Source organism: Streptomyces sp. MMG1533, assembly GCF_001279775.1.
Taxonomy (GTDB): Bacteria; Actinomycetota; Actinomycetes; order Streptomycetales; family Streptomycetaceae; genus Streptomyces.
In genome coordinates this window covers 1-55,756 of sequence record NZ_LGDG01000085.1, presented here as the reverse complement: position 1 = coordinate 55,756, position 55,756 = coordinate 1, and the positions used below count along the sequence as shown (strand labels likewise).

Here is a 55,756-nt window from a genome sequence, read left to right as displayed (position 1 = left end):
GGCGGAAGCGCGGCCGGCGTCTTCTGGGGTGCGCAGACCTTCCGTCAGCTGATGGGCCCCGACGCCTACCGGCGGGCGCCGATCGACCCGGAACGCCGGGAGTGGTTCGTGCCGGCGGTCGTGATCGAGGACGCCCCCCGGTTCCGTTGGCGCGGTTTCATGCTCGACGTGGCCCGGCACTTCATGCCGAAGGACGGCGTCCTGCGCTACCTCGATCTGATGGCGGCGCACAAACTCAACGTCTTCCACTTCCACTTGACGGACGACCAGGGCTGGCGCGTAGAGATCGAGCGGTACCCGAAGCTGACCGAGACCGGATCCTGGCGGGCGCGTACGAAATTCGGTCACCGGGCCTCACCGCTGTGGGAGGAGAAGCCGCACGGCGGCTACTACACCCGGGACGACATCCGGGAGATCGTCGCCTACGCCGCCGAGCGGCATATCTCCGTCGTCCCCGAAATCGACGTACCGGGCCACTCGCAGGCCGCCATCGCCGCGTACCCGGAACTCGGCAACACCGACGTCATCGACACGACCTCCCTCACGGTGTGGGACTCCTGGGGCATCTCTGCGAACGTACTTGCCCCCACTGACAACACACTGCGCTTCTACGAGGGGGTGTTCGAGGAACTCCTCGATCTCTTCCCGTCCGAGTTCATCCACGTCGGCGGAGACGAATGCCTCAAGGAGCAGTGGAGGCAGTCGCCCGTCGCGCAGGCCCGCATCAGGGAACTCGGCCTTGCGGACGAGGACGGGTTGCAGTCGTGGTTCATCGGACACTTCGACAAATGGCTCTCCGCGCGCGGGCGCAGACTCATCGGCTGGGACGAGATCCTGGAGGGCGGACTGGCCGAAGGGGCCGCGGTCTCGTCCTGGCGCGGCTACGAGGGCGGCATCGCGGCGGCCCGCGCGGGCCACGACGTCGTCATGTGCCCTGAGCAGCAGGTGTACCTGGACCACCGGCAGGACGCGGGCGCGGACGAGCCGGTCCCCATCGGCTACGTCCGCACCCTGGAGGACGTCTATCGGTTCGAGCCCGTTCCACCGGAGTTGACGCCCGAGGAGGCCGCGCACGTCCTCGGCGCGCAGGCCAACGTGTGGACCGAGGTGATGGAGGACCACGCGCGCGTGGACTATCAGACGTTCCCCCGGCTGGCGGCCTTCGCGGAAGTGGCCTGGAGCCGCCTGCCCGCCCCGGCGGAACGGGACTTCGCCGACTTCGAGCGGCGGATGGCCACCCACTACCTGCGACTTGACGCCCTGGGGGTCGGCTACCGGCCACCGACGGGGCCCTTGCCGTGGCAGCGGCGGCCCGGTGTGCTCGGCCGCCCGATCGAAGGGCAGCCCCCCAGCAGATAGGGGAGAAAACCGCAAAAGTCACCGAAGAGTGTAAATCAGTACGCACCGGTGATGCCGTGCGAAAACGGACCATCTCCCTGGTGAGGTGGGCGAATGCCTCCTAGCGGACCCCCGCGTTCGGGTCCTGCGAAGATGTGCCAGAGTTGCCACGTCCGCCCTGTCAGCACGTACCGTACGGCAACACAGGTGGGACCAGGTGGGGCAGCGGGAAGGGGCAGCCGGTTTTGACCACGCACGCACCGCAGGCGGCGCAGGCCGTGACGCTGCCCACATCGCTGGACGAGGCAGTGGCGGCGCTGGCCGCCATGCCCGCCGCCGTGCCCGTGGCGGGCGGCACCGACCTGATGGCCGCCGTCAACTCCGGACAGCTCAGGCCCGCCGCCCTGGTCGGCCTCGGCAGGATCAGCGAGATCCGCGGCTGGCAGTACCAGGACGGCCACGCCCTGCTCGGCGCCGGCCTCACCCATGCGCGCATGGGCCGCCCCGACTTCGCCGCCCTCATTCCGGCGCTCGCGGCCTCCGCGCGCGCCGCGGGACCGCCGCAGATCCGCAACGCGGGCACCCTGGGCGGCAACATCGCCTCGGCGTCCCCGACCGGGGACGCGCTTCCGGTGCTGGCCGCCCTGGAGGCGACACTGATCATCGCGGGCCCGGGCGGAGCCCGCCGGGAGATGCCGGTGTCGCACCTGCTGGCCGGCATGGAGATGCTGCGGGCCGGGGAACTCATCGGCTACGTGCGCTTGCCGCTGCTGCACGCCCCGCAGGTCTTCCTCAAGGCGACCGGCCGCACCGGCCCGGGCCGGGCCCTCGCGTCCGTCGCCCTGGTCCTCGACCCGGCCCGCCGCGGGGTCAGGTGCGCGGTGGGCGCCATAGCGCCGATGCCGCTCAGGCCCCTGGACGCCGAGCAGTGGGTCGCCCGGCTGATCGACTGGGACAACAACCGCGCGATCGTCCCGGAGGCACTCAGCGCCTTCGGCGAGTACGTCGCCGCGGCCTGCATTCCCGAACCGGTGCCGGCCGAGGACGGCTCCGTACAACAGCTTCCGCCCGCCGTACTGCACCTGCGGCGCACCGTCGCCGCGCTGGCCCGACGAGCACTGGGGAGGGCGCTGTCGTGACCGACGACCAGCACGAAGAGGGCACACCCCAGGGCGCGGGCCGCTGGGACCCGCTGCCCCAGGGCGACTACGACGACGGCGCCACCGCCTTCGTGAAGCTCCCCGAAGGGGGCATCGACGCCCTCCTGGCCTCCTCCGACACCCCGCTCGCCGCACCCGGTCACGGCTATGTGCCGCCGCAGATCACGGTCACGCCCACCACCGCGGGCACCGACCCGGCGGCGACGGGGACGTGGGCGATGCCTGCCGAGGGCGTTCAGTGGCCCGACCCGAACGCGGCACCTCAGGACGCCGGGAACGACCGGTTCACCTACAACCCGGGCGCCACCGGGCAGTGGAACTTCGAGGAGAGGGGCGCTCCGGCGCCGGGTCACGACGTGACCGGGCAGTGGTCGATCCCCGTCGCCGGCGGTGACCTTCCGGACGAATCGGGCGAGTTCACCACGTCGTCCCTGGTCGAGCAGTGGGGTGGCACACCGCCCGCCACGCTCCCGGGCGGCGCGCCCGCCCCGTGGGCGACCGAGGGCGCGGGGCAGCCGTGGGGGCAGCAGCCTCCGGCGGCCGAACCGCAGGTGGAGGCGGGGCACGCGCACGAGCAGCCCGCCTCGCATCCCATGCCGCCTGCCGCGTACGCCCCCGGCGAAGGCGGCCTCGCCCCGGAGGGGTTCGCACCGGACGAGCCCGCCCCCATGGAGCCCGGCCCGGCCGGACACGACCACGAGCAGCCCCGCTTGCACGCGCCCGAGGCGCCCGCCGAGCCGTCGTACGCCGAAACGCCCGCCGAACCCGTCGTAGCCGCCTCACGGCCCGTTCACGGGAGCGGTGAGGCCTCTGGAGCCACCGAGGCGTCCGAGGAGGCCCACGGGGCCGCTGAGGCCGTCGAGGGGGCCGCGGAGCCTCCCGCCGAGGCCGCCGCGGAGGCTGACGCCCCCGAGGAGACCGCGGAGACCCCTGATGACGAGGCCGCGCCCCCGCCCTCCGGCGAGGAACACCCCCTCGCCTCCTACGTCCTGCGCGTCAACGGCGTCGACCGCCCGGTCACCGACGCGTGGATCGGCGAGTCCCTGCTCTACGTGCTGCGCGAGCGGCTCGGCCTCGCGGGTGCCAAGGACGGCTGCTCGCAGGGCGAGTGCGGGGCCTGCAACGTGCAGGTCGACGGACGGCTCGTCGCCTCCTGTCTGGTGCCCGCCGTGACCGCGGCCGGCAGCGAGGTCCGTACGGTCGAGGGCCTGGCAGTCGACGGACGGCCTTCGGACGTGCAGCGGGCGCTCGCCCGGTGCGGCGCGGTGCAGTGCGGCTTCTGCGTGCCGGGCATGGCGATGACCCTGCACGACCTCCTGGAGGGCAACCCGGCTCCCAGCGAGATGGAGACCCGCCAGGCGCTGTGCGGCAACCTGTGCCGCTGCTCCGGCTACCGGGGCGTCGTGGAGGCCGTCAAGGAGGTCGTCGCGGAACGCGAGTCGCACTCCGCGGCGGACGCTGAGACGGACGCGGACGAGGCACGTATTCCGCACCAGGCGGGTCCGGGAGCCGGCGGCGTCAACCCGTCGGCGTTCGAACCTGCCGAACGGCGCGACCATTCGTACGGCAACGAACAGGGACAGGACGGAGGCCAGGCGTGAGCAACGAAGCCGCCACCGCGACCACCGCCGCGGAGGCCGCCCCCGCCCCCGAACCGATCCCGCACGGCCTCGGCGTCGCCCTGCCGGCCGCCGACGCCCGCGCGAAGACCGAGGGCACTTTCCCCTACGCGGCCGACCTGTGGGCCGAGGGCCTGCTGTGGGCGGCCGTACTGCGCTCACCGCACCCGCACGCGCGCATCGTGTCCATCGACACCACCCACGCGCGCGAGATGCCCGGCGTACGAGCCGTCGTCACCCACGAGGACGTGCCCGGCAGCCCGGTCCACGGCCGCGGCAAGGCCGACCGCCCGGTGTTCGCCTCCGAGGTCGTGCGCCACCACGGCGAGCCCATCGCGGCCGTCGCCGCCGACCATCCGGACACCGCGCGCATGGCCGCGGCCGCGGTCATCGTCGAGTACGAAGTACTGGACCCGGTCACCGACCCCGAGCAGGCCTTCGAGGCCGAGCCCCTGCACCCCGACGGCAACCTGATCCGGCACATCCCGCTGCGCCACGGCGACCCCGACGCGACCGGCGACGTCGTCGTGGAGGGCCTGTACCGCATCGGCCGCCAGGACCCCGCCCCGATCGGCGCCGAGGCCGGCCTCGCCGTGCCGCGCCCCGACGGCGGCGTCGAGCTGTACGTGGCCTCCACGGACCCGCACACCGACCGCGACACGGCCGCCGCCTGCTACGGCCTGGAGCCCGAGCGCGTGAAGGTCGTCGTCACCGGCGTCCCCGGCGCCACCGCCGACCGCGAGGACCAGGGCTTCCAACTCCCGCTCGGCCTCCTGGCGCTGCGGACCGGCTGCCCGGTGAAGCTGACCGCAACGCGCGAAGAGTCCTTCCTGGGACATGTCCACCGGCACCCCACCCTGCTGAGATACCGCCACCACGCCGACGCCGAGGGCAGGCTGGTGAAGGTCGAGGCGCAGATCCTGCTCGACGCGGGCGCCTACGCGGACACCTCGTCGGAGGCGCTGGCCGCCGCGGTCTCGTTCGCCTGCGGGCCGTACGTCGTCCCGAACGCGTTCATCGAGGGCTGGGCCGTACGCACCAACAACCCGCCCTCCGGCCACGTGCGCGGCGAGGGCGCCATGCAGGTGTGCGCCGCCTACGAGGCGCAGATGGACAAGCTCGCCAAGAAGCTCGGCGTCGACCCGGCGGAGCTGCGTCTGCAGAACGTGATGGCCACCGGGGACGTCCTTCCCACGGGCCAGACGGTGACCTGCCCGGCGCCGGTCGCCGAACTGCTGCAGGCCGTACGGGACTTCCCCCTCCCCGCGCTCCCCAAGGACACCCCCGAGGACGAGTGGCTGCTGCCCGGCGGCCCCGAGGGCGCGGGCGAACCGGGCGCGGTGCGCCGGGGCGTCGGCTACGGCCTGGGCATGGTGCACATGCTGGGCGCGGAGGGCGCGGACGAGGTCTCCACGGCCACGGTCCGGGTCCAGGACGGCGTGGCGACGGTGCTGTGCGCGGCCGTCGAGACGGGGCAGGGCTTCACGACCCTGGCCCGGCAGATCGTCCAGGAGACCCTCGGTATCGACGAGGTCCATGTCGCCCCGGTCGACACCGACCAGCCACCGGCCGGCCCGGGCAGCCGCGGCCGCCACACCTGGGTGTCGGGCGGCGCGGTGGAGCGGGCGGCCAAGATGGTCCGCACCCAGCTGCTGCAGCCCCTGGCACACAAGTTCGGCATGTCCACCGAGCTGCTCCAGATCACCGACGGCAAGATCACGTCGTACGACGGCGTCCTGTCGACCACCGTCACCGAGGCGATGGACGGCAAGGAACTGTGGGCGACGGCCCAGTGCCGCCCGCACCCGACCGAGCCCCTGGACGAGACCGGCCAGGGTGACGCCTTCGTGGGGCTGGCCTTCTGCGCGATCCGCGCGGTGGTGGACGTCGACATCGAGCTGGGCTCGGTGCGCGTGGTGGAGCTGGCCCTCGCCCAGGACGTCGGCCGGGTCCTGAACCCGACCCAGCTGGCCGCCCGCATCGAGGGCGGCGTCACCCAGGGCGTGGGCATCGCCCTCACGGAGAACCTGCGCAGCGCGCGCGGGCTGATCCGCCACCCCGACCTCACCGGGTACGCCCTGCCGACGGCACTGGACGCGCCGGAGATCCGCATCGTGAAGCTGGTCGAGGAACGTGACGTGGTCGCCCCCTTCGGGGCGAAGGCGGTCAGCGCGGTGCCGGTGGTGACGTCCCCCGCCGCGATCGCCTCCGCGGTCCGCGCCGCGACGGGACGCCCGGTGAACCGCCTGCCGATCCGCCCCCAGGCGGCGGTGGTGACGGCACAGTGAGTACGCCGGAGCCGGAGACCGACGACCGGCCGCGCTACGAACCCGCGCCGGGCGTGGGCAAGCTGGCGGTGTGGATCCTGCTGTTCCTGCTGGCGGCGATCGTCGTCGTGGTGGGCGGCGTGTACCTGGTGTGATGCGCGGCGTCGTGCTGATCACCGGGGTGATGGCGGCGGGGAAGTCGACGGTCGCGCAGGCACTGGCGGAGAGGCTGCCCAGGGCGGCGCACGTCCGGGGTGACCTGTTCCGGCGGATGATCGTGAGCGGGCGCGAGGAGTACGAGCCCGGCGCCGGCGGAGAGGGCGAGGCCCAGCTCCGGCTTCGGTACCGGCTGTCGGCGGCGACCGCGGACGCGTACGCGCAAGCCGGGTTCACGGCGGTGGTGCAGGACGTGGTGCTGGGGGAGGACCTGGCGGCGTACGTCCGCCTGGTGCGCACCCGTCCCCTGCACGTGGTCGTCCTCGCCCCGGGTCCGGAGGCCGTCGCGGCGCGGGAGGCGGGGCGGGCGAAGACGGGTTACGGGGCCTGGACGGTGGCGGAGCTGGACGGGGTGCTGCGGGCGTCGACCCCGCGCATCGGTCTGTGGCTGGACAACTCGGCGCTGACGGTGGCGGAGACGGTGGACACGATCGTCGCGGGGCGGGAACGGGTGAGGGTGGTCTGAGCGTCTCCTGGTCCAGGGGCATTGTCAGTGGTGGCGCGTAGTGTTCTGAGCAGTGGGAGACGCGCTGCCGGGCCTGCTCGGCCGTGCGTGCCTTGGGTGGGCGGGGACTCTGAACAAGCACATGCGGGGGAACACATGGGCACGACCGAAGCCGTAGTCGCGGCGATCACACTGACCGAGGCCGATCTCGATCCGTACGTCACACACGCCTCGACGCGCCGCTGGCTGACCGGCCCGGGACTCCCGGGCGACAGCGGTCTGTTCACCTTCGCGGAGCTGCGCAGGGAGGGCCTGCGGACGGTGGTGGACTCCACGGGCGACCCGGGCGGGCGCTTGCTGGCCGAGCTTCGGAACCAGCTGGTGATAGGCGGTCTGGTGGGCCCCGGCGGCCTGGAGACGGAGTCGGTCCTGCTGGACGGTGCGACCGGCGAGATCTCCACGACCCACTTCCTGCACGACCGCCCCGACCTGATGGACCGTCGCCCGCTCGCACCGTCACTGGACCGGCTGGTGAGGTTCGCCACGGCGACGGACGAACTGGCGGCGCTGCGGGGCCAGTTCGCGTCCTACGCCGGTCGTTTCGGGCCGAAGGCGGTGGCGGAGGCGTCCCGTCAGCTGCTCGCCGTCTTCAAGGAGGGCACGGGCGGCGAGGTCCCGCCGTTCTGGAAGATGGCGGCCCTGATCCGCCCGCTCTCCCTGGTCGCCGGCCCGGGCTCGCTCTCCGGGCTCGCCCTGGATCTCCCGGCCCGCCTCCTGGACCAGGAGTTCGGCCGCGGGAAGGTCGCCCGCTTCGAGGACGTCGACTTCCCGGCGACCCTCACCCATGAACCGACCCGCCGCTTCCTGCGCGAGACGGGCCTGCCCGAGGACGCCTTCCTCTTCCACCTCGACACGGACGTGCCCCTGGCGACGCTGGCCGAGCACCACGCCGACGACCCCTCCGCCGAACTCCCGGCCCGGGCCGACCACTTGATACGCCTGGGCGACCTCTTCGAGAACAACAGCCTCGTGATCGACGGCGAGACGGGCGCGGTCCTCAACTGGAGCGAACCCGAGGCGACCCTCTACCCCCTCAACACGGACATCTCCACCCTGGGCTTCACCCTCTGGCTGCTCCACCGCGAGAGGGCGATCGACGCGGACCTCTCCCACGGCCTGACCGCGGACACGTACGACCAGCTGGCCGCGACGATGATCCAGGTCCTGTCGACGGTCGACCCGACGGGGGCGACGACAGAGGCCGGCCGGCACTACTGGACGGAGGCGTTCCGGGACGAGGCGGGCGGGGTGCTCTGAGAAACGGGGTGCCGTGAGAAGTCGGGTGCCCTGAGAAGTGGGGTGCCCTGAGGACGGAGCACCACCGCATGGCCGTCACGCGGGCGCCGAGTTCCGCCGTGCGTCCCGGCGCGTGCCTGAGCCGGGGGACACGACCGGCCGGGTCGCAGCCTGACGCGGCATCCCGCGGTCGAGCACTCTTTCGACCGTCGTAATCTGTGCGCATGAAGCGTCCTGGTCGTCTCCTGCACGCCGTCGCCCCGGTGGCCACGGCGGCCGCCCTTCTCCTGGTGGCCGGCTGCGGCTTGACGGACGCGTCGGACTTGTCGGACAACGACGGAACCCGGATCTCGGGAGCGGATCGGGCCGGCACCGAACCGTCGTCGGAGTCGGAACGGGCGAAGGACGACGCCCTGATAGCCGAGCTGCCGCCCGGCCTGGGCGCCCCCGACAAGAAGGAGCTCGCGCAACAGATCCTGGCGACCGCCGAGAACTCCACGCTCGACTGGCGCGGCCAGTACGACTACATCGAGGACCTCGGCGACGGCAACGGCTACACGGCCGGCATCATCGGCTTCTGCACGGGCACCAACGACCTGCTCACGCTCGTCGAGCGCTACACGAAGAGCCATCCGGACAACGGCCTCGCCCGCTATCTGCCCGCCTTGCGCAAGGTCGACGGCAGCGACTCCCATGAGGGCCTGGACCCGGGATTCACCGATGCCTGGGTGAAGGAGGCGCAGAAGGCCGACTTCCGCAAGGCCCAGGAAACCGAGCGCGACCGCATCTACTTCGACCCCGCCGTGCGCCTGGCGAAGCTCGACGGACTCGGCACGCTCGGCCAGTTGATCTACTACGACGCGATGGTGCTGCACGGCCCCGGCACCGGACCGCGCGGCTTCTACGGCCTGCGCGAGGCAGCCATGGCCAAGGCGGACATCCCCTCCCAGGGTGGCACGGAGAAGACCTACCTCGACATCTTCCTGGACATCCACCGCAAGGCGATGCAGTACGAGGATCCCCAGCGCGACACCACGCGCATCGACACGACACAGCGGAAGTTTCTCGACGACGGCAACTTCGACCTGAGTACCCCGTTGCGTTGGGAGATGTACGGGGAGACGTTCCGGGTGTCGTAGCCCCCTCTTGACGGTCGGGGCCATGACCGCGAACTGGAGGCCGTAGCGGGATTCGAACCCACGTAACTCGCTTTGCAGGCGAGCCCCTGAACCACTCGGGCATACGGCCGTGTAACTCACTGACTTGACCGTACGGCCGGGTGGGGAAGGGGCTCAAGGGAATCGCGGGCGCTGCAATGGGACTGCCATACGCCGTTCATGAATGGGGCGGTGACCGAGCGTCTGGGAGTGACCACGCGAGTGCGGGAGCGGGGGCGGGAGGGAGTGGGGGAGGGGGGGGGGGAGCGGGAGGGGGAGTGGGGGCGCGGCGTACGCGCTGGTCATCGATGTGGCGTCCGGGGTGGAGGGGGACGTCGGAGTGATCGCGGGGCGGCAGCGGCTGCTGTGACGTGGGTCCCACCCACGGGCTACCCGGGCTTGTCCGCACGTTGACACCCTGAAGGCGCCGGTAGGGTGGCCCGGTTGTCATACCCAGCCCAGCCGTCCCGACTGTTCACCGAGCCGCCCGACCCACCGACGGAGACCGTGACTACCACCGCCGCCTCCTCCCACCACCTTTCCCCCGCCTTCCCCGGCCGCGCCCCCTGGGGTACCGCCAGCAAGCTGCGTGCCTGGCAGCAGGGCGCGATGGAGAAGTACATCCAGGAGCAGCCGCGTGACTTCCTCGCCGTCGCGACGCCCGGCGCCGGAAAGACGACGTTCGCGCTGACGCTGGCGTCCTGGCTGCTGCACCACCACGTCGTGCAGCAGGTGACCGTCGTCGCGCCGACCGAGCACCTGAAGAAGCAGTGGGCCGAGGCGGCCGCCCGGATAGGGATCAAGCTGGACCCCGAGTACAGCGCGGGTCCGCTCGGCAAGGACTACCAGGGCGTCGCGGTCACGTACGCCGGTGTCGGCGTGCGGCCCATGCTGCACCGCAACCGCGTCGAGCAGCGCAAGACCCTCGTCATCCTCGACGAGATCCACCACGCCGGCGACTCCAAGTCGTGGGGCGAGGCGTGTCTGGAGGCCTTCGAGCCGGCCACGCGGCGGCTCGCGCTCACCGGTACGCCCTTCCGGTCCGACACCAATCCCATCCCCTTCGTGACGTACGAGGAGGGGAACGACGGGATTCGGCGGTCCGCCGCGGACTACACCTACGGGTACGGAAACGCGCTGGCCGACCACGTCGTCCGGCCCGTCATCTTCCTCTCCTACAGCGGCAACATGCGGTGGCGGACCAAGGCCGGCGACGAGATCGCCGCGAGGCTCGGCGAGCCCATGACCAAGGACGCGATCAGCCAGGCCTGGCGTACGGCGCTGGATCCGCGCGGCGAGTGGATGCCCAGCGTGCTGCGCGCCGCCGACCAGCGGCTGACGGAGGTCAGGAAGGCCATCCCGGACGCCGGGGCTCTCGTCATCGCCTCCGATCAGGACTCGGCGCGCGCGTACGCCAAGCTCATCCGTGAGATCACGGGCGACAAGGCGACGGTCGTGCTGTCCGACGACACCGGGGCGTCCAACAGGATCGACGAGTTCAGCAGCAGCAACGACCGGTGGATGGTCGCGGTGCGGATGGTGTCCGAGGGCGTCGACGTCCCGCGGCTCGCGGTCGGCGTGTACGCCACGACCATCTCCACTCCGCTCTTCTTCGCGCAGGCTGTCGGGCGTTTCGTACGGTCCCGGCGGCGCGGTGAGACCGCCTCCGTCTTCCTCCCGACCGTCCCCGACCTCCTCACCTTCGCCAACGAGATGGAGGTGGAGCGGGACCACGCCCTCGACAAGCCGAAGAAGGAGGGCGAGGAGGACCCGTACGCCGAGTCCGAGAAGGAGATGGAGGAGGCGAACAAGGAGCAGGACGAGGACACCGGCGAGCAGGAACAGTTCTCCTTCGAGGCGCTGGAGTCCGAGGCCGTCTTCGACCGGGTGCTCTACGACGGTGCCGAGTTCGGTATGCAGGCCCACCCCGGGAGTGAGGAGGAGCAGGACTACCTCGGGATCCCGGGGCTGCTGGAGCCCGACCAGGTGCAGCTCCTCCTCCAGAAGCGGCAGGCCCGGCAGATCGCGCACAGCCGCAAGAAGCCGGACGAGGAAGCCGATCTGCTCGAACTGCCCGCCGAGCGGCGGCCGGTGGTCTCGCACAAGGAGATGATGGAGCTGCGCAAGCAGCTCAACACGATGGTCGGTGCGTACGTCCATCAGAGCGGCAAGCCTCATGGGGTGATCCACACCGAGCTGCGGCGGGTGTGCGGCGGGCCGCCGAGCGCCGAGGCCACGGCCGGGCAGCTGCGGCAGCGGATCGCCAAGGTGCAGGAGTGGGCCACGCGGATGCGGTGACGCCGGAGCTCGTCGGTTGTCGGCCGTCGGCCATCAGTCGTCGGTCGTTGCTTGGCGGGGGCGTGAGCCGGGGCGTGTGCGCTGCGTGCAGGTGTGGTGTACGCCGAGTGCTGCGCGCCGGACGTATGCGGACAAAAGGCGGTGGTCCGTACCGGCCACTGCCCGGATTCTGGACGTAGCCTTCCGCTGAGCGAACCGCCTTCGCTAATGTCCGGCTACGCATACGCCCCGTGGCAGCGCAGCCGCGGAGCGCAGCCGTGAAGCGACGCGGTCCGGCAACAGGCCGGGCCGCCGGCCGATCGGCGGCCTCTGAAGCGCGTCGCCGACGGGACTCGGTGACGCATTTGCCGCGAGGGGGCTGCCGACCTCACCACTTGGAGGAGTGGGCGTCGTGACCGCGGAGACCTCTCAGACGCTCGACCGGGGACTGCGTGTCCTCAAGCTGCTGGCCGATACGGACCACGGGCTGACCGTCACCGAGCTATCCAACAAACTGGGCGTGAACCGGACCGTTGTGTACCGGTTGCTCGCCACGCTGGAGCAGCACGCTCTCGTACGGCGTGATCTGGGCGGTCGTGCCCGGGTCGGGCTCGGGGTGCTGCGGCTGGGCCGCCAGGTGCATCCACTGGTACGTGAGGCGGCGTTGCCGGCCTTGCGGTCGCTGGCGGAGGACATCGGGGCGACCGCGCATCTCACGTTGGTGGACGGGGCGGAGGCGTTGGCCGTTGCCGTGGTCGAGCCGACGTGGACGGACTATCACGTGGCGTATCGGGCGGGGTTCCGGCATCCGTTGGACCGGGGGGCTGCGGGGCGGGCGATTCTCGCCGCGCGGCAGCAGGCCGAGGACGATGCGGGATACACCTTGACCCATGGGGAGTTGGAGGCGGGGGCCAGTGGAGCGGCCGCGCCATTGATCGGGGTTACGGGGGTCGAGGGCAGCGTCGGTGTGGTGATGCTGGCCGATGTGGTGCCGGAGCGGGTGGGGCCGCGGGTCGTGGATGCGGCTCGGGAGGTCGCGGAAGCTCTGCGCTGACGTGCGCTGAAGTCGGTGCCCGGCGTCGGGGCTGAGGCCGGGTGGGTGAGCTTGCCCGCGCTTGCGGGGTGCCGCCGCGCCCACCCGTGCCGCCCCAGCGGCACGACTGCCCGCGGTTATGGCGGCTGGGTGGGTGTCGGCTGCTGGGTGGGCGCTGCCCCAGCGGCATGACTGCCCGCGGCTGTGGCTGCCGGGTGGGCGCCGCCTCGGTGGCATGGCTGTCTGCGGCTGTGGCGGCTGGGTGGGTGTCGGCTGCCTGGAGGCCCGCCGCGTCCGCGACGTGGCGCACGCGCACGGGGTGCCGGGGTGGTGCGGCGGGATGCTGGAGACGGGAATCGGCCGCGCGTCGAACCTCGCGCCGGCGGCGCTGCCGGGCTTCACGCTGCCCGGGGACACGTCGGCGTCCGGGCCGGTACTTCGCGGCGGACATCACCGAACCGTTCGTGCTGGTGGACGGTCACCTGCCGGTTCCGCGTGTGCCCGGCATCGGCATCGAACCGCTCCCGGAAGCCCTGCGCCGCTTCACCCTCCGCAGACAGGATCTGTACGGGGCCTGACCGGCCCGTGGCCGGAACCGACCGTCGCGTTAGATTGACCCCGTGCTCTCTCGCCTCACACGCCCCCAGGCCGTCGCCGTCTGCGCCCTGCCCGTCGTGGCCCTGCTCGCCACGGCGGCCTTCGCGCCGCTGCCGTTCTCACTGACGCAGCCGGGGCTGACGGCGAACGTCCTCGGCGAGAACAAGGGCACCCCGGTGATCACGATTTCCGGCGCCCCGACCCGCGACACGACCGGTCAGCTCCGCATGACGACCATCGAGGCGACCAACCCGGACACCCGCGTCTCCCTCGGTGACGTGCTCGATGCCTGGTTCGCCACCGACCAGGCCGTCATGCCGCGCGACGCCGTCTACCCGAGCGGCCAGAACGTCAAGGAGATCGAGCAGCACAACACCGAGCAGATGAAGGAGTCCCAGGACGCCGCGACCGAGGCCGCCCTGAAATACCTCGACCTGTCCGACAGGGACGTCAAGGTCACCCTGAAACTCGCCGACGTCGGCGGCCCCAGCGCCGGCCTGCTCTTCACCCTCGGCATCATCGACAAGCTCGACGGCGACGGCAGCGACGGCGACCTCACCGGCGGCCGCACCATCGCCGGCACCGGCACCATCGACGCGAACGGCGAGGTCGGCGCGGTCGGCGGAGTGGCCCTGAAGACGCAGGCCGCGCGGCGCGACGGGGCGACGGTGTTCCTGGTACCGAAGGCGGAGTGCTCGGACGCGAAGTCCGAACTCCCCAAGGGGCTGCGGCTGATCCCGGTGACCACGCTGAAGGGCGCGGTGAACGCGTTGACGGCACTGGAGAGCGGGAAGGGCTCCGTGCCGAGCTGCTAGGGCACCCGGGGCGGCAAGCGTCCTCACCCCTCCTCGACGAACCCCTCCTCTTTCAGCCAGTCCAGCGCCACCTGATGCGGATCCTCACCGGCGACGTCCACCTTCGCGTTCAGCTCCTGCGCCACGGTGTTGTCCAGCTTCCTCGTGATCGGGTCGAGGACGTCCGCGATGGCGGGCCACTTCTTCAGGGCCTTCGTGTTGATCTCGGGGGCCGCGTTGTAGTTGGGGAAGAACTTTCCGTCGTCCTGCATCACCGCGAGGTTCATGGACCTGATGCGGCCGTCGGTGGTGAAGACCTCGCCGTAGGTGCAACTGCCCTTCGCGGCCTGGGTGTAGATGATGCCGGTGTCCATCTGCGTGATGTTCCCGGCGGGGACGTTCATGCCGTACGCCTTCTGCATGCCCGGCAGCCCGTCCGCCCGGTTGGCGAACTCGCCCTCCACGCACAGGGTCACCGCGCCGGGGTCCCTCTTCGAGAGCGCGGCCACGTCCGAGAGGGTCTTCGTGCCGTACTTCTTGTGGTTCGCCCGGTTCATGGCGAGGGCGTAGGTGTTGTTGAGCGCAGCCGGGGGCAGCCAGGTCAGGCCGTTCTTCAGGTCGGCGTCGCGCACCGCCTGCCACTGCTCTTTCGGGTCGGTGATGGGCTCGCTGTTGCCCAGGTGCGTGATCCAGGCGGTGCCCGTGTACTCGTACATGCCGTCCGCGTCACCGGACTTGACCGCCTCGCGGGCGCCGACGGAACCCTGGATGCCGGTGCGGTCGAGCACGTCAGCGCCGGCCGCCTCGAAGGCGATGCCCATGATCGCGCCGAGGATGAGCTGCTCGGTGAACTCCTTGGACGTCACGGTGAGATCGGCGCCCTTCAGGGGGAGTCCTCTGCCGATCGAGCCCGGCCGCACGTCGTCGACCATCGGGGAACCGCTGGTCAGGCCGCACGCGCTCGCCGACACCAGCATCCCGGCCAGCCACAGACACGTACGCCCTCTCATGTCTCCACATCCAGCCCCCGCGGCCGCAGCAGCAGTTCGGCCAGCGACGCCAGCCAGTCGACCAGCAGGGCCAGGGCGACGGTGAGGATCGAGCCCAGTACCAGCACGGGCATCCGCTGGGTGGTGATGCCGGTCGTGATCAGTACGCCCAGCCCGCCGCCCCCGCCGAAGACCGCGAGGGTGGCGGTGCCGACGTTGAGGACCAGGGCCGTGCGGACTCCCGCCAGGATCAACGGGACGGCGAGCGGCAGCTCCACCTTGGCGAGGGCCCCCAGGGGGGACAGGCCGATGCCGCGCGCCGCCTCCAGCAGCGTCGGGTCGTTCGCCCCCAGGCCGGCGATCGTGTTCGACAGCACCGGGAGCACGGCATAGATGATGATGCCGATCAGGGCCGCCTTCTGGCCCGTGCCGAGCCAGATGACCAGCAGGGCGAGAAGACCGATCGCCGGGGTCGCCTGGCCCGTGTTGGCGAACGCCATCGCCACCGGGGCCGCCTTCCGGAACGCCCGCCGCGTCAGGAGGATCCCCAGCGGGATCGCGATGATCAGCACGAAGAACGTCGAGATCGCCGTGAGCTCGATGTGCTGCCACAGCGCCTTGGACACCTGGCCGTCCGACAGCGCGTTCTCGGAGATCGAGTCGAGGTCCGCCTGCCGGAACCACAGCCAGGTCGCCATCAGCACGGCGACGAGGACGGCGGGCAGGAACGTCAGCTTCTGCCAGGTGACGCGTGGCTTCAGGGGACCTGAGGGTGGCGGCGGGGCCTCGGCTTCGACGCCTTCCCGGTCTTCCTCTTCCAGGTCTTGCGGCTCGGGGGTGGTCACGCCTTCTTCTCCCCTCCGGGGCCCTCCTGCTCGGCGTGCGTCTGGGCGGCCCGCAGCTCCTCCAGGTCGTGCCGGTGCTCCATGGCCTCCAGCCGGTCCGCCTCCAGCAGGTCGTGCACGGAGTTCATCAGCGACTCCACGTCGACCACGCCCGTGTACTCGGCGCGCCGCCCGGTGACCGCGACCCGCCCCGAGCTGTCGGTGAGCACCGCCTCCAGCGCGTCCCGCAGGGTGGCGTCCCTGGCCACCGTGTCGCTCACCAGCGTTCCGGCGCGGGCCAGCGAGCCCTTGGCACGCATCAGGTCGCCGCGCCTGAGCCACTTGTACGGTCGGCCCCGCTTGTCGAGCAGCAGGATCTCGTTCGTGCCGCTGGAGCGGAGCTTGTTGAAGATCTCCTGGAGCGGGTCGTCGATGGTCACCGTCGGGTAGTCGGTGATCTCCACGTCCCGTACGCGGGTGAGGTTGAGCCGCTTGAGGGCCGCCCCCGCGCCCACGAACCCGGACACGAAGTCGTCCGCCGGGTTGGTGAGGATCGCCTCCGGGGTGTCGAACTGGGCGATGTGCGAGCGATCGCGCAGTACGGCGATCCGGTCACCGAGCTTGATCGCCTCGTCGAAGTCGTGCGTGACGAAGACGATCGTCTTGTGCAGCTCGTGCTGGAGCCGGATCAGCTCGTCCTGGAGGTGATCGCGGGTGATCGGGTCGACCGCGCCGAACGGCTCGTCCATCAGCAGCACGGGAGGATCGGCGGCCAGCGCCCGCGCCACGCCCACGCGCTGCTGCTGGCCGCCGGAGAGCCGACGCGGGTAGCGGTCGCGGAACTCGCCCGGGTCCAGTCCGACCAGGTCGAGCATCTCCTCGACCCGGTCCCTGATCCGCGTCTTGGGCCAGCCGATCATCTTCGGTACGAGCGCGATGTTCTGGGCGACGGTCATGTGCGGGAAGAGGCCGGAGGCCTGGATCGCGTACCCGACCTTCCGGCGCAGCTTCACGGGGTCCATGTCGGTGACGTCCTCGCCGTTGATGCGGATACGGCCACCGGTCGGCTCGATCAGCCTGTTGATCATCTTGAGTGTCGTGGACTTACCGCATCCGGACGGGCCGACGAAGACGACGATCTCGCCCGCCTTGATCTCCATGGTGACGTTGTCGACGGCCGGCTGCGGATTGCCGGGATACCGCTTGGTGAGGTTCTCCAGCTCGATGGTGGCGCCGGTCGTGGCACCAGTGGCCGAAGAGTCTGCGGCCGAGGGGTCTGTGCCTGAGGAGTCTGCGGCCGAGGGGTCTGTGCCTGAGGAGTCTGTGGCCGAGGGGTCTGTGCCTGAGGGGTCTGTGGCCGAAGAGTCCGGGCCGGTCTCAGACACGGATCCCCCTGGAGATGGTCAGCCGCCCGATCAGGACGTACGCGGCGTCGAACAGCAGGGCCAGGATGACGATGCCGAGCGTGCCCGCGAGCACCTGGTTGAGCGCGTTCTTGCTGCCCAGCGAGGCGAGACCACGGAAGATCACGTTGCCGAGGCCCGGCCCGGAGGCGTACGCGGCGATCGCCGCGATGCCCATCAGCATCTGCGTCGAGACCCGGATCCCGGTCAGGATCGGCGGCCAGGCCAGCGGCAGCTCGATCCGCACCAGCCGCATCCCCCGGGACATCCCGATGCCCGTCGCCGCGTCGACCAGGGAGGGGTCGACCCCGCGCAGGCCGACGATCGAGTTCCGCACGATCGGCAGCAGCCCGTACAGCGTCAGGGCGATCACCGTGGGCGGAACGCCCAGGCCCACGATCGGGATGAGCAGACCGATCATCGCGAGCGACGGGATGGTCAGAATGGTCGAGGTGGTCGTCGTCGCGAGGCTGCCCGCCCACTCGCTCCGACAGGTCACGATGCCGATCAGGACCCCGAGCAGCGTCGCCACGACCATGCACTGGAAGACAACACTCGCGTGCTGGTAGGCGTCCGTCAGCAGCTGCTGGTGGCGGTTGCCCAGGTACTCCCAGAACGTCACGACGTCACCTCACTGCCAGGTCACTCCCGTCCGTCCCGGCCTTCGGCCGCCTGCTCCACCAGGGGGATGATCCGCAGCGGAACGGGGTTCTCCATGACGATCGCGGTGGAGGCCCGGACGATCCCATCAAAACCGACAACCAGGTCGATGACCCGCTGGAGATCGGCGTTGGAGCGGGCCACCAGCCGGCACAGCATGTCCCCGCTGCCGGTGGTGGTGTGCAGCTCCAGCACCTCCGGCACGGTCGCCAAGTGCGCCCGTACGTCGGCCCCTTGCCCCTGCCGGATCTGCAGCGTGGCGAAGGCGGTGACCGGGTAGCCGAGCGCCGCCGGGTCCACCTGCGGACCGAATCCGCGGATGACGCCATTCGACTGAAGCCGGTCGAGGCGCGCCTGCACGGTGCCCCGGGCGACCCCCAGCCGCCGGGACATCTCCAGCACCCCGATCCGCGGCTCCCGCGCCAGCAGCACGATGATCCGCCCGTCGAGCCGGTCGATCCCGTCGGTCGTCCCCACGACACCTCCCGGAGCTGGTCATCCTGTACAGAAAGCCCGAAGGAACAGGCATTGCACCGAGCACATTGCCCAGCAGATTTGCAAACTATTGCGCACCTTGCCATCGCGGGCGAGGCTTCCGACATGACCCAGACCACACACCACACTCCCGACACCGCCCGGCAGGCCGACCCCTTCCCGGTCAAGGGAATGGACGCGGTCGTCTTCGCCGTGGGCAACGCCAAGCAGGCGGCGCACTACTACTCCACCGCCTTCGGCATGAAGCTGGTCGCCTACTCCGGACCGGAGAACGGCAGCCGCGAGACCGCGAGCTACGTCCTCGAGAACGGCTCCGCCCGCTTCGTCCTCACCTCCGTCGTCAAGCCCGCCACCCCCTGGGGCCACTTCCTCGCCCAGCACGTGGCCGAGCACGGTGACGGCGTGGTCGACCTCGCCATCGAGGTCCCGGACGCGCGCGCCGCGTACGCCTACGCGATCGAGCACGGCGCCCGCCCGGTCGCCGAGCCGTACGAGCTGAAGGACGAGCACGGCACGGTCGTACTCGCCGCGATCGCCACGTACGGCGAGACCCGCCACACCCTCGTCGAGCGGACCGGCTACGACGGCCCCTACCTCCCCGGATACGTCACGGCCGCCCCCATCGTCCAGCCGCCCGCCCACCGCACCTTCCAGGCGATCGACCACTGCGTCGGCAACGTCGAGCTCGGCCGGATGAACGAGTGGGTCGGCTTCTACAACAAGGTCATGGGCTTCACGAACATGAAGGAGTTCGTGGGCGACGACATCGCGACCGAGTACAGCGCGCTGATGTCGAAGGTCGTGGCGGACGGGACCCTGAAGGTCAAGTTCCCGATCAACGAGCCCGCGATCGCCAAGAAGAAGTCCCAGATCGACGAGTACCTGGAGTTCTACGGCGGCGCCGGCGTCCAGCACATCGCGCTCAACACGAACGACATCGTCGAGACGGTACGGACCATGCGCGCGGCCGGGGTGCAGTTCCTCGACACCCCCGACTCGTACTACGACACCCTCGGCGAGTGGGTCGGCGACACCCGCGTCCCCGTCGAGACCCTGCGCGAGCTGAAGATCCTGGCGGACCGCGACGAGGACGGCTACCTGCTGCAGATCTTCACCAAGCCGGTCCAGGACCGGCCGACCGTCTTCTTCGAGATCATCGAACGCCACGGCTCGATGGGCTTCGGCAAGGGCAACTTCAAGGCGCTCTTCGAGGCGATCGAGCGGGAGCAGGCCAAGCGCGGCAACCTGTGAAAGCGGTGTGCGGAAATTCGTAGAACTTGCAACCACTGAGCAGAAGTTGGCACTCTCCAGTCCTGGGGCGCCGAGGCGGCGCCCACAGGACGCGGGAGAGACCGTGGACGAACGCATAGACCTGGACACACCGGCCCTCCGCTGGCTGTGGAAGAAGGGCCCGCTCAAGGAGCCGACGGTGCTGCAGTCGTTCGCCTTCGACGAGGTGAACCACCACCTGTACGTCCTCCAGGTCAGGCGCGGCGGGGGCGAGGCCGGCAACCTGTGCCTGAACAAGCTCGACCTGCAGGGCAAGCGGCTCGGCCACATGTACCTCCAGGGCTTCGGGCACGGCGTGAGCATGGGGGTGCAGAACGCGGCCGACGGCACCGTCTGGATCTGGACCGAGACCGCCGCCGTGGGCGGATACGGCCGGGGCGTCACCCGTTTCCGCTTCTCCCACGGGGCCGTCCGCACCACCGAGGACGTCAAGGTCCGCAAGCCGATAACGGGCTCGACCAACAACCAGCCGTCCATCTGCATGGCCTCGCGGCGCATCGCCGTGCGCCACCGCGTGGGCGGCAAGCCGCGTTACCGCGTCTGGGACCTCGACGCCTTCGTCGCCCGCGACTACTCCAAGCCCCTCGTCGACATCGCGCAGCCCGCCCACCACCCCGACGCGACGATCCCGTTCCAGGGGTACGCCCTGCACGGCGACCACATCTACCAACTCGCCGGCACCGCCTACGACGACACCGACAACCCGCCCGCCGAACACGGCAACGCGTACCTCTCCTGCGTCGACATCCACACCGGCAAGCTGGTCCAGCGACAGCGCACGGAAGCCGGCCACTCCCTCGAATACCGCGAACCGGAGGGCGTCGCGATCCGCCGGACCCCCGAACCGCGGCTCTGCATGGGACTGGCGTCGGGCGCGGCGGGGGACCGCAGGTTCTCGATCTACTACAAGCCCCTGACGCAGTAGCTCACTCGGCCTTCGCGTCCATCACCGGCAACTCCTGCGGCGACGGCTCACCCAACGCCGCCAACGCCGCCCGAGCCGACCGCACCTGCGTCGGCGAGAAGTACGGATTGATCCGCAACGCCTCCTCCAGGTGCCGTCGCGCGGGCCCGTGGCGCCTCAACGCCCGCTCGATCATGCCCCGGTGGTACATGTACGGCGCACTGCGCACGGCACCCCCCTTCGCCCTGTCCGTCGCCGTCACGGCGAACCGCAGACCCTCCTCGTGCCGACCGGCCCGGTGCAGTGCCCAGCCCAGCGCGTCGGCCACGGCGATCCCCGGCTGGCGGGCCCACTCGGCCCGCAACCGCACCACCGCCGCCCGGGGATCCCCGTGGTCCGCCTCGAACCGCCCCAGCACCAGCTCCTCGTCGGCGCCGCCCACGGCCGCGCTCCGCACCCGGGCGCGCAGCAGGTCGTACTGCACCCGCGCGGCCTGCCCCAGCCCCAGCGACTCGTACAACTCACCCAGCTCCAGGGCGTATTGGGGGCAGGGCTGCTTGGCGAGGGCCGCCCGGTACGCGTTCAGCGCCTCCGTCGTGCGGCCCAGCGCCGCCAGGGCCCGCCCCTGCCCGGCCTGCGCGGCCCGCTGGTCGGGGTCGATGCGCACCGCCTCCTGGAAGTGCCGCAGCGCGTCCTCGCGGTCGCCGCGCTCCCAGGCCAGCTGCCCGGCCAGCTCCAGGTACGCCGCCTGCTCGGCCGGCGCCTCGGCCCCGGCCGCCGCGTCCGCGAGCTGGGCCGCGGCGTCCTCACGCCGGCCCCGGTCGCGGTAGACGGCCGCCGCCCGCGCCATCACGGCCGGCCCGGACCGCAGCTCCATGAGCCGTTCGAGGGCGCCGTGGGCGGCCTTGTAGTCGCCGAGGCCGGTGTAGGCGTCGATCAGCGTCGGATACGTCGTCCACCGCCTGGGTGCCAGCTTCCGGGCGGCCTCCGCCCAGGTCCGCGCGGCCCGGAAGTCCCGGCGCGCGTTCGCGAGGGCCGCGAGCCCGCCGAGGGCCTCTGCGTTGCCCTTCGCCCCGACCTTGAGCGATGTCCGCAGTGCTTTCTCGGCCTTCGGGTAGTACTCGGGGTCCGCGGTCCGCCGCCCCTGCTCCACATACGCCGACCCGAGCACCGCCCACGACTGCGCGTCCTTGGGATGCTCCCGCAGACGGGTCTCGCGCTCGTCGATCAGCACCGCCAGGTCGGGCAGCGCGGCCGGCAGCCCCGCCGCGACCGCCGTCAGCGCCTTCGCCCCCGGGGCCGGCCCGGGAGCCCGCGTCGCCGTCCGCTCCCAGGGCAACAGCATCAGCACCCCGCCGAGCACGACAGACCCGGCGACGGAGGCGATCAGCACACGCCGGGTGAGCCACGAGCGCCGTACGGCCGCCTGTTCCCCGGCTTCCTCCGGGGCCGGCTCCTGAGCCCGCTCGGCCTGTTCCGGAGCCTCCTGCTGCTTCTCCATGGCGCTCACTGTGCGTCAATACGACGACCACACCCCGGCATACGGCGGCTGCCGTACACGGGGTTCACACCGATGGCCCCCGGTGCGAAGCTGTGATCATGAGCCGTAGCGAAGCGCCGCGCGTCGAAGGCACAGCAGGGACCGGCACCCTTCTCGACCGTCTGCTGGCCGGTCTGCCCGCCGAGGCGGTCCTCACCGATCCGGACGTCACGGCCTCCTACGCCAACGACATGGCCAGCTTCTGCCCGGCCGGCGCCCCGGCGGTGGTCGTGCTGCCGCGCACGGTCGAGCAGGTCCAGCACGTCATGCGCACCGCCACGGAGCTGTGCGTCCCGGTCGTCCCGCAGGGCGCCCGCACGGGCCTGTCGGGCGCGGCCAACGCCTCGGACGGCTGCATCGTGCTGTCCCTGATCAAGATGGACCGGATCCTGGAGATCAACCCGGTCGACCGCATCGCCGTCGTCGAACCGGGCGTCGTCAACGCCGCGCTCTCCCGCGCGGTGGGCGAACACGGCCTCTACTACCCGCCGGACCCCTCCAGCTGGGAGATGTGCACGATCGGCGGCAACATCGGCACCGCCTCCGGCGGGCTGTGCTGTGTGAAGTACGGGGTGACGGCCGAGTACGTCCTCGGACTCGACGTCGTCCTCGCCGACGGCCGCCTGATGTCCACCGGCCGTCGCACGGCGAAGGGCGTCGCCGGGTACGACCTCACCCGCCTCTTCGTCGGCTCCGAGGGCTCGCTCGGCATCGTCGTACGGGCGATCCTGGCGCTGAGGCCGCAGCCGCCCGAGCAACTGGTGCTGGCCGCCGAGTTCGCGTCCGGGGCCGCCGCCTGCGAGGCCGTGTGCCGGATCATGGCGGGCGGCCACGTGCCGTCCCTCCTCGAACTGATGGACCGTACGACGGTCAAGGCCGTCAACGACCTCGCGAACATGGGCCTCCCGGAGAGCACCGAAGCCCTGCTGCTGGCCGCCTTCGACACGGCGGACCCGGCCGCCGACCTCGCCGCCCTCGGCGCGCTGTGCGAGGCCGCGGGCGCCACCCAGGTCGTCCCGGCCGACGACGTGGCCGAGTCCGAACTCCTCCTCCAGGCGCGGCGGTTGTCCCTCACCGCCCTGGAGGCGGTCAAGGGCACGACGATGATCGACGACGTGTGCGTGCCCCGCTCGCGGCTCGGCGAGATGCTGGAAGGGACTGAGCGCATCGCCGAGAAGTACCAGCTCACCATCGGCGTCGTCGCCCACGCCGGCGACGGCAACACCCACCCGACCGTCTGCTTCGACGCCCAGGACCCCGACGAGTCCCGGCGCGCCCGCGAGTCCTTCGACGAGATCATGGCCCTCGGCCTGGAACTCGGCGGCACGATCACCGGCGAACACGGCGTGGGCGTCCTGAAGAAGGAGTGGCTGGCCCGCGAGATCGGCCCGGTGGGCGTGGAGATGCAGCGGGCGATCAAGGCGGCCTTCGACCCGCTGGGGATCCTGAACCCCGGCAAGCTGTTCTGACCCGTCCCGATCGCTCACTCCCCGTCCTTGGACTCGTCCGACGGCCACGGGTCGCGCAGCCACAGTTCGTCGTGACAGCCCGGGGTCGGGGCGAGCAGCTCGGCCAGGCCGTCGTCGATGCCGAGCTGCGCTGCCTCGGAGCCCGGGGGGACCGCCCGCAGCGTCCGCTCCAGCCAGGCCGACACCTGCGTCGTCGGGGCCTCCAGGAGGGCGTCCCCGTCGGGGGAGCTGAGCGCCATCAGCACGACGCTCCGCCCGGCCACCTTCGTCGGCCACACCCGTACGTCCCCGTGCCCGCACGGCCGGAACATCCCCTCCACGAGGAGTTCGCGGGCGAACGTCCAGTTCACCGGGTGGTCGGAGCCGATGTGGAAGGTGACGTGGACGGCGTACGGGTCGCCGCTGTGATAGCTCAGCCGGGCCGGGACCGGGATGCTGCGCTCGGGCGACAGGATGAGATTGAGCTCCAGTTCCCGCTCCACCACGGTGGGGTGCATGTCGTTCGTTCCTCTCTCGCGGACTCTCGCAGCGGGCCCTGCGGTGGGCCCGTACGAGTGGAGAGGGAGCGGGGGCGAAATCATTACGCGGGTTCGAGAAATTTTTTTCGCGGAGGCTGTGCCGGGCCGTCCGGTTCGTGAGAAGTACGTGCACGAGGTTGCCCGGAAAGGGGTGGGTACCGCGGGACTGGCGGTGCTTGTTGCGCCGGTCTGATAGATGTGGAGGCCCCCATTTGACCCCCGAGCAGATACGGGACGACGGACATGAGCGCCCCAACCCCGGCCCCCGGTGACGACAGGCCCCGCGACGGGTATTACCCGGACCCGTCCATTCCCGGATATGTCCGGTACTGGAACGGTGCCGCCTGGGTTCCGGGCACCAGCCGCCCGGCCCCTGCGGACGGCGAACCGCTCGCCCCACCGCCGGGCACCCGGCCCGCATCCGGCCCCGGACCGGCTCCGGTCGAGGAGACGGGCCCGCACTTCTTCGACGAGGACCCGGCCGAGGCCCCCGGCGGCCCCGGACCGTCCCCGGCGGCCGACGCCCAGCACGGCAGCAGGCCCGAGCCCGCGTCCGCCTGGGGCGCCGACCGATCCCGCCAGTCGGGCTTCGGCGGCGACCAGGACCGCCGGGTCTCCTGGGGCTCGCCGCAGGGCGCGCAGGCCGCTCCGCAAGGGGCGCAGCAGGGTGCCGACCCGCGGGTGCCGCACCCCGCGCAGCCCGGAGACGGCCCGGCCCGGCCGGACGGCCGCTCCGCCCGCACGGACGGCTCGGCGACGATCCCGCCCGCCGAGCCGGACCAGGGCGACGTCGCCTCGGGCAACACGTTCGTCTTCCGCCGGGCCACGGCGGGGTCCGGGCAATCGGCGGCCGACGGCCCCGGCCCGGGTACGACAGGCCGTACCAACCCGGCGGCCCCCGGCGTCCCGGGCCCCGGTGGCCCCCGCGACGACGACGGCACCATGACCTTCCGCGCGCTGTCCCCGCGCACGGCGCAGCAGGGCGGGGCGGCCGGGGCGCAGCGGGGGAGCACGGGTGCGACGGCGGCCGGAGCGGAGGCGGCCGGTCTCTGTCCTCAGCCCTCGGCCGACTACGGCCCCCAGTCCGCCCCCGCCGCGTCCCCCGACCCCTCCGGAGCCCCCGGCTTCGCTGCCGGAAAAGCCGCCGCGGCCCGGGCCGCGGCGGCCCAGGGGCAGGCCGGAGCCGAGGGAGCCGCAGGCGCTCCCGCCGCCCTCTCCGGCCCCCAGCAGGCGCCCCCGGCGGCGTCCGGCCCGCAGCAGCCGGCCGCCCCGGGCGTGCCCCAGCAGACCGGCGCACCCCAGCCCGCCGCCTCCGCCGGTACCCCGATGACGAGTGGTGCCGGTGGCGGCCAGCCCTCCTGGGCGCAGCAGGTGCACCGGCTCGCGGGCGCGTCCGACGAGGATCAGCCGGTCGTGCCCTGGAAGCCACCGGTGGAGGACATCTTCCAGGCGGCCGCCCGGCGCCAGGCGTCGGCCCGCCCCGCGAACCTCGGCAAGCGGCTGGCGGCCCGTCTGGTGGACACCCTGGTCCTCGGAGCCGTCACCGCCGGGGCCGCCGTACCGCTCGGCACCAAGGCGATCGACCACGTCAACGAGAAGATCGACGCGGCCAAGCTGTCCGGCGAGACCGTCACGGTCTGGCTGCTCGACGGCACCACGTCGGTCTACCTCGGCATCATCCTCGGCGTCCTGCTGCTCTTCGGCGTCCTCTACGAGGCGCTGCCCACCGCCAAGTGGGGCCGCACCCTCGGCAAGAAGCTGTTCGGCCTGGAGGTGCGGGACATCGAGGGCGGCGAGCCGCCGTCCTTCGGCGGGGCCCTGCGCCGCTGGTTGGTCTACAGCGTGCCCGGTCTGCTCGGCATCGGTGTCGTGGGTGTCGCGTGGGGACTGTTCGACAAGCCGTGGCACCAGTGCTGGCACGACAAGGCGGCGCATACGTTCGTGGCGGGCTGACGACGTACGGCGGAAGGCGTACGCAATTCGGTAGCCCGGACGGCCGCTCGCCGGATGCGGAACGGGAGGGTTCGCGGTCGACTCGGGCCATGAGCAGCGAACCGCCTCCCGGCTCCGGTCAGCAGCCACCGGAAGACGACCCGTTCAGGAAGCAGCCCCCGCCGGCCGAGGGCTCAGGATCGCCGTACGGCGGTCAGCCCCCGCCCTACCAGGGTGGCGGTGACCCCTACGGCGGCGGTGGCGGCGCCCCGTACGGCGGCGGTGGCGGCTATCCCGGCGACCCGCTGGCCGGCATGCCTCCGCTCGCCGAGAGCGGCAGGCGCACGCTCGCCCGGATCATCGACATGATCATCGTGGGCATCGTCGTCTGGCTGCTCTCCTGGGGCTTCGGCGTCAACGAGTACGACGTGGACGGCGACGACATCGAGTACGGCAAGTCGCTCGGTCAGTCGCTGGTCGCCGCTCTGCTCTACATCGGCTACGACACCTTCATGATCGCCAAGTCGGGGCAGACGCTCGGCAAGAAGTGGCTGGGCATGCGGGTGGCCAACCTCGACAACGGTGCCACGCCCTCCGTGCAGAGCACGCTGATCCGCTCGGCGGTGCTGTGGATCCCGTTCGCCTTCTGCTGCGCCTGCATCTGGACCGCGATCTCGGGCGGCTGGAGTTTCTTCGACAAGCCCTACAAGCAGGGCCTGCACGACAAGGCGGCGAAGACGGTGGTGGTCAGGACCACCTGACCACCGACCGACCTACAGACGTCAGGACGCAGCGCGCTCGTGCACGGGCTGCTCGGACGCCACCGAGGCGACCGAGGCCGGCACGGGCGCCTGTGTCGTTTCCGCGGCCGGGCGGTGTACCGCGACCACGCGGGGCTTCGGCATCGGTACGGTCATCGAGACCAGCAGCCCGAGCGCGAGCGCCGAGACGGCGATGACCGCGATCCCCACGCCCGAACTCGTCTGTGACAGCAGCAGCATGGCGAGCGTCGAGAAGATCACGGTGCACGAACCGTAGGCGAGCTGTGCGGCCGTCGGGCGAGGCGTGACAGACGGACGAGGCATGGCAATCGTGTCCTCGGAAGTGGGGGTCCACGGGGGTGTCGGCCTGGCTTTCCGCCGATTTCAGGGCGTTCCGCCAATCGACTCTAATCGCCTGCATGCCCGAGTGGAACGAACAGTAAGCGTGACCTGACCAACAGTGCCGGAGCATGGGGGGCGCACGGAGTCATGACGTCCATCAAGTGGACGGACTCGCGCGCCTGTTCGGCATTGCGCCACGTGTCCGCAATGTGAACTCGGCCTCCGCATAGTGCAATTGGCGTGCGCAAGTCAAGGTCTGTCTTTTCTCCCCAACCTTTAGTCAAATACCGGCACTTGACTACAGGGGAGAGACGCACGTGACCAGTAGACCCTGGCAGCTCAGAGTGGCGGCGACCGCCGTGGCGCTCGCCGCCGCCACCGCCACCTTCTCCACCTTCGCGGTGGCGCAGGCCGATCCGGCCGCCGCACCCGCCTCCGTCGACGGGCACGACCCGCAACCGGCGAAGAGCAGGGAACACGACCTCGACGGCCCCCTGTCCAAGACCCAGGAGGCGCAGCGCAAGGAAGCGCTCGACCAGGTCATATCCGGCGCCGCCACGGTCAAGGACCGGGACGGCTCGAAGGTCGTCAAGCTCGACGGCTCCAAGGGCAGGGGCAAGGACAAGTACGTCGAGCTCGGCCGCGAGAAGACCGACAAGATCTTCACGATCCTCGTCGAGTTCGGCGACCAGATCGACAGCCGCTACGGCGGCACGGTCGGCCCGCTCCACAACGAGATAGCCGAGCCGGACCGCGCGGTGAACAACAGCACGGCCTGGCAGGCGGACTACAACCAGGCGCACTTCCAGGACCTGTACTTCGGCACCGGCAAGAACGCCGAGTCCCTCAAGAAGTACTACGAGAAGCAGTCCTCGGGCCGCTACTCGGTCGAGGGCGAGGTCACCGACTGGGTCAAGGTCCCCTACAACGAGGCCCGTTACGGCTCCAACGACGCCGCCACCGGCGCCTGGTACGCGGTGCAGGACGGCGTCAACGCCTGGGTCGCCGAGCGCGAGGCCGCGGGTGCCACCGCCGCCGAGATCAAGGCGGAGCTGGCCGAGTTCGACCAGTGGGACCGCTACGACTTCGACGGCGACGGCGACTTCAACGAGGCCGACGGCTACATCGACCACTTCCAGATCGTGCACGCCGGCGAGGACGAGTCCGCGGGCGGCGGCGCCCAGGGCGAGGACGCGATCTGGGCCCACCGCTGGTACGCCTTCGGCACCGACGCCGGCTCCACCGGCCCGGACACCAACAAGCTCGGCGGCGCCCAGATCGGCGACACCGGCATCTGGGTCGGCGACTACACCATCCAGCCGGAGAACGGCGGCCTCGGCGTCTACGCCCACGAGTACGGCCACGACCTCGGCCTGCCCGACGAGTACGACACCTCCGGCGGCGGCGAGAACTCCACGGGCTTCTGGACCCTGATGTCGTCCGGCTCCTGGCTCGGCACCGGCAAGGACTCCATCGGCGACCTGCCCGGCGACATGAACGCCTGGGACAAGCTGCAGCTGGGCTGGCTCGACTACGACGTGGCCAAGGCCGGCACCAGGTCCAGCCACACGCTGGGCGTCGCGGAGTACAACACCAAGAACCCGCAGGCCCTCATCGTCGAGTTGCCCGACAAGACGGTCACCACCGACGTGGTCACCCCCGCGCAGGGCGCCACCCAGTGGTGGAGCGGCAGCGGCGACGACCTGCGCAACACCCTCGCCCGCACGGTCGACCTGACCGGCAAGTCGTCGGCGTCGCTCACCCTCGACGGCTGGTGGGACATCGAGGCCGACTACGACTACCTCTACACCGAGGTCTCGACCGACGGTTCCAACTGGACGCCGATCGACGGCACCCTGGCCGACGGCACCGCCATCCCGCGCGACGGCAGCGGCAAGCCCGCCCTCACCGGCACGGTGGCGGCGTACCAGAAGCTCACGTACCCGCTGGACGCCTACGCGGGCCAGAAGGTCGACCTGCGCTTCCGCTACGCCACCGACGGCGGCGTGGCCCAACTGGGCTTCGCGGCCGACGAGATCACGGTGACCGCCGACGGTGGCGCCCTCTTCTCCGACAACGCGGAGACCGCGGACGCGGCCTGGACGGCGAACGGCTTCTCGCGCATCGGCGCGTCCATCACGGACGACTACGCGCAGTACTACATCGCAGAGAACCGCCAGTACGTGTCGTACGACAAGACCCTCAAGGTCGGCCCGTACAACTACGGCTTCTCGACGACCCGTCCGGACTGGGTGGAGCACTACGCGTACCAGAACGGCCTGTTGATCTGGAAGTGGGACACCTCCCAGGCCGACGACAACACCAGCCAGCACCCCGGTGAGGGTCTGATCCTTCCGATCGACTCCCACCCGACGCCGCTGAAGTGGTCCGACGGCTCGCTGATGCGCAACCGCATCCAGGCCTTCGACTCGACCTTCAGCTGGTACCCGACGGACGCGATCACGCTCCACAACGCGGACGTCGCGACGAAGATCAAGTCGCGTGCCGGCGTCCCGGTCTTCGACGACGGCAAGTCGACGTACTACGACGCGTCGACCCCGCTCGCGGGGGTCAGGGTCACTGACACCAACACCCGGATCAAGATCGTCAAGGAGCCGCTGAGCGGCTCGACGATCACGCTCCAGGTCGGACCGTCCGCGAAGTAGACAGCATTTTCGCAGGTCAGAAGGTGATCGGCGGCGACCCCCTGGCGGGTTGCCGCCGATCGTGTTTAGGTGCGTCCTGTGGTTCTCTTATTGACACCGATGTTGACGCCGACTCGCACGGGGGTGTGACCGCATGGCCGCAGGAGGTTTCTGCAAGCTGCCGACCGGCAGCGTGGTGGTGGCGCTGAACCTGCCCAGCCCCACCGTCCACGGCACGGGCTGCGTACGCGTCCTCGTGCACGCCCAGAACCGGGCACGCGCCCTGACCAGGCTGCGCAACCTCGGCATGCGGGCGGTCTACCTGCGCGGCAACGCCGCCCCGCCGACGCCGGACGAGATCACGGCGGTCCTGCACCATCCGGACGGCCTGATATGGCGTACGGCCCCTGACAACGCTGTCGGCGGACCGGAACTCGCCCAGGAGCTGTGGCACCCGATCAGGGCCCTGCTGAGGCGCCCCGCGGCACCGGCGTAGGCCCGGGGGCCTGCCCGAGCCCGTCCGGGCCGGACGCAACCGTCCGGCGGGCTCCAGGACCAGGCCAAGGAGCAGCCCCAGGCCAGGCCAAGCCCAGGCCTAGGCGACGACCGGCTTCCCCGTCAGCTCCACGCCCGCCGCGCGCAGCTCCTCCAGTGCCCGCTCGGTGCTCTCCTCGGCCACCCCGGCCGTGAGGTCGAGCAGCACCTGCGTACGGAAGCCCTCCCGGGCCGCGTCCAGGGCGGTGGCACGGACGCAGTGGTCGGTCGCGATGCCCACGACGTCTACCTCGCCGACCTCACGGTCGCGCAGCCAGTCGGCCAGCGTCACACCGTTCTCGTCGGCGCCCTCGAAGCCGCTGTAGGCCGCCGCGTACGCCCCCTTGTCGAAGACGGCGTCGATCGCGCCGGAGGCGACGGCCGGGGCGAAGTTCGGGTGGAAGCCGACGCCCTCGGTGCCGGCGACGCAGTGCGCGGGCCAGGAGTGGGCGTAGTCGGGGTTGTCGGCGAAGTGACCGCCGGGAGCGATGTGGTGGTCGCGGGTGGCCACCACGTGCTGGTAGCCGGAGCCGGCCGCCTGCCCGATCAACTCGGTGACGGCGGCGGCCACATCGGCACCCCCGGCCACCGCGAGACTGCCCCCCTCGCAGAAGTCGTTCTGCACGTCAACGACGATCAAGGCGCGGCGCATGGTCGGTGTCCTTCGACTATGGGGTCGGGGAAGAGAAGGGGTGCGGGCCCGGCCGGTGAACTTCCGAGCCTACGGACTTCGGTGGCGGGGCGGGAGGGGGAACGGCGGAGCGGGTGGTCGGGAGCGATACGGCGCGTGAAGCACGGCACCCGCTTTAGCTACCCGAGCGTGCGTGCACGTACTCCGTCGGGACGACCGGTTCTCCGCGCGACAACTGCGTCGCCGACAGCGGCAGGTTGGCCCGGGCGGCCGCGTGCCGGTCGCGTACGACGTCCAGCGGCTCCCGTGCGACGACCTCGCCGCCCTTGACGAGCTCCACGAGCAGCTGCCGGTCGACGAGTTCGCCCGGCACCGGCCCGGTGCCGACGACCTCGGCCTCCGCGACGCCGTACTCGTCCAGGCGCCGGGCGGCCCACTTGCGGCCGCCGATGGACGTCTTGCCGCCGGACGACTTCTTCGCCACCGGCACCAGCGGGGCCTTCGGGTCGGCGGACTCGGCGCGGGCGACCAGCTTGTAGACCATCGAGCAGGTCGGGTGCCCGGAGCCGGTCACCAGCTGGGTGCCGACGCCGTACGCATCTACGGGCGCCGCGGCCAGCGAGGCGATGGCGTATTCGTCGAGGTCGGAGGTCACGATGATCCGGGTGTCCGTCGCGCCCAGCTCGTCCAGCTGCTGCCGCACCCGGTACGCGACGAGCAGCAGGTCGCCGGAGTCGATGCGCACGGCGCCCAGCTCGGGCCCGGCGACCTCGACGGCCGTCCGGACGGCCTCGGCGACGTCGTAGGTGTCCACGAGCAGCGTCGTGCCCCGGCCCAGCGAGTTCACCTGGGCCTGGAAGGCGTCCCGCTCCTGGTCGTGCAGGAGGGTGAAGGCGTGCGCGGACGTGCCGACCGTGGGGATGCCGTAGCGGAAGCCCGCCGCGAGGTCGGAGGTGGTGGTGAAACCGCCGACGTACGCGGCGCGCGCGGCGGCGACCGCGGCGAGTTCGTGGGTGCGGCGGGCGCCCATCTCGATCAGCGGGCGGTCACCGGCGGCGGAGGACATCCGGGACGCGGCCGCGGCGATCGCCGAGTCGTGGTTGAGGATCGACAGGATCACGGTCTCCAGGAGCACGCACTCGGCGAAGGAGCCCTCGACCCGCATGATCGGCGAGCCCGGGAAGTACACCTCGCCCTCGGGGTAGCCCCACACGTCGCCGGAGAAGCGGTAGGAGGCGAGCCAGTCCAGGGTCTCGTCGTCGACGATGCCGCCCTCACGGAGGAAGCCGAGGACGTCCGCGTCGAAACGGAAGTTCTCGATCGCGTCCAGCACGCGGCCGGTGCCCGCGACCACGCCGTAGCGGCGCCCCTCCGGCAGCCGACGGGTGAAGACCTCGAACACGCTGCGCCGCTCGGCCGTGCCCGCCTTCAGGGCGGCCTGCAACATCGTGAGCTCGTACTGGTCCGTGAAGAGCGCCGTCGAGGGCACGCCCACCCGTCGCCCGCCACCGCCCTTCTGAGGAAGCGCTTCGCGCCCTTCTTCTTCTGGCAGCCCAAGGTCCGCTGTGTTCATGGCAACAGATGCTACCCCCATTTGCGTCAGTGTGACGATTTGTGGGGTGCGTGGCAGCATGGCCATGTGACGTCACCCGCTCCCGTAGAGATCGAACGAACCGAGTCGGCGGAAGAGGTCTTCGCCGTCCCCGAGCCGGACGTCCCCTGGGTCACCATCGTCCACAACGACCCCGTCAACCTCATGAGCTACGTGACGTACGTCTTCCAGTCGTACTTCGGCTATTCCAAGGACAAGGCCACCAAGCTCATGCTCGACGTCCATCACAAGGGCCGGGCGGTCGTGTCCAGCGGCAGTCGCGAGGAGATGGAACGCGATGTGCAGGCGATGCACGGCTACGGCCTGTGGGCCACTCTCCAACAGGACCGGAAGTAGCGATATCCCCTGATGCCAGGACAATTCGAACCGCTCCCCGGCGGCGGCGCGGCCGTCGCCCTCGACGACGTCGAGATCTCCATCATCCGGTCGCTGGCCGTCCAGCTCCTTGAGCTCATCGGCCCCGGCCCCGCCGAGGACGCCCCCGACGACCCGCTCGCCGAGCTCTTCGCCGACGGCCCGAGCGAGCCGCCCGCCGACCCGGTCCTGCTGCGCCTCTTCCCGGACGCCTACAGCGACCCCGAGGGCACCCCGGGGCCCAAGGAGGCCGAGGAGCAGCGGGCGTATTCCTCCGAGTTCCGCCGCTACACCGAGAACGACCTGCGGGCCGGCAAGCGCGAGAACGCCCTCGCGGTGATCCGCGCCCTGGACGAGCTCAGCGCCGCGGACGACGGCGGGGCGGTCCTCAAGCTGTCGCCGGAGCAGTCCCGGCAGTGGCTCGGCGCCCTCAACGACCTGCGCCTGGCGATCGGCTCCCGGCTGGACGTCAAGGACGAGGAGGACACCGACCTCCTCTACCGACTGCCGGACGAGGACCCGCGCAAGCCCATGGTGATGGCGTATCTGTGGCTCGGAGGGCTCCAGGAGACCCTCGTTTCGACACTCATGCCCTGACTTGTGACGATTCCGTGTTCGCTCAGAGGACGCTCAAATCCGGATAACGATCACGTCACCGTGACGGACACCTATGCCCCTCCCGGGTGGCTTTTGTCCAAATCTCCCTGTGTGCTGCGTCACATGACGCTCAGGTGATCAGTATTGCGGCCGTGATAAATCTTCACGACCGCCCGGCGAACACCACCCGTATGTTCGCCGGGTGCGCCACCGAGCCGGCGGATCGCCGGCCAGGCACGGGCGGGCTCGCAAGGCCCGCCCAGCTCCATCAGTCCGGGGGGATCGGAACCCGATCCGAGGCCGACGAGAGGCCCGGTTCGGCATGGAGGAAGGCGCACCACACATGACCTCAGCGAAGGTCGACACGGAGAAGACCCCCGAGGGAGAGGGGTACGAACGCGGGCTCGGCAGCCGCCAGGTCCAGATGATCGCGATCGGCGGCGCCATCGGCGTCGGCCTCTTCCTGGGAGCCGGGGCGAACATCGCCAAGGCCGGCCCCAGCCTCATCTTCATGTACGCCCTCGCGGGCGTGATCATCTTCTTCATCATGCGGGCGCTCGGCGAGCTCCTGCTCTACCGCCCGGTCTCGGGCTCCTTCGCGGAGTACTCCCGCGAGTTCCTCGGCCCGTTCTTCGGCTACTTCACCGGCTGGACGTACTGGCTGATGTGGGTGGTCACGGGCATGGCCGAGCTGACGGCCGCCGCGATCTACGTCAACTACTGGTTCCCGGACATCCCCCAATGGGTGACGGCGCTGGTCTTCCTGGTGATCCTCTTCGGGGTCAACCTGATCTCCGTGAAGCTCTTCGGTGAGCTGGAGTTCTGGTTCTCGATGGTCAAGGTCACCGCCCTCATCGGCATGATCGTGATCGGCCTCGGCGTCCTCACCTTCGGCTTCAGCTCCGCCGGTGACACCGCCGCCGTCTCCAACCTCTGGGCCTTCGACGGCTTCTTCCCCAAGGGTGTCGGCTCGTCCCTGATGACCCTGCAGGGCGTCATGTTCGCCTACCTCGCCGTCGAGCTGGTCGGCGTCACGGCCGGCGAGTCCGAGGACCCGGAGAAGACCCTCCCCAAGGCGATCAACACCCTGCCCTGGCGCATCGCGCTGTTCTACGTCGGTGCCCTCACCATCATCCTGTGCGTGGTGAAGTGGACCGAGTTCGGGGAGGGCGTCAGCCCCTTCGTCGCGGCCTTCGCCAAGATCGGCATCCCGGCCGGCGCCGGCATCGTCAACTTCGTCGTGCTGACCGCCGCACTGTCCTCCTGCAACTCCGGGATGTACTCCACGGGCCGCATGCTGCGGAACCTGGCCGACAGTGGCGAGGCCCCCAAGGCGTTCAGCAAGCTGTCGTCGACCAAGACGCCCGCCTTCGGCATCTTCGTCTCCGTGCTCTTCATGGGCATCGGCGTGGTCCTCAACTACGTCGTCCCGGAGAAGGCCTTCGGCTACGTCACCTCGGTGGCCACCGCGGCCGGCATCTGGACCTGGCTGATGATCCTGGTCAGCCACGTCCTGTACCGCCGCGCGGTCGAGGCCGGCCGGCTGCCCGCCTCGTCCTTCCCGGCGCCGGGCGGCTCGAAGTGCTCGTATGTCGCGATCGTCTTCCTGCTCTTCGTCACGGGCCTGATCGCGTACGACGCCGACTCCCGCATCTGCCTGTACGTGATGGCCGTCTGGGCCGCCGCACTGGGCATCGGCTGGGCGATCCTCAAGAGCCGCAACCCGCAGATCACGTCGCGCGACGAGCAGGAGTTCCAGAAGGTCGGCTGACCGTCCCCGCGGACGCCCGGCCGCCGGGAGCACTCGTGGCGCCCTCGGCGGCAGCCGCTCAGGACGTCCGGCATACGGGCCGTCCCGTACCACCCCTCGGTACGGGACGGCCCTTCTGCTTATCCTGACGAACATGCTGACCATCACCCAGGCCCTCTTCGACCAGATCGTCGCGCACGCGCGCAAGGACCACCCCGACGAGGCGTGTGGCGTCGTCGCGGGCCCGGCGGGTTCGGACCGTCCCGAGCGCTTCATCCCGATGCTCAACGCGGCCATGTCGCCCACGTTCTACGAGTTCGACTCCGGCGACCTGCTCAAGCTCTACCGCGAGATGGACGACCGCGACGAGGAACCGGTGGTCATCTACCACTCCCACACGGCGACCGAGGCCTACCCGTCCCGCACCGACATCTCCTACGCCAACGAGCCCGGCGCGCACTACGTCCTGGTCTCGACGGCGGACACGGACGACGCGGGCCCCTTCCAGTTCCGCTCGTTCCGGATCGTCGAGGGCGAGGTCACGGAGGAGGAGATCAAGGTCGTCGAGGCATACTGATCGGGTACCCACCCGAGCAACTCGCCGTATCGGAGATGGCGTTGACGCAGCGGCCCAACTTACGGCGCCCCACCCTGGAAGACGTCGCCCGCAAATCCGGCGTCTCGAAGTCCACGGTGTCACGGGTGATCAACGACGAGCCCAAGGTGCGCGCCGAGGTCGTCGACCGCGTCCGGGAAGCGATCACCGAGCTCGGTTACGTACCGAACCAGGCCGCCCGCCAACTGGTCACCCACCGCACCAACGCGATCGCGGTCGTGGCGACCGAGCCCGACAACCGCCTCTTCCTCGACCCGTTCTTCGACTGCCTCCTGCGCGGCATCCGCAGGGAGCTCGCCGAGCACGGCGCCCAGGCGGTCCTGCTGTTCCTGGACGAACCGGACGACTACGCGCGCGTGGCCGACTACCTCGGCGGCGGCCACGTGGACGGCGCGGTCCTGTTCTCGCTGCGCCCCGGCGACCGGCTGCCCGAGATGATCGACCGGATCGGCCTGCCCGCCGTCTTCGGCGGCCGCCCGCTGCTGCGCGACGGCGACACCATGCACCGCCACGCGTACGTCGACGGCGACAACCGCGGGGGAGCCCGGCAGGCCGTCCAGCACCTGGTCTCGCTCGGCAGGGAACGCATCGCGACCGTCACCGGCCCCTACGACCAGGAGACCTCCGCCGCCGACCGGCTCGCCGGCTACCGGGACGTCCTCCTCGACGCCTCGCCCGACCTGACCGAGCGCGCCGACTACACCCGGCAGGGCGGCGCCGACGCCATGTCCGCCCTCCTCGACCGGTGCCCCGACCTGGACGCCGTGTTCGTCGCCTCCGACCTCATGGCCTCCGGCGCCCTGCAGACGCTGCGGGCACGCGGGCGCCGGGTGCCCGAGGACGTGGCCGTCGTCGGCTTCGACGACCTGGCCGACATCGCCGAGTCGACCGACCCGCCCCTGACCACGGTCCACCAGGACGTCGAGGGCATGGGCCGTCTGATGGCCCGGCTCCTCTTCGGCCGCACCGAGCGGATCGAGGCGCCGCCCTCCGTCGTCGTACCGACCCGGTTGGTCCTGCGCGGGTCCGCCTGAGCGGTCCTTCACGGGCCCGCCTGAGCAGTACGGTCTCACTCCCCGGCCGGAATCCGTCCGGAATGTGGGATCACACTCCGGGACCCCGACCGGGAATCGATACGATGAGCCCATGGTTTCCCACGACGTGAGCGAAAAGACGCCGGGCATGCTGCTCGTGGCGCGGCTGCACGTCGACCTGTGCAGGCTCGCCAGCGCCATCTGTTGACGCTGCCCCCTGCCGCCGTACGGCCCGTGAGCCGCGGCGCCTGATCCGCACCAGCCCCGCTGTACAGCGCTGCCGCGCGCCCACCGACCCGAACACCTTCCGACAGGAGCCCTGAGCCATGGCCATCGAGGTCCGCATCCCGACCATCCTCCGCACGTACACCGACGGCCAGAAGGCCGTGGAGGGCACCGGGGACACCCTCGCCGAGCTCTTCGCCGACCTCGAGACCCGGCATGCGGGCATCCAGGCCCGCATCGTGGACGGCGGCGAGCTGCGCCGCTTCGTCAACGTCTACCTGAACGACGAGGACGTCCGCTTCCTCGACGGCATCACCACCAAGCTCGCCGACGGCGACAACGTCACGATCCTGCCGGCCGTGGCCGGCGGCATGGTCTAAGGCCCGCTGACCCCCCATGCGTTACGACTCCCCGCTGGCCGCGGTGGGCAACACCCCTCTGGTGTGCCTGCCGCGGCTCTCGCCGTCCGCCGACGTCCGTATCTGGGCGAAGCTGGAGGACCGCAACCCGACCGGCTCGGTCAAGGACCGTCCCGCCCTGCACATGATCGAGCAGGCGGAGAAGGACGGCCGCCTGACTCCCGGTTGCACGATCCTCGAGCCCACGTCGGGCAACACCGGCATCTCCCTCGCCATGGCCGCCAAGCTCAAGGGCTACCGCATGGTGTGCGTGATGCCCGAGAACACCTCGCAGGAACGCCGTGAACTGCTCGGCATGTGGGGCGCCGAGATCATCCCGTCGCCCGCCGCGGGCGGCTCCAACACCGCCGTACGGGTCGCCAAGGAGCTCTCCGCCGAGCATCCCGACTGGGTGATGCTCTACCAGTACGGCAACCCGGACAACGCCGGCGCCCACTACGCCACCACCGGCCCGGAGATCCTCACCGACCTCCCGTCCGTCACCCACTTCGTCGCGGGCCTCGGCACCACCGGCACCCTGATGGGCGTCGGCCGCTACCTCCGCGAACACAAGCCGGACGTCAAGATCGTCGCCGCCGAGCCGCGCTACGACGACCTGGTGTACGGGCTCAGGAACCTCGACGAGGGTTTCGTACCCGAGCTGTACGACGCCTCCGTCCTCACCACCCGCTTCTCGGTCGGTTCGGCGGACGCCGTGACCCGCACCCGCGAGCTCCTCCAGCAGGAGGGCATCTTCGCGGGCGTCTCCACCGGCGCCGCCCTGCACGCGGCGATCGGCGTCGGCAACAAGGCCGTCAAGGCCGGCGAGAGCGCGGACATCGTGTTCGTCGTCGCCGACGGCGGCTGGAAGTACCTCTCGACCGGCGTCTACACGGCCGCCACGACGGAGGAGGCCATCGAGACGCTCCAGGGCCAGCTCTGGGCGTAAGGCCTGATCACGTGGCGAGGTGACGGACCTGGTCCCACAGGACCGGGTCCACCACCCCCACCCTCCGCCGGAACTCCCACACCGGCACCTCGCGCAGCTCGTCCGTTTCCAGGAAGCTCGCGCGCCCGTGGGCATCGCCCACCGCACCCGGCGGCAACGGGATCACCCCGGCCCGCTCGTCGTGGTACTTGCTGGTGATCTTCGCGACGGTCGCCCGGTCCCCGTGCACCACCAGCACCAGACAGGGCCGGTCCTTGCCCCCGGGCCCGTCCTCGTAGGGCACATTCGCCCACCAGATCTCCGCAGGCCGCGGACGTGTCCTGCCCCGCCCGCCCGGCCGCGTCGGACGCCCCGGCGGCCGGGTCCGCCGCCCCGCGGGACGCCGCCCGCGCCCCCACCCGTCGACGAGCGTGGCGACGATCGCGAGCAACACGAGGGCCGCGAGCGCGAGCCACCAGGACGTATCCATGGGCACGACGGTACCGGCGCGCATTCACCCCCGCCCGCCTTCTTGCGCGCCCCGCACGCCCCTGGTCCAGCCGAACCGGTGACACCACAGGTGAGTTCGCACACAACAGCCCCTGGTGGAGGAGCGACCGCGAGTTTTGCGCCTTACGCTCGACGGACCGCACGACCCCCGTCTCCTTCCCAGAAAAGTTCCCGCCAGCGGAGGTTTCTGCTTTATGAAGCTCACCGTCGTCGGCTGCTCGGGGTCGTTCCCGTCCGCGGAATCGGCCTGCTCGAGCTACCTCGTCGAGGCCGACGGCTTCCGGCTGCTTCTCGACATGGGCAATGGTGCCCTTGGCGAGCTGCAGCGCCACTGCGGTCTCTACGACCTCGACGCGATCTTCCTCAGCCATCTGCACGCCGACCACTGCATCGACATGTGCGCGTACTTCGTCGCGCGCTACTACCGCCACGACGGCGGCCGCTGCGACCCGATCCCGGTCTACGGCCCCGAGGGCACCGAGCACCGCCTCACCACGGCCTACGCGGACACCCCCACCGCCTCCTCCATGAGCGAGGTCTTCGACTTCCACACGGTCAAGCCCTCCACCTTCGACATCGGCCCGTTCACGGTCCACACCGAACGCGTGGCCCATCCCGTGGAGGCGTACGGCATCCGCGTCGAGCACGCCGGCAAGTCCCTGACGTACTCGGGCGACACCGGCATCAGCCCCGCCCTGGAGGAACTGGCCCGCGACACCGATCTGTTCCTGTGCGAGGCCGCCTTCACGCACGGCAAGGAGAACATCCCCGACCTGCACCTCAACGGCCGCGAGGCGGGCGAGACGGCGAGCAGGGCAACAGCCCGCCGCCTGGTCCTCACCCACATCCCCCCGTGGACCGACCCCCAGGTCAACCTGGCCGACGCGCGCGCGACGTACGACGGTCCGGTGGAACTGGCGGCGCCGGGGAAGTCGTACGAGATCTAGAGCTTTGTACGTGCACGAAGGCCCCGGAACCTTCCCGGTTCCGGGGCCTTCGTCGTGCCGTACGGCTTGGTGGAGCGGGGGTCTCACGCCTTGGTGAGGTCCTCGACCTCCTCCTCGGGCTCGCGGCCCGGGGTGGGGAGGTTGAACTTGACGATGGCGAAGCGGAAGACGACGTAGTAGATCGCGCCGAAGACCAGGCCGACGGGGATCAGCAGCCAGGGCTTGGTGGAGATGCCCCAGTTGATGAAGACGTCGGTCAGACCGGCCGAGAAGCTGAAGCCCATGTGCATGCCCAGCGCCCAGGTCACGGCCATCGAGAGCGCGGTGAGGACGGCATGGATCGCGTACAGCAACGGGGCGATGAACATGAACGAGAACTCGATCGGCTCGGTGACACCGGTGACGAACGAGGTCAGCGCCAGCGACATCATCATGCCCATCACGGCCTTGCGGCGCTCGGGGCGGGCCGTGTGCGCGATGGCCAGGGCGGCGGCGGGCAGACCGAACATCATGATCGGGAAGAAGCCGGTCATGAACAGACCGGCGTCCGGGTCACCGGCGAAGAAGCGCGGCAGGTCGCCGTGGAAGACGGTGCCCGCGGAGTTGGTGAAGTCGCCGATCTGGAACCAGGCCACGGAGTTCACGAACTGGTGCATGCCGATCGGGATCAGCGCGCGGTTGATCAGACCGAAGAGGGCCGCGCCGAAGGAGCCGAGACCGGTCATCCACTCGCCGAAGTTGGTGATGACGTCACCGACGGGCTGCCAGCCCAGGACGACCAGGACACCCAGGACGGTGCCGACGGCGGCCGTGATGATCGGGACGAGCCGGCGGCCGTTGAAGAAGCCGAGCCAGTCGACGAGCTGCTTGCGGTGGTAGCGCTGCCACAGCACGGCCGTCAGCAGGCCGAGGATGATGCCGCCGAGCACGCCCGGGTTCTGGAAGGACGCGGCCTGCGCGGCCTCGTTGCCCTTCTGCCAGAAGCCGCCACCGAGTCCGGTGGCCGTGTACGTGGCGCCCTCGTGGCCGTCCTTGATCGGGAACTGGTGGATCACCGCGTAATAGGTGAGGAAGCCGACCACGGCGGCCAGCGCCGTCGAGCCGTCCGCCTTCTTCGCGAAGCCGATGGCCACGCCTATACAGAACAGCAGGGGCAGCCCGAACGAGCTGTCCAGGATGGCGCCGCCGGCTCCGGCGAACACCTTCGCGACATCGGCGGGCAGGTGCAGCTTCTCCTGCACGTCCGCCTGCCCCAGGCGCAGCAGCAGGCCCGCCGCCGGAAGCACGGCGATCGGGAGCTGTAGGCTGCGGCCGACCTTCTGCAGGCCCTGGAACAGGCCGGATCCCCGCTTCTTCGCGGGAGTCGCCGTTGCGGTGGCGGAGCTCATACTTCCTCCATCGGGTGGTGGTCTACACCACTCAGTGGTGTAGACCTGTTGTAGCACGATGAAGGACGCATAAGGAACCCACGATTCCCGTGACGGGAAAGCTACTGTGGGCTACCTGTTTGTACGGCTGACTGCCGGGCTACACCTTGGTGACGTCCTCGACCTCCTCCTCCGGCTCCCTACCCGGTGTCTTCAGATCGAACTTCGTGATCGCGAAACGGAAGATCACGTAATAGACGACAGCGAAGCACAAGCCGATCGGGATGATCCCCCACGGTCTCGTCGCCAGATTCCAGTTGATGACGTAGTCGATCAGACCCGCCGAGAAGCTGAAGCCGTCGTGCACCCCGAACCCCCACGTCACCGCCATCGACACACCCGTCAGCAGCGCGTGCACCACGTACAACAGCGGCGCGACGAACAGGAACGAGTACTCGATCGGCTCGGTGATCCCGGTGACGAACGACGTCAGCGCCACCGACAGCATCAGACCGCCGACCTCCTTGCGCCGGCTCGCCCTCGCACAGTGCGTGATCGCCAGCGCCGCCGCCGGCAAGGCGAACATCATGATCGGGAAGAAGCCCGAGGTGAACTGACCCGCATCCGGGTCGCCCGCCAGGAACATGTTGATGTCACCGTGCACCACCGTGCCGTCCGGCTTGGTGTAACTGCCGAACTGGAACCAGATGGGCACGTTCAGGAACTGGTGCAACCCGATCACCAGCAGGGCGCGGTTCGCCACGCCGAAGATGCCCGCCCCCCACGCCTCCAGGCCGTCCAGCCAGTCGCTGAAGTTCTCCAGGCCGTCACCGATCGGCGGCCAGATCCACAGGCACACCGCCGCGAACGCGATCGCCACGAACGCCATGATGATCGGCACCAGCCGCCGCCCGTTGAAGAAGCCGAGCCAGTCCACCAGCTTCGTACGGTGGTACCGCTGCCAGAAGTAGGCGGACATCAGACCCATGATGATCCCGCCGAACACCCCCGGGTTCTCGAACGTGAACGCCGTCACCGTGCCCTCGACCGTCGCCAGACAGCCGATGTTGGGAACGGCCTTCGCCCCGTCAGGACAGTCCTCCGGGAACTGGCGCAACACGGTGTAGTAGACGAGAAAGCCCGTCACCGCCGCGAGCGCCGTCGAACCGTCCGCCTTCTTCGCCATGCCGATCGCCACACCGACACAGAACAGAAGCGGCAGCCCCAGCGAACCGTCGAGCAGCGCACCACCCGCGCCCGCCATCACCTTCGAGATGTTCGTCCAGCCGAGCCCGTCGTCCCCGAACACGTCCGGCTGCCCCAGCCGGTTGAGGATGCCCGCGGCCGGGAGTACCGCGATGGGGAGCTGAAGACTGCGCCCCATCTTCTGCAGCCCCTGGAACACGTTGTTCCAACGAGTGCGCGAGGGGCTCACCGCCGACTCGGCACTCCCGGAGTTCTCGGCACTCATGGTTTGGCGACCGCCTGTCAGGTGGTGTAGACCAGCTACGGACGATTTCGGTGCTGTGACGTCATCCTTCGGGACGTGCGGCGCGATCGCTCGCAAAGATGGGCCAACTGTGGGTTACTGCGAAAAAGCGGTTCGGATCAGGGAGAAACAACATGGCCAGCAAGGCTGAGAAGATCGTTGCCGGGCTCGGCGGCATCGACAACATCGAAGAGGTCGAAGGCTGCATCACCCGCCTCCGGACCGAGGTCATCGACGCCGCCAAGGTCGACGAGGCCGCCCTGAAGGCCGCCGGCGCCCACGGCGTCGTCAAGATGGGCACCGCCATCCAGGTCGTCATCGGCACCGACGCCGACCCCATCGCCGCGGAAATCGAAGACATGATGTGAACCCGCGCGCCCCGCAAGGGCTGTGCACTCACTCGACAGGGGCCCTTTCCCACCGCGGGAGGGGCCCCTTCCGCAGGTACGGCTAGGCTCAACGCCATGTCTCGAATCGACGGCCGCACCCCCGAACAACTCCGCCCGGTCACCATCGAACGCGGCTGGAGCAAGCACGCCGAGGGCTCCGTCCTCGTCTCCTTCGGCGACACGAAGGTCTTCTGCACCGCCTCCGTCACCGAAGGCGTCCCGCGCTGGCGCAAAGGCAGCGGCGAGGGCTGGGTCACCGCCGAATACTCGATGCTGCCCCGCGCCACCAACACCCGCGGCGACCGCGAATCCGTCCGCGGCAAGATCGGCGGCCGCACCCACGAGATCAGCCGCCTCATCGGCCGCTCCCTGCGCGCGGTCATCGACTACAAGGCACTCGGCGAGAACACCATCGTCCTCGACTGCGACGTGCTCCAGGCCGACGGCGGCACCCGCACCGCGGCCATCACCGGCGCATACGTCGCACTCGCCGACGCCATCTCCTGGGCCCAGGGCAAGAAGCTGATCAAGGCCGGCCGCCAGCCGCTGACGGGAACGGTGAGCGCGGTGTCGGTCGGAATCGTGGGAGGGGTGCCCTTGCTGGACCTCTGCTACGAGGAGGACGTCCGCGCCGAGACCGACATGAACGTCGTCTGCACCGGCGACGGACGCTTCGTCGAGGTCCAGGGCACGGCCGAGGCCGAACCCTTCGCCCGCGACGAACTCAACGCCCTCCTCGACCTCGCCGTCGCCGGCTGCACAGACCTGGCCGCCTTGCAGCGCAAGGCACTTGATACGGTCCTCGAAAAGTAAAGGGCGCACCAAGGAGGACGGCCGCCAGGCGCAACCCGGCCGACCGTCCTCGCGTCATTACCGGTACGGGCGTACGGCTGACCGCTGTGCGCCCGGCCAGCATGAGGGGCCGACAAGGGTCCTGCTGTCAACGGGAGGGAACAGATCCATGGCCGCGAGCCGACGCCGCCGAAGTCGCCGAATCGCCATCGTTGCCGCGGTGGCCGCCGTCGGACTGACGGCCGGCCTCACCACCGGCTGCGACGCCGTCAGCAAGGCACTGGACTGCGTCCAGACCGCCGACGCCATCGCCGACAGCGTCACCGACCTCCAGCAGGCCGTGGAGAACGCGTCGAACGACCCGACGCAGCTCGAGGAGTCCCTCGACTCCATCGACAAGAACCTCGACGAGATAGGCGACAAGACCGACAACGCCGACGTCAACAAGGCGGTCGACAACCTCAGCGAGGCCGTCACCAACGTCCGCACCTCCGTCGAGAACGGGGACAACACCCCCGACCTCAGCCCGATCACGGACGCGGCGGGCGAACTGACGAAGGTCTGCACGCCGTAGGTCTGCACGCCGTAGGTCAACCGGGAAACCGGGGAGAGGCGAGGGCCATGGGGCCGGAATACTGGACCCCATGACCCGCCTGATCCTCGCCACCCGCAACGCCGGAAAGATCACCGAACTCCGCGCGATCCTCGCCGCCGCAGACCTCCCCCACGACCTCGTCGGCGCCGACGCCTACCCCGACGTCCCCGACGTCAAGGAAACCGGCGTCACCTTCGCCGAGAACGCCCTGCTGAAGGCCCACGCCCTCGCCCAGGCAACAGGCCTGCCCGCAGTGGCCGACGACTCCGGCCTCTGCGTGGACGTCCTGAACGGCGCCCCCGGCATCTTCTCCGCCCGCTGGGCGGGGCAGCACGGGGACGACCGCGCGAACCTGGACCTGCTGCTGGCTCAGCTCTCCGACATCGCCGACGAGCATCGGGGCGCCCACTTCGCCTGCGCGGCGGCGCTGGCCCTGCCGGACGGCACGGAGAGGGTGGTCGAGGGCCGGCTCCGCGGCGTCCTCCGCCACACGCCGACCGGCACGAACGGCTTCGGCTACGACCCGATCCTCCAGCCGGAGGGCGAAACGCGGACGTGCGCCGAGCTGAGCGCGCAGGAGAAGAACGCGATCAGCCACCGGGGGCAGGCGTTCCGGGCGTTGGTGCCGGTGGTGCGGGAGCTGTTGGGCTGAGCTTACAGAAAGGCCCCGCACCTTTGAATCGAAGATGCGGGGCCTTGTTTTCCTGTGGGCCCGGTGGGACTCGAACCCACGACACACCGGACCTAAACCGGCGCCCTCTTGCCAGCTGGGGTACGGGCCCGCAGCGTTGCTTACTCTACTGGGCGCAACTCAGTGCGTCGTCGGCCTCCTCGGCACCACGTGCTGGTGATGGCGTGGCAGTTGGGGCACAACAATCGCAGGTTCTCGCGTCTGTCGTCGCCGACAGTCGTCCCGCCAGTCCCCGTTGATGTGATCGATCTCCAGGGTCATGGGCCTGCCGAGCCATTCCGGGCCAGTGCCGCACCTGGCGCACTCTTCGGCTATGCCGACCTCGATGAGCGCTCGGCGTAGGCGCTTTGTCGGCGTCCGCTGTTTGCCCTGGTGCTGTACCAGAACATCCTCAGGCCGTTTGGCGTTCGGGGCCGGCCTTCCCCGCTGGTGTGCCTGCCCCAGGAAGTGTGCCGTCGTCAGGTGATCATCGGCGATCCACTTGTGCAGCTTCTTCCGCTGCGCACCGTTGTTCGTGCAGCCTAGGCGGCGTAGCACCTCCGCCATGGAGGAGGACTCGGTGACGGCCGCCCGTAACGCGTCGCGTGTGGGCCGGGCGGACCGGCTGCAGGGGGCGAAGTGTGAGATGTCGATGGCGAAGTGGGCAAATCGCATGGTGAGGTACTTGCGGAGGTAGCCGTATGGCCGGGTGCCGAAAAAGGCAATGACCTCGACGAGGTCGGAACACCGAGCTGCTGCCTCGACCAGGCGCTCGTGCGTGTACTGCACGCCGCTGGTCACGAGGCACGCCCCTTGCCGCGTCCTCGGTAACTGTCCGTCGTCGAGTGGCAGTTGGGGCAAAGAAGCCTCAGGTTCTCGATGCGGTTGTTCCGCCAGTTGCCGTCGATGTGGTCGACCTCAAGAGGGAGCGGCTCTCCGAGCCACTCCCCTTCGATCCCACACAGGGCACAGTGCTCCTCCATGCCCAGCTGGCCCATCGCCCGCTTCAGACGGTTGCTCGGGACCCGCATGGCGTGGGTCGACGTGTCCTCGGTGAGGATCTCCTCGGCAGACCGACGGCGCTGGTTGTGCCGCTGCCGCTCCGTGGGGATCACTGGCGTGAAGTGGGAGGTGTTGATGCCGTAAGCCTTGATACGACGCGAGATGTTCGTGTGGTGACCGCCGACTACATCGAGCCCGAGTCGCCGTAGGACCTCGTTGACGCTCGACGATGCAGCGACCACCGGCTCAAGGATCTCCCTCGTCCACTTGGCCCCTCGCGCTCGAAGTGCGAGACATCCACCCCAGTTTCTTCATTCGTTGGGAGATGTACCGCCGCTTCCAGCTCTTCGGATCCACCCCCAATCTCCCGCACGCTTCCGACAACGTACGAGCCCCCCGAGCCGCCTCCTCCAGCCGCTCTTTCGGATACGCGGTGACCCCCATGGTTCCCCTCCCTCTCGGCCGCACGTTCGTGGCCTCGTACGGAGTAACGGACCGCTTATCGGACAGTCACGCTCGAAACGTAAAGGCAGTTGATATGCTTACCGGCGAGGCCTTCCGGGTGCGGACTCTTGTCCGGTCGGGAGGCTTTTTTCATGACCTCAGCAGAGTTGAACATCCGACCGGCCACTCCGGCCGACCGCCCCGCCGTCGAACGCCTCTGGCTTCTGTTCCGGCATGACCTGTCCGAGTTCGGGGGGCAACTGCCCAACCCGGACGGGACGTTCCGCAGTGAGCGGTTGGAGGCTGCCTTCTCCGGTGACGTCGGCTGGGCGCCGTATCTCTTCGGCCTCGGCGAGCGGCCCGTCGGGTTCGCGTTCGTGCGGGGGCTCGGTGGGCCCACCCGCGTGCTCAACAGCTTCTTCGTCGTGCGGGGAGTGCGGAGGGGCGGGGTGGGGCTGCGGGCCGTGCGGGAGGTGGTCGCCCGGCACCCGGGGGAGTGGGAGGTCGCGTTTCAGGACGCCAATGCCGGTGCTGTCCGCTTCTGGCGACGGGTGGCCGTCGAGCTTGCCGGGGACGGCTGGAAAGAGGAGCGCAGGCCGGTTCCGGATCGGCCCGACCTGGCTCCCGATGTCTGGGTGTCGTTCAGATACCCAAGTCCTTGATGATCTTCGCCACGTGGCCGGTCGCGCGGACGTTGTAGAGGGCGCGCTCGACCTTGCCCTCCTCGTCCACGACGATCGTGGAGCGGATGACGCCCATGTAGGTCTTGCCGTAGTTCTTCTTCTCGCCGTAGGCGGCGTAGGCCTCGGTGACCGTCTTGTCGGGGTCGGCGAGGAGGGTGATCTTCAGGGATTCCTTGTCGCGGAACTTCGCCAGCTTCTCCGGCTTGTCGGGGGAGATGCCGATGACGTCGTAGCCCGCGCCGGCCAGCAGTTCGAGGTTGTCCGTGAAGTCGCACGCCTGCTTGGTACAGCCGGGGGTCAGGGCCGCCGGGTAGAAGTAGACGATGACCTTGCGGCCCTTGTGGTCGGACAGGGACACGTCGGTGCCGTCGGCGTCGGGGAGGGTGAAGGCGGGGGCCACGTCCCCGGGCTGGAGTCGCTCGCTCATCGGTCTAGCGTAACGGGGGGTCTGGACAGTGCGTTCCGGTGCTGAGCTGACAGACTGTCCGGAACAAGCATCAGCTGACTTCGGAGGCCGTACGGTGGCGGACACGTCGGACACGAGAACCCCGGCGCAGATCGAGGCGGACATCAAGCGTCGCCGCGAATTGCTGGCCGACACGCTGGACGAGATCGGGGTGCGGGTGCATCCGAAGACGATCGTGGGCGATGCGAAGGCCAGGGTCGTCTCCAATGTCGATCACACGCTCGGGCGGGCCTATGTCGGGGTCAACCGGGTCGTGACGGACGTCAAGGCCCAGTTCGTCGACGAGGACGGCGCGCCTCGGCTGGAGCGGGTCGTGCCCGTCGCGCTCGTTGTCGTCGGGGTCGTGGGGCTGCTCGCCCTGGGGACCCGGCGGCGCAGGGGCTGAGCGAGGGCCGACCCGGCGGCATCCGAGGGCGGCAAAGGCAGGTAGGTTCGTGGCGTGAGCGCCAAGAGAAACGAGCACAGCACCCAGCACGACAAGCTGCCCATCCGGATGCTGCACGACCGTGTACTCGTGCGGCAGGACACCAGCGAGGGCGAGCGGCGTTCCGGTGGCGGGATCCTGATTCCGGCCACCGCGGCCGTCGGTCGTCGGCTGGCGTGGGCGGAGGTCGTCGCGGTGGGGCAGAACGTGCGGACCGTGGAGCCGGGTGACCGGGTGCTGTTCGACCCGGAGGACCGGGCCGAGGTGGAAGTGCGGGGCATCGCCTACGTGCTCATGCGTGAGCGTGATCTGCACGCGGTGGCCGCGGACCGGTTCGAGGGGTCCGAGGACTCGACCGGCCTGTATCTGTAGAACGGCATCCCTGGATCTGCAGAACGGCATCGAAGAGGGGCTGGTGACCATCGTCACCAGCCCCTTTTCGGTCCGGGCGGCAGCCCGAACGGTTACTGCCTTCTCGTCGTTGTGAGCTGCGGGCCGACCCCGGTCGTCGTGCCGCCCGTCGTGCCTCCGGTGTCGCCGCCGGTCGTGTCGCCCGTGGTGCCGCCCGTGGCCGTGTCGCCGCCGGTGGTGTCCCCGGTGGTGCCGTCCGTCGTGCCGCCGTCCGTGGTCGTGTCGCCGCCGGTGGTCGTGTCCCCGGTGGTGGTGCCGGTCGTCGTGTCGCCCGTGGTGCCGTCCGTCGTGCCGCCGTCGGTGGTCGTGTCGCCGCCGGTCTGGCCCTCCGTCTGGCCCTCGGTGTCCTGGCCGCCGGTGGTGTCGCCCGTGGTGCCGCCGGTGTTCTCGTCGCCCGTGCCGGGGTCGGCCGGGACGTCGGTGACGGGGGGCTGGATCACGTCGGCGCCCGGCTGGAGTTCGAGGTCGAAGTCGGTGACGGGCTCGCCCTCGAGGGCGTCCTTGGTGAACTGTGCCCAGATCTCGGTGGGCGCCCCGCCGCCGTTGATCCGCTCCAGGCCCATCGCGCCGTACAGCGACTTGTGCGCGGCCGTCACCGGGTCCTGGCCCATGACGGAGACGACGGTGGCGAGGTCGGGGGTGTAGCCGGCGAACCAGGCCGCGGTGTCCTCCTCGGCGGTGCCGGTCTTGCCCGCGGCGGGGCGGCCGGCGGCCTGGGCGGCGGTGGCGGTGCCGTTCTCGACGACGCTCTGCAGGACGGAGGTGGTGGTGTCGGCGGCCTCGCGGCTGACGGCCTGGCTGGTCTTCTTCTGCGGCAGCTCGATGTCGTTCGTGCCGTCCTTGGTGATCTTCTCGATCATCGTGTACGTGCCGTGCCGGCCGTGGTTGGCGAGCGTGGCGTAGGCCTGTGCCATGTCGAGGACGCTCGCGTTGGCCGGGCCGAGCGCGATGGACGGGGACGCGGTCAGATCGGGGGTGTTCGAGGGGATACCGAGGTCGATCGCCGTCTGCTTGACCTTGTCGGAGCCGACGTCCACGGCCATCTGTGCGTAGACCGAGTTGACGGACTTGTCGGTGGCCTCGCGGACGGTGATGTCGCCGTACGAGGCCTGGTCCTCGTTCTCGGGGGCGTAGGTGCCGCCGTCCCAGCCCACGATGGGCCGCTTGTTGGTGCCGTCGTAGATGGTGTTGGGGGTGATGACGCGGCCGTCCTGCGTCTGGGAGTCGTTCTGGACGGCGGAGGTGAACACGAACGGCTTGAAGGTGGAGCCGACCTGGAAGTCACCTCGGGTGGCGTTGTTCGTGTACTGCTTCACGTAGTCGATGCCGCCGTACATCGCGACGACCTTGCCGGTCTTCGGGTCGATGGCGGCGCCGCCCGCGCGGACGTACGTGTCGACCTTGCGGTTCTTCTTGTCGAGCTTGTCCATCAGCTGGTCGTTGACCGCGTCGACGAAGGCGTTCTGCCTGGACTTCTGCAGGGTGGTGGTGATGCGGTAGCCGCCGGCGCTGAGCTGGTCCTTGTCGAGGATCTTGTTCTCGGTGAGGTAGTCCTTGATCGCGTCGACGATGTAGCCGCGCTGCCCGGACATGCCGGTGGAGACGGTGGCTTCCTTCGGCATGGGGAACTTCATGCCGGCCCGGTCGGAGGCGCTGAGCCAGCCCTTGGTGACCATGCCGTCGAGGACGTAGTTCCAGCGGGCCTGGGCGGCCGCCTTGTTCTCGGGGTGGGCGACGACGTCGTACTCGCTGGGTGCGTTGAGCAGTGCGGCGAGGTAGGCGCCCTTGGCCGCGTCCAGTTCGGTGGCGTCGATGCCGTAGTAGGCCTGGGCGGCGGCCTGGATGCCGTAGGCGTTGCGGCCGAAGTAGCTGGTGTTGAGGTAGCCCTCGAGGATCTGGTCCTTGCTCTCGGTGCGGTCCAGCTTGATCGAGATGAAGAACTCCTTCACCTTGCGCGTCACGGTCTGTTCCTGCGCGAGGTAGTAGTTCTTGACGTACTGCTGGGTGATCGTGGAGCCGGACTGCTTGCCCTTGCCGGTCGCGGTGTTCCACCCGGCGCGGAGCATCGCCTTGGGGTCGATCGCGGACTCGGTGTAGAAGTCGCGGTCCTCGGCGGCCAGTACGGAGTGCTGGGCGGCCTTGGAGATCTTCGCGAGGCTGACGTTCTCGCGGTTGACCTCGCCGTCGCGGGCGAGCTGGCTGCCGTCGGCGTAGAGGTAGACGTTGCTCTGCTTGGTGGCGAAGGCGTTGGCGGCCGGGATCTTGACCAGGGAGTAGCCGAGGAAGAACAGGCCGATCAGGAGCAGGACGCCGACGACGAAGCCACCGAGCACCATGCGCCAGGTCGGGATGATCCGCCGCCAGCCGGTCCGCTTGGGGCGCTTGGGCTTGCCCTCCGGTTCGGCGGCCGCTTCCGGCTCTCTCGGGGCCCAGCCCTGGGTCGGCTGCTGCGGCTGCGGCTCGTCGCTCATGTCGTGCACGGACTCCTGTTTCGCGTCTTACGTTCCCGTACGCCTCGTACGCCTTCTGCGCCCCCAGTTGAAGACTCTCGCACCACGCGTTCCGTTCCCGACAATCGGCACGCGCTTGCCCGGAAAATGCGTGGCGTGGCCCACAGCCCGCGGACTAGGCTCCTGCGCTTCGGTGTCGAACAGGGCTGGTCGGGCGAGGAGGGCGGTGCCGTGGATGCGGCGCGGTTGTACGCGGCGGTCGCGGCGGGGGGTTTTCGACGGTACGCGACGTATCGGGCGGCCACGGCCGCGGGGGTGTTCACCAATACCGTCTTCGGTCTGATCCTGGTCTACACGTATCTCGCGCTGTGGGAGGAGCGGCCGCATCTGGGCGGGTACGACCAGGCGCAGGCCGTCACCTTCGTGTGGCTGGGGCAGGCGCTGTACGCGACGCTGGCGATCCAGGGCGGCGGTTTCGAGACCGAACTCATGGAGCGCATCCGCACCGGGGATGTGGCCATTGACCTGTACCGGCCGGCCGACCTCCAACTGTGGTGGCTGGCGAACGACTTGGGGCGGGCGCTGTTCCAGCTCCTGGGGCGCGGTGTGATCCCCTTCGCGTTCGGGGTGCTCTTCTTCCCCACCGCGCTCCCGGACGATCCGATGACGTGGCTGGCCTTCCTGGTCGCTCTCGCGCTCGCGATGATCGTCAGCTTCGCGATCCGGTTCCTGGTGGCGCTGAGCGGGTTCTGGCTGCTGGACGGCACGGGCGCGCTGCAGGCGATGATGGTCACCGGCATCTTCTGCTCGGGTATGGCGCTGCCGCTGAACGCCTTCCCGGGGCCGCTGGGCGAGGTCGTACGGGCGCTGCCGTGGGCGGCTCAGCTCCAGATGCCCGCCGACGTGCTGATGGGGCAGACGGATGCGCTGCCCGCGTTCGCCTTCCAGGCGGTGTGGGCGGTGGCGCTGATGGCGGCCGGACGGCTGCTGCAGGGTGCGGCGACCCGGCGGGTGGTGGTCCAGGGTGGGTGAGGGCGATCGTGTGCTGGAGCGCAACCGTGTGCTGGAGGGGCTGCGCGCCTACCGGCTGATCTCCGCGATGTGGATCCGCTCCACGCTGGCCTACCGGGTGTCCTTCGCGATGACCGCGTTCGGCGGTGTGCTGGTGACCGGGCTGGACTTCGTCGCGATCTTGCTGATGTTCTCGCAGGTCGACGTGCTCGGCGGCTACACGCTGCCCGAGGTCGCCTTCCTGTACGGCCTGTCGGCGACGTCCTTCGGGATCGCGGACCTGGCGATCGGATCGGCGGGGCGGCTGGGCACGCGGGTTCGTGACGGCACGCTCGACACGCTGTTGGTGCGTCCCGCGCCGGTACTGGCCCAGGTCGCCGCGGACCGTTTCGCGCTGCGCCGGGTCGGCCGGATCACGCAGGGTGCGCTGGTGCTGGGCTACGCGCTGGTCGCGCTGGACATCGGCTGGACGCCGGTCAAGGTGCTGATGGTGCCGGTGATGCTGGTCTGCGGCGGGGTGATCTTCTCCGCGGTGTTCGTGGCGGGTGCGGCCTTCCAGTTCGTGGCGCAGGACGCCTCCGAGGTGCAGAGCGCGTTCACCTACGGCGGGCAGACGCTGTTGCAGTACCCGCCGACCGTGTTCGGCAAGGAGCTGGTGCGCGGGGTGACCTTCATGTTCCCGCTGGCCTTCGTCAACTGGGTGCCCGCGGCCTATGTGTTGGGGCGGCCGTATCCGCTGGGCCTGCCGGAGTGGGCGGCGTTCGCACCGCCGCTGGTGGCGGCGGCGAGCTGTGCGCTGGCCGGTGTCGCATGGCGGGCGGGGCTGAGGTCGTATCGGAGTACAGGGAGCTAGCAGTGGACAGCGCGTTCATCGAACTGGACCGCGTCGAGAAGGTCTTCGACGTGCGCAAGAAGACCGGCTTCCTGAAGCGGGAGCGGCGTGAGGTGCGGGCGGTCGACTCGATCTCGTTCACCGTGCCGCGCGGCGAGATGGTCGGCTACATCGGCCCGAACGGCGCGGGGAAGTCGACGACGATCAAGATGCTCACCGGCATCCTGACTCCGAGCGGCGGCCGGCTGCGGGTCGCGGGCATCGACCCGTCCCGGGAGCGGTCGCGCCTGGCGCACCGGATCGGGGTGGTGTTCGGGCAGCGTACGACGCTGTGGTGGGACCTGCCGCTGATCGACTCGTACCGGCTGATGCACCGCATGTACCGCATCCCCGACGGCCGTTACCGCGAGAACCTCGACCGGCTCGTCGAACTCCTCGAACTCGGCGAGTTGTTGGACGTGCCGGTACGGCAGCTCTCGCTCGGGCAGCGGATGCGCGGAGACATCGCGGCGGCTCTGTTGCACGACCCGGAGGTGCTGTACCTCGACGAGCCGACGATCGGCCTGGATGTGGTGTCGAAGGCCAAGGTGCGGGAGTTCCTGCGGGAGTTGAACACCGACAACGGCACGACGGTGCTGCTGACCACGCACGACCTCCAGGACATCGAGCAGTTGTGCTCGCGGGTCATGGTCATCGACCACGGGCGGATGATGTACGACGGTGCGCTCACCGGTCTGCACGAGGCGGGGGAGAGCGAGCGGATCCTGGTGGTCGACCTGGAGCGCGAACTGCCGCCGATCGAGGCGCCGCCGCCCGCGCGGGTGGTGAAGGTGGACGGTCCGCGCCAGTGGCTGGCGTTTCCGGCCGCGGCGTCGGCGGCGCCGCTGGTGGCCCGGATCGCGGCGGAGTATCCGCTGGTGGACCTGTCGGTGCGGGAGCCGGACATCGAAGCGGTGATCGCCAAAATGTATGCCGAGAGGGCGACCGCGTAGTGCCCGCCGCCCGGAACTCGTAGGCTGCTGTGTATGACCGAGGATGCTCCGGAGCTGCGCGCCTCCGACGCCGATCGTGAACGAGTCGCCGAGGTCCTGCGGGACGCCCTCGCGGAGGGGCGCCTCGACATGGAGGAGTTCGAGGAACGGCTGGACGCGACGTACAAGGCGCGGACCTACGGCGAACTCGCGCCGATCACCCGGGACCTGCCGTCGGCGACGGCGCCGGCTCCCCGGATCTCGATGACCAAGGAGCCGGTGCAGAGCGGGAGTTGGGCGGGGCGGATCGTCGGCGGCGAGGGGTCTTCGACGTGGGCCGTGGCGATCATGTCGGGCTTCCAGCGCAGGGGCCGCTGGACGGTGCCGAAGCGGTTCAACTGCTTCGCCTTCTGGGGCGGCGGCGAGATCGATCTGCGTGAGGCGAACTTCGCGGACGGCGAGGTCGAGATCAACTGCATCGCGATCATGGGCGGGATGCAGGTGATCGTGCCGCCCGGCGTCGAGGTCGTCGTGCGCGGCATCGGCATCATGGGCGGCTTCGACCAGCGCGAGGAGGGCGTGCCGGGTGACCCGGGCGCCCCGCGCGTGATCGTGACGGGCTTCGCCTTCTGGGGCGGCGTCGGCGTTGAGCGCAAGCTCACGCGGGCCGAGCGGCAGCGCCTGAAGGAGGAGCGCCGCCAGGAGAAGCTCGACCGCAAGGCGGCGTCGCGGGAGCTCGGGGAGTCCCTCAGGGACGACGTCCACGACGCCCACCAAAGGATGCTCGAAGGCCACCACGACCTGCTGCGGGACCGGCAGCGTGAGCGCCGCGAGCAGCGCCGGGAGGACCGGGACCGGCGGCGGCACGGGGAGCACTGACCCCAGGGCCCCCCGGGGCCTCCGGGCCACCAGGGCCTCCCCGGGGCCTCCAGGCCCCAGGACCGTCCGGGGCCTCCGGGCTCCCGGACCCTCGGACCGCCCGGCCCTTTGGGCCCCGGATCCCCGGAACCCCCAGGCCTCCGGATCCCCGGATCCTCCAGGCCTCCGGATCCCCGGATCCTCCAGACCTACGGACCGCCGGGCCCCCGGACCGCCGGACCGCCGGACCGCCGGGCCCCCGGACCGCCGGACCTCCAGGCCTCCGGATCCCCCAGACCTACGGACCGCCGGACCGCCGGACCACCGGGCCCCCGGGCCCCCGGGCCCCCGGACCCCTCCGGACCACCGGACCCTCAGACCGCCCGGCCCTTTGGGCCCCCGCACCCCGGACACCCGGACCGCCCGAACCCCCCGACCGCCTGGCCCCCTTTGGGCCCTGGGCCCCCGGAACCCCCAGACCTCCGGACCACCAGGCCCTCGACCCCCTCCGGGCCCCCGAGCCCCCGGACCTCCGGACCGTCCGGCCCCCTCCGGGCCCTCGGACCGCCGGGCCTCCGGGACCCGCCGGGCCTCCGGGACCCGCCGGGCCTCCGGGACCCGCCGGGCCTCCGGGACCCTCCGGGCCTCCGGGCCTCCGGGACCCGCCGGGCCTCCGGGACCCTCCGGGCCTCCGGGCCTCCGGGACCCTCCGGGCCTCCGGGACCCTCCGGGACCCTCCGGGACCCTCCGGGACCCTCCGGGCCTCCGGGACCCTCCGGGACCCTCCGGGACCCT

General features: G+C 70.3%; 54 protein-coding genes, 2 tRNA genes and 2 pseudogenes (1 of these 58 cut by a window edge). 39 read left to right on the top strand and 19 right to left on the bottom strand.

The window, feature by feature from the left end; all coding sequences use genetic code 11:
• The 8 genes from ADK57_RS11540 to ADK57_RS11510 form a co-directional block, all read left to right on the top strand.
• Positions 1 to 1,359 carry the 3' portion of a beta-N-acetylhexosaminidase gene (locus ADK57_RS11540; protein WP_053749309.1) on the top strand. The gene continues 270 nt to the left of window position 1, outside the view, so 1,359 of the gene's 1,629 nt are visible here — the last part of the coding sequence; the start codon falls outside the window, past its left edge; the stop codon is at positions 1,357 to 1,359.
• A gap of 224 nt (positions 1,360 to 1,583) precedes the next feature.
• Positions 1,584 to 2,477, top strand: a complete 894-nt coding sequence (locus ADK57_RS11535) for an FAD binding domain-containing protein (RefSeq protein ID WP_053749308.1) — start codon at positions 1,584 to 1,586, stop codon at positions 2,475 to 2,477.
• Positions 2,474 to 4,099 (top strand): 2Fe-2S iron-sulfur cluster-binding protein, encoded by a 1,626-nt coding sequence (locus ADK57_RS11530; protein WP_053749307.1) that lies wholly within the window; start codon positions 2,474 to 2,476, stop codon positions 4,097 to 4,099. The genes ADK57_RS11535 and ADK57_RS11530 overlap by 4 nt, the downstream gene beginning before the upstream one ends.
• The gene (locus ADK57_RS11525; protein ID WP_053749306.1) at positions 4,096 to 6,405 is read left to right on the top strand and encodes a xanthine dehydrogenase family protein molybdopterin-binding subunit; all 2,310 of its coding nucleotides are present in this window, start codon (positions 4,096 to 4,098) and stop codon (positions 6,403 to 6,405) included. The genes ADK57_RS11530 and ADK57_RS11525 overlap by 4 nt, the downstream gene beginning before the upstream one ends.
• The gene (locus ADK57_RS50425; RefSeq protein ID WP_199830542.1) at positions 6,402 to 6,539 is read left to right on the top strand and encodes a hypothetical protein; all 138 of its coding nucleotides are present in this window, start codon (positions 6,402 to 6,404) and stop codon (positions 6,537 to 6,539) included. Before ADK57_RS11525 ends, ADK57_RS50425 begins: the two co-directional genes overlap by 4 nt.
• Positions 6,539 to 7,066 carry an AAA family ATPase gene (locus ADK57_RS11520; RefSeq protein WP_053749305.1) on the top strand — a complete coding sequence of 176 codons (528 nt, stop codon included), beginning with the start codon at positions 6,539 to 6,541 and terminating at the stop codon, positions 7,064 to 7,066. The genes ADK57_RS50425 and ADK57_RS11520 overlap by 1 nt, the downstream gene beginning before the upstream one ends.
• A gap of 135 nt (positions 7,067 to 7,201) precedes the next feature.
• A complete protein-coding gene (locus ADK57_RS11515; protein WP_053749304.1) occupies positions 7,202 to 8,362 on the top strand; it encodes an SUKH-4 family immunity protein in 1,161 nt (386 codons plus the stop codon).
• Positions 8,363 to 8,565: 203 nt separating this feature from the next.
• The gene (locus ADK57_RS11510; RefSeq protein ID WP_053749303.1) at positions 8,566 to 9,480 is read left to right on the top strand and encodes a chitosanase; all 915 of its coding nucleotides are present in this window, start codon (positions 8,566 to 8,568) and stop codon (positions 9,478 to 9,480) included.
• Positions 9,481 to 9,514: 34 nt separating this feature from the next.
• Here ADK57_RS11510 and ADK57_RS11505 read toward each other — a convergent pair.
• A tRNA-Cys gene (locus tag ADK57_RS11505) sits at positions 9,515 to 9,589 on the bottom strand.
• Positions 9,590 to 10,005: 416 nt separating this feature from the next.
• On the opposite strand from ADK57_RS11505, the gene ADK57_RS11500 reads away from it, so the two are divergent.
• From ADK57_RS11500 to ADK57_RS11490, 4 genes and pseudogenes are all read left to right on the top strand, one after another.
• Positions 10,006 to 11,796, top strand: coding sequence for a DEAD/DEAH box helicase (locus tag ADK57_RS11500; protein ID WP_053749302.1), 1,791 nt, complete (start codon positions 10,006 to 10,008; stop codon positions 11,794 to 11,796).
• Between the two features lie 391 nt (positions 11,797 to 12,187).
• The gene (locus tag ADK57_RS11495) at positions 12,188 to 12,829 is read left to right on the top strand and encodes an IclR family transcriptional regulator (protein WP_053749301.1); all 642 of its coding nucleotides are present in this window, start codon (positions 12,188 to 12,190) and stop codon (positions 12,827 to 12,829) included.
• A gap of 250 nt (positions 12,830 to 13,079) precedes the next feature.
• Positions 13,080 to 13,386: pseudogene (locus ADK57_RS47225) on the top strand (enolase C-terminal domain-like protein); the annotation flags it as partial.
• Between the two features lie 42 nt (positions 13,387 to 13,428).
• Positions 13,429 to 14,220: a PDZ domain-containing protein gene (locus ADK57_RS11490; protein ID WP_053749300.1), complete on the top strand. Its 792-nt coding sequence runs from the start codon at positions 13,429 to 13,431 to the stop codon at positions 14,218 to 14,220.
• A gap of 23 nt (positions 14,221 to 14,243) precedes the next feature.
• On the opposite strand, the gene ADK57_RS11485 is transcribed toward ADK57_RS11490, so the two are convergent.
• The 5 genes from ADK57_RS11485 to ADK57_RS11465 form a co-directional block, all read right to left on the bottom strand.
• Positions 14,244 to 15,209, bottom strand: a complete 966-nt coding sequence (locus tag ADK57_RS11485; RefSeq protein ID WP_053749299.1) for a glycine betaine ABC transporter substrate-binding protein — start codon at positions 15,207 to 15,209, stop codon at positions 14,244 to 14,246.
• Complete coding sequence (locus ADK57_RS11480) at positions 15,206 to 16,033, bottom strand: ABC transporter permease (protein ID WP_053749298.1); 828 nt, start codon at positions 16,031 to 16,033, stop codon at positions 15,206 to 15,208. The genes ADK57_RS11485 and ADK57_RS11480 overlap by 4 nt, the downstream gene beginning before the upstream one ends.
• Positions 16,030 to 17,238: an ABC transporter ATP-binding protein gene (locus ADK57_RS11475; RefSeq protein WP_053749357.1), complete on the bottom strand. Its 1,209-nt coding sequence runs from the start codon at positions 17,236 to 17,238 to the stop codon at positions 16,030 to 16,032. The genes ADK57_RS11480 and ADK57_RS11475 overlap by 4 nt, the downstream gene beginning before the upstream one ends.
• A 151-nt stretch (positions 17,239 to 17,389) precedes the next feature.
• Positions 17,390 to 18,037 (bottom strand): ABC transporter permease, encoded by a 648-nt coding sequence (locus ADK57_RS11470; RefSeq protein WP_053749297.1) that lies wholly within the window; start codon positions 18,035 to 18,037, stop codon positions 17,390 to 17,392.
• Between the two features lie 20 nt (positions 18,038 to 18,057).
• Positions 18,058 to 18,552 carry an Lrp/AsnC family transcriptional regulator gene (locus ADK57_RS11465; protein ID WP_053749296.1) on the bottom strand — a complete coding sequence of 165 codons (495 nt, stop codon included), beginning with the start codon at positions 18,550 to 18,552 and terminating at the stop codon, positions 18,058 to 18,060.
• A 123-nt stretch (positions 18,553 to 18,675) separates the two neighbouring features.
• Between ADK57_RS11465 and hppD the strand changes: the two genes are divergently transcribed.
• Complete coding sequence (gene hppD / locus ADK57_RS11460) at positions 18,676 to 19,821, top strand: 4-hydroxyphenylpyruvate dioxygenase (RefSeq protein ID WP_053749295.1); 1,146 nt, start codon at positions 18,676 to 18,678, stop codon at positions 19,819 to 19,821.
• 103 nt (positions 19,822 to 19,924) lie between these two features.
• On the top strand, positions 19,925 to 20,785 hold the full coding sequence (locus ADK57_RS11455; protein ID WP_053749294.1) for a hypothetical protein: 861 nt from the start codon (positions 19,925 to 19,927) through the stop codon (positions 20,783 to 20,785).
• Between the two features lies 1 nt (position 20,786).
• On the opposite strand, the gene ADK57_RS11450 is transcribed toward ADK57_RS11455, so the two are convergent.
• Positions 20,787 to 22,265: a tetratricopeptide repeat protein gene (locus ADK57_RS11450; RefSeq protein WP_053749293.1), complete on the bottom strand. Its 1,479-nt coding sequence runs from the start codon at positions 22,263 to 22,265 to the stop codon at positions 20,787 to 20,789.
• A 92-nt stretch (positions 22,266 to 22,357) separates the two neighbouring features.
• On the opposite strand from ADK57_RS11450, the gene ADK57_RS11445 reads away from it, so the two are divergent.
• Positions 22,358 to 23,773 carry an FAD-binding oxidoreductase gene (locus ADK57_RS11445; protein WP_053749292.1) on the top strand — a complete coding sequence of 472 codons (1,416 nt, stop codon included), beginning with the start codon at positions 22,358 to 22,360 and terminating at the stop codon, positions 23,771 to 23,773.
• A 14-nt stretch (positions 23,774 to 23,787) separates the two neighbouring features.
• Here ADK57_RS11445 and ADK57_RS11440 read toward each other — a convergent pair whose 3' ends face one another.
• Complete coding sequence (locus ADK57_RS11440) at positions 23,788 to 24,270, bottom strand: SsgA family sporulation/cell division regulator (protein ID WP_053749291.1); 483 nt, start codon at positions 24,268 to 24,270, stop codon at positions 23,788 to 23,790.
• A gap of 264 nt (positions 24,271 to 24,534) precedes the next feature.
• Here ADK57_RS11440 and ADK57_RS11435 point away from each other — a divergent pair, with 264 nt between their 5' ends.
• Positions 24,535 to 26,244, top strand: a complete 1,710-nt coding sequence (locus ADK57_RS11435; protein ID WP_053749290.1) for an RDD family protein — start codon at positions 24,535 to 24,537, stop codon at positions 26,242 to 26,244.
• 89 nt (positions 26,245 to 26,333) lie between these two features.
• A complete protein-coding gene (locus tag ADK57_RS11430) occupies positions 26,334 to 26,984 on the top strand; it encodes an RDD family protein (protein WP_053749289.1) in 651 nt (216 codons plus the stop codon).
• Between the two features lie 21 nt (positions 26,985 to 27,005).
• Here ADK57_RS11430 and ADK57_RS11425 read toward each other — a convergent pair whose 3' ends face one another.
• Positions 27,006 to 27,308 carry a hypothetical protein gene (locus ADK57_RS11425; protein WP_053749288.1) on the bottom strand — a complete coding sequence of 101 codons (303 nt, stop codon included), beginning with the start codon at positions 27,306 to 27,308 and terminating at the stop codon, positions 27,006 to 27,008.
• Positions 27,309 to 27,643: 335 nt separating this feature from the next.
• Here ADK57_RS11425 and ADK57_RS11420 point away from each other — a divergent pair, with 335 nt between their 5' ends.
• Together ADK57_RS11420 and ADK57_RS11415 are read left to right on the top strand one after the other, a co-directional pair.
• The gene (locus tag ADK57_RS11420) at positions 27,644 to 29,992 is read left to right on the top strand and encodes an immune inhibitor A domain-containing protein (protein WP_053749287.1); all 2,349 of its coding nucleotides are present in this window, start codon (positions 27,644 to 27,646) and stop codon (positions 29,990 to 29,992) included.
• Positions 29,993 to 30,125: 133 nt separating this feature from the next.
• Entirely contained in the window at positions 30,126 to 30,467 is a 342-nt protein-coding gene (locus ADK57_RS11415) for a hypothetical protein (protein ID WP_053749286.1), read from the top strand.
• Positions 30,468 to 30,566: 99 nt separating this feature from the next.
• On the opposite strand, the gene ADK57_RS11410 is transcribed toward ADK57_RS11415, so the two are convergent.
• Both ADK57_RS11410 and ADK57_RS11405 read right to left on the bottom strand, forming a co-directional pair.
• Positions 30,567 to 31,157, bottom strand: coding sequence for an isochorismatase family protein (locus ADK57_RS11410; protein WP_053749285.1), 591 nt, complete (start codon positions 31,155 to 31,157; stop codon positions 30,567 to 30,569).
• A gap of 154 nt (positions 31,158 to 31,311) precedes the next feature.
• A complete protein-coding gene (locus ADK57_RS11405) occupies positions 31,312 to 32,709 on the bottom strand; it encodes a nicotinate phosphoribosyltransferase (RefSeq protein ID WP_420711852.1) in 1,398 nt (465 codons plus the stop codon).
• A 66-nt stretch (positions 32,710 to 32,775) separates the two neighbouring features.
• Here ADK57_RS11405 and clpS point away from each other — a divergent pair, with 66 nt between their 5' ends.
• The 8 genes from clpS to ADK57_RS11370 all read left to right on the top strand — a co-directional run bounded on the left by clpS (position 32,776) and on the right by ADK57_RS11370 (position 38,671).
• Positions 32,776 to 33,084, top strand: a complete 309-nt coding sequence (clpS, locus tag ADK57_RS11400; RefSeq protein ID WP_053749283.1) for an ATP-dependent Clp protease adapter ClpS — start codon at positions 32,776 to 32,778, stop codon at positions 33,082 to 33,084.
• 12 nt (positions 33,085 to 33,096) lie between these two features.
• Complete coding sequence (locus ADK57_RS11395) at positions 33,097 to 33,699, top strand: DUF2017 domain-containing protein (RefSeq protein ID WP_053749282.1); 603 nt, start codon at positions 33,097 to 33,099, stop codon at positions 33,697 to 33,699.
• 343 nt (positions 33,700 to 34,042) lie between these two features.
• Complete coding sequence (locus ADK57_RS11390) at positions 34,043 to 35,470, top strand: amino acid permease (protein ID WP_053749281.1); 1,428 nt, start codon at positions 34,043 to 34,045, stop codon at positions 35,468 to 35,470.
• Positions 35,471 to 35,603: 133 nt separating this feature from the next.
• Positions 35,604 to 36,026, top strand: coding sequence for a Mov34/MPN/PAD-1 family protein (locus ADK57_RS11385; protein WP_053749280.1), 423 nt, complete (start codon positions 35,604 to 35,606; stop codon positions 36,024 to 36,026).
• Positions 36,027 to 36,061: 35 nt separating this feature from the next.
• A complete protein-coding gene (locus ADK57_RS11380) occupies positions 36,062 to 37,099 on the top strand; it encodes a LacI family DNA-binding transcriptional regulator (protein WP_053749279.1) in 1,038 nt (345 codons plus the stop codon).
• Positions 37,100 to 37,211: 112 nt separating this feature from the next.
• A complete protein-coding gene (locus ADK57_RS52210) occupies positions 37,212 to 37,307 on the top strand; it encodes a putative leader peptide (protein WP_019759525.1) in 96 nt (31 codons plus the stop codon).
• A 118-nt stretch (positions 37,308 to 37,425) separates the two neighbouring features.
• Positions 37,426 to 37,704, top strand: a complete 279-nt coding sequence (locus ADK57_RS11375) for a MoaD/ThiS family protein (RefSeq protein WP_053749278.1) — start codon at positions 37,426 to 37,428, stop codon at positions 37,702 to 37,704.
• Between the two features lie 16 nt (positions 37,705 to 37,720).
• The gene (locus ADK57_RS11370) at positions 37,721 to 38,671 is read left to right on the top strand and encodes a PLP-dependent cysteine synthase family protein (RefSeq protein WP_053749277.1); all 951 of its coding nucleotides are present in this window, start codon (positions 37,721 to 37,723) and stop codon (positions 38,669 to 38,671) included.
• 7 nt (positions 38,672 to 38,678) lie between these two features.
• On the opposite strand, the gene ADK57_RS11365 is transcribed toward ADK57_RS11370, so the two are convergent.
• Positions 38,679 to 39,140 (bottom strand): type II toxin-antitoxin system PemK/MazF family toxin, encoded by a 462-nt coding sequence (locus ADK57_RS11365; protein ID WP_053749356.1) that lies wholly within the window; start codon positions 39,138 to 39,140, stop codon positions 38,679 to 38,681.
• Positions 39,141 to 39,354: 214 nt separating this feature from the next.
• Here ADK57_RS11365 and ADK57_RS11360 point away from each other — a divergent pair, with 214 nt between their 5' ends.
• Complete coding sequence (locus tag ADK57_RS11360; protein WP_053749276.1) at positions 39,355 to 40,107, top strand: MBL fold metallo-hydrolase; 753 nt, start codon at positions 39,355 to 39,357, stop codon at positions 40,105 to 40,107.
• An 83-nt stretch (positions 40,108 to 40,190) separates the two neighbouring features.
• Here the strand turns inward: ADK57_RS11360 and ADK57_RS11355 are convergent, their stop codons facing one another.
• Positions 40,191 to 41,495, bottom strand: a complete 1,305-nt coding sequence (locus tag ADK57_RS11355; protein ID WP_053749275.1) for a PTS transporter subunit EIIC — start codon at positions 41,493 to 41,495, stop codon at positions 40,191 to 40,193.
• 139 nt (positions 41,496 to 41,634) lie between these two features.
• Positions 41,635 to 42,945, bottom strand: a complete 1,311-nt coding sequence (locus tag ADK57_RS11350; protein ID WP_053749274.1) for a PTS transporter subunit EIIC — start codon at positions 42,943 to 42,945, stop codon at positions 41,635 to 41,637.
• A 152-nt stretch (positions 42,946 to 43,097) separates the two neighbouring features.
• Between ADK57_RS11350 and ADK57_RS11345 the strand changes: the two genes are divergently transcribed.
• The 4 genes from ADK57_RS11345 (at position 43,098) to rdgB (ending at position 45,391) form a co-directional block, all read left to right on the top strand.
• Positions 43,098 to 43,331 carry a glucose PTS transporter subunit EIIB gene (locus ADK57_RS11345; protein WP_053749273.1) on the top strand — a complete coding sequence of 78 codons (234 nt, stop codon included), beginning with the start codon at positions 43,098 to 43,100 and terminating at the stop codon, positions 43,329 to 43,331.
• 96 nt (positions 43,332 to 43,427) lie between these two features.
• Complete coding sequence (gene rph / locus ADK57_RS11340; protein WP_053749272.1) at positions 43,428 to 44,165, top strand: ribonuclease PH; 738 nt, start codon at positions 43,428 to 43,430, stop codon at positions 44,163 to 44,165.
• 148 nt (positions 44,166 to 44,313) lie between these two features.
• Complete coding sequence (locus tag ADK57_RS11335; RefSeq protein ID WP_053749271.1) at positions 44,314 to 44,718, top strand: hypothetical protein; 405 nt, start codon at positions 44,314 to 44,316, stop codon at positions 44,716 to 44,718.
• Between the two features lie 70 nt (positions 44,719 to 44,788).
• Positions 44,789 to 45,391, top strand: coding sequence for an RdgB/HAM1 family non-canonical purine NTP pyrophosphatase (gene rdgB, locus ADK57_RS11330; protein WP_053749270.1), 603 nt, complete (start codon positions 44,789 to 44,791; stop codon positions 45,389 to 45,391).
• A 55-nt stretch (positions 45,392 to 45,446) separates the two neighbouring features.
• Here the strand turns inward: rdgB and ADK57_RS11325 are convergent.
• From ADK57_RS11325 to ADK57_RS11315, 3 genes and pseudogenes are all read right to left on the bottom strand, one after another.
• Positions 45,447 to 45,521: transfer RNA gene (locus ADK57_RS11325), tRNA-Leu, on the bottom strand.
• Between the two features lie 29 nt (positions 45,522 to 45,550).
• Positions 45,551 to 46,210: an HNH endonuclease gene (locus ADK57_RS11320; protein WP_420711851.1), complete on the bottom strand. Its 660-nt coding sequence runs from the start codon at positions 46,208 to 46,210 to the stop codon at positions 45,551 to 45,553.
• A pseudogene (locus ADK57_RS11315) lies at positions 46,207 to 46,855 on the bottom strand (HNH endonuclease signature motif containing protein). Before ADK57_RS11315 ends, ADK57_RS11320 begins: the two are co-directional and overlap by 4 nt.
• A 152-nt stretch (positions 46,856 to 47,007) precedes the next feature.
• On the opposite strand from ADK57_RS11315, the gene ADK57_RS11310 reads away from it, so the two are divergent.
• Positions 47,008 to 47,517, top strand: coding sequence for a GNAT family N-acetyltransferase (locus ADK57_RS11310; protein WP_053749269.1), 510 nt, complete (start codon positions 47,008 to 47,010; stop codon positions 47,515 to 47,517).
• Here ADK57_RS11310 and bcp read toward each other — a convergent pair.
• Positions 47,498 to 47,965 (bottom strand): thioredoxin-dependent thiol peroxidase, encoded by a 468-nt coding sequence (gene bcp, locus ADK57_RS11305; protein ID WP_053749268.1) that lies wholly within the window; start codon positions 47,963 to 47,965, stop codon positions 47,498 to 47,500. The genes ADK57_RS11310 and bcp overlap by 20 nt on opposite strands.
• A gap of 94 nt (positions 47,966 to 48,059) precedes the next feature.
• Here bcp and ADK57_RS11300 point away from each other — a divergent pair, with 94 nt between their 5' ends.
• A complete protein-coding gene (locus ADK57_RS11300; protein WP_053749267.1) occupies positions 48,060 to 48,389 on the top strand; it encodes a DUF3618 domain-containing protein in 330 nt (109 codons plus the stop codon).
• Between the two features lie 54 nt (positions 48,390 to 48,443).
• On the top strand, positions 48,444 to 48,800 hold the full coding sequence (locus ADK57_RS11295; RefSeq protein ID WP_053749266.1) for a GroES family chaperonin: 357 nt from the start codon (positions 48,444 to 48,446) through the stop codon (positions 48,798 to 48,800).
• A 92-nt stretch (positions 48,801 to 48,892) separates the two neighbouring features.
• On the opposite strand, the gene ADK57_RS11290 is transcribed toward ADK57_RS11295, so the two are convergent.
• Positions 48,893 to 51,310, bottom strand: coding sequence for a transglycosylase domain-containing protein (locus tag ADK57_RS11290; RefSeq protein WP_053749265.1), 2,418 nt, complete (start codon positions 51,308 to 51,310; stop codon positions 48,893 to 48,895).
• 210 nt (positions 51,311 to 51,520) lie between these two features.
• Between ADK57_RS11290 and ADK57_RS11285 the strand changes: the two genes are divergently transcribed.
• The 4 genes from ADK57_RS11285 (at position 51,521) to ADK57_RS11270 (ending at position 54,982) form a co-directional block, all read left to right on the top strand.
• On the top strand, positions 51,521 to 52,321 hold the full coding sequence (locus ADK57_RS11285; protein ID WP_053749264.1) for an ABC transporter permease: 801 nt from the start codon (positions 51,521 to 51,523) through the stop codon (positions 52,319 to 52,321).
• A 67-nt stretch (positions 52,322 to 52,388) separates the two neighbouring features.
• Positions 52,389 to 53,153, top strand: a complete 765-nt coding sequence (locus ADK57_RS11280) for an ABC transporter permease (protein WP_078973072.1) — start codon at positions 52,389 to 52,391, stop codon at positions 53,151 to 53,153.
• Entirely contained in the window at positions 53,111 to 54,124 is a 1,014-nt protein-coding gene (locus ADK57_RS11275) for an ABC transporter ATP-binding protein (RefSeq protein WP_053749262.1), read from the top strand. Before ADK57_RS11280 ends, ADK57_RS11275 begins: the two co-directional genes overlap by 43 nt.
• Positions 54,125 to 54,157: 33 nt before the next feature.
• Entirely contained in the window at positions 54,158 to 54,982 is an 825-nt protein-coding gene (locus tag ADK57_RS11270) for a DUF1707 SHOCT-like domain-containing protein (RefSeq protein ID WP_053749261.1), read from the top strand.
• Positions 54,983 to 55,756 lie beyond the last annotated feature (774 nt).

What these genes read in the sequence shown, in the direction of transcription:
- ADK57_RS11520 (WP_053749305.1), top strand. Translation starts at nt 6,539, where the DNA reads ATGCGCGGCGTCGTGCTGATCACCGGGGTGATGGCGGCGGGGAAGTCG.
- ADK57_RS11515 (WP_053749304.1), top strand. Translation starts at nt 7,202, where the DNA reads ATGGGCACGACCGAAGCCGTAGTCGCGGCGATCACACTGACCGAGGCC.
- ADK57_RS11510 (WP_053749303.1), top strand. Translation starts at nt 8,566, where the DNA reads ATGAAGCGTCCTGGTCGTCTCCTGCACGCCGTCGCCCCGGTGGCCACG.
- ADK57_RS11485 (WP_053749299.1), bottom strand. Translation starts at nt 15,209, where the DNA reads ATGAGAGGGCGTACGTGTCTGTGGCTGGCCGGGATGCTGGTGTCGGCG.
- hppD (WP_053749295.1), top strand. Translation starts at nt 18,676, where the DNA reads ATGACCCAGACCACACACCACACTCCCGACACCGCCCGGCAGGCCGAC.
- ADK57_RS11450 (WP_053749293.1), bottom strand. Translation starts at nt 22,265, where the DNA reads ATGGAGAAGCAGCAGGAGGCTCCGGAACAGGCCGAGCGGGCTCAGGAG.
- ADK57_RS11440 (WP_053749291.1), bottom strand. Translation starts at nt 24,270, where the DNA reads ATGCACCCCACCGTGGTGGAGCGGGAACTGGAGCTCAATCTCATCCTG.
- ADK57_RS11435 (WP_053749290.1), top strand. Translation starts at nt 24,535, where the DNA reads ATGAGCGCCCCAACCCCGGCCCCCGGTGACGACAGGCCCCGCGACGGG.
- ADK57_RS11430 (WP_053749289.1), top strand. Translation starts at nt 26,334, where the DNA reads ATGAGCAGCGAACCGCCTCCCGGCTCCGGTCAGCAGCCACCGGAAGAC.
- ADK57_RS11425 (WP_053749288.1), bottom strand. Translation starts at nt 27,308, where the DNA reads ATGCCTCGTCCGTCTGTCACGCCTCGCCCGACGGCCGCACAGCTCGCC.
- ADK57_RS11415 (WP_053749286.1), top strand. Translation starts at nt 30,126, where the DNA reads ATGGCCGCAGGAGGTTTCTGCAAGCTGCCGACCGGCAGCGTGGTGGTG.
- ADK57_RS11410 (WP_053749285.1), bottom strand. Translation starts at nt 31,157, where the DNA reads ATGCGCCGCGCCTTGATCGTCGTTGACGTGCAGAACGACTTCTGCGAG.
- ADK57_RS11405 (WP_420711852.1), bottom strand. Translation starts at nt 32,709, where the DNA reads ATGAACACAGCGGACCTTGGGCTGCCAGAAGAAGAAGGGCGCGAAGCG.
- ADK57_RS11395 (WP_053749282.1), top strand. Translation starts at nt 33,097, where the DNA reads ATGCCAGGACAATTCGAACCGCTCCCCGGCGGCGGCGCGGCCGTCGCC.
- ADK57_RS11390 (WP_053749281.1), top strand. Translation starts at nt 34,043, where the DNA reads ATGACCTCAGCGAAGGTCGACACGGAGAAGACCCCCGAGGGAGAGGGG.
- ADK57_RS11385 (WP_053749280.1), top strand. Translation starts at nt 35,604, where the DNA reads ATGCTGACCATCACCCAGGCCCTCTTCGACCAGATCGTCGCGCACGCG.
- ADK57_RS11380 (WP_053749279.1), top strand. Translation starts at nt 36,062, where the DNA reads ATGGCGTTGACGCAGCGGCCCAACTTACGGCGCCCCACCCTGGAAGAC.
- ADK57_RS52210 (WP_019759525.1), top strand. Translation starts at nt 37,212, where the DNA reads ATGGTTTCCCACGACGTGAGCGAAAAGACGCCGGGCATGCTGCTCGTG.
- ADK57_RS11375 (WP_053749278.1), top strand. Translation starts at nt 37,426, where the DNA reads ATGGCCATCGAGGTCCGCATCCCGACCATCCTCCGCACGTACACCGAC.
- ADK57_RS11370 (WP_053749277.1), top strand. Translation starts at nt 37,721, where the DNA reads ATGCGTTACGACTCCCCGCTGGCCGCGGTGGGCAACACCCCTCTGGTG.
- ADK57_RS11365 (WP_053749356.1), bottom strand. Translation starts at nt 39,140, where the DNA reads ATGGATACGTCCTGGTGGCTCGCGCTCGCGGCCCTCGTGTTGCTCGCG.
- ADK57_RS11360 (WP_053749276.1), top strand. Translation starts at nt 39,355, where the DNA reads ATGAAGCTCACCGTCGTCGGCTGCTCGGGGTCGTTCCCGTCCGCGGAA.
- ADK57_RS11355 (WP_053749275.1), bottom strand. Translation starts at nt 41,495, where the DNA reads ATGAGCTCCGCCACCGCAACGGCGACTCCCGCGAAGAAGCGGGGATCC.
- ADK57_RS11350 (WP_053749274.1), bottom strand. Translation starts at nt 42,945, where the DNA reads ATGAGTGCCGAGAACTCCGGGAGTGCCGAGTCGGCGGTGAGCCCCTCG.
- ADK57_RS11345 (WP_053749273.1), top strand. Translation starts at nt 43,098, where the DNA reads ATGGCCAGCAAGGCTGAGAAGATCGTTGCCGGGCTCGGCGGCATCGAC.
- rph (WP_053749272.1), top strand. Translation starts at nt 43,428, where the DNA reads ATGTCTCGAATCGACGGCCGCACCCCCGAACAACTCCGCCCGGTCACC.
- ADK57_RS11335 (WP_053749271.1), top strand. Translation starts at nt 44,314, where the DNA reads ATGGCCGCGAGCCGACGCCGCCGAAGTCGCCGAATCGCCATCGTTGCC.
- rdgB (WP_053749270.1), top strand. Translation starts at nt 44,789, where the DNA reads ATGACCCGCCTGATCCTCGCCACCCGCAACGCCGGAAAGATCACCGAA.
- ADK57_RS11310 (WP_053749269.1), top strand. Translation starts at nt 47,008, where the DNA reads ATGACCTCAGCAGAGTTGAACATCCGACCGGCCACTCCGGCCGACCGC.
- bcp (WP_053749268.1), bottom strand. Translation starts at nt 47,965, where the DNA reads ATGAGCGAGCGACTCCAGCCCGGGGACGTGGCCCCCGCCTTCACCCTC.
- ADK57_RS11290 (WP_053749265.1), bottom strand. Translation starts at nt 51,310, where the DNA reads ATGAGCGACGAGCCGCAGCCGCAGCAGCCGACCCAGGGCTGGGCCCCG.
- ADK57_RS11280 (WP_078973072.1), top strand. Translation starts at nt 52,389, where the DNA reads ATGTGGATCCGCTCCACGCTGGCCTACCGGGTGTCCTTCGCGATGACC.
- ADK57_RS11275 (WP_053749262.1), top strand. Translation starts at nt 53,111, where the DNA reads ATGGCGGGCGGGGCTGAGGTCGTATCGGAGTACAGGGAGCTAGCAGTG.
- ADK57_RS11270 (WP_053749261.1), top strand. Translation starts at nt 54,158, where the DNA reads ATGACCGAGGATGCTCCGGAGCTGCGCGCCTCCGACGCCGATCGTGAA.